This is a genomic window from Massilia yuzhufengensis (assembly GCF_900112225.1).
GTDB classification, from domain to species: domain Bacteria; phylum Pseudomonadota; class Gammaproteobacteria; order Burkholderiales; family Burkholderiaceae_D; genus Telluria; species Telluria yuzhufengensis.
This window is the reverse complement of sequence record NZ_FOLD01000005.1, coordinates 170,470-227,222: the sequence shown is the minus strand read 5'-3', so window position 1 is coordinate 227,222 and position 56,753 is coordinate 170,470. Positions and strand designations below refer to the sequence as shown.

The following is a 56,753-nucleotide window of genomic DNA, read 5'->3' as shown; positions in this document are numbered from 1 at the left end:
TCCATGTCGAGCGTGGCCAGCAGGCCCAGCTCCAGGCCGGCCGGGCGCAGCTCGCCCATCAGCTGCTTGACGGTGCGCAGCGTGGTATCGACGTTGTCGAGGGCGGCGCCGACCCAGTCGTGCAGGCGACCGTGGCGGGTGGCGGTGTGCTGGTACAGCATGACGATGTCGATGCGCAGCGCCAGCAGGTTCTGTCCGAGGGAATCGTGGATTTCGCAGGCGATGCGCTTGCGCTCGGCTTCGCGGTTGGCGCGCTGGTGCGCCAGCAGCTCGTGCAGCTTTTGCTCGGACTCGCGCAAGGCAAGCTCGGCGCGTTCGCAGGCAAGGATTTTTTCGACCAGGGCCTGGTTGACCAGCATTTGGTCCCTGGTGAGTGCCTGCACGGCCACCTCGAGTTCCGCACTGTCGGCCTGGAGCGGCAATGCGTCCTTGCCGTAGTGGGAACGGAAGCGACGCCGGCCCCGCGCCTCGATGGGCTGGGCCGTGGGTGTTGTTTGCATGTCAGAAACCAAGCCGACCCCCGCAATGGTAAGGGAAGAATAAGGCGCTGTTGCCAGATGCTGGATTCTTTATGCTGACGAGTCAAGACCTAATGAAAAAAGGCGAGCGTGATAGGCATTCTCGCAACGCCAAACGCTGTCTGTCTCGCGCGTTAGAGTGCCTGGTGGCGCAAAGGTTCGCAAGCGGGCCAGGCTGCGCCTGGATCAGATGACGTCGTCGTTCTCGAGGCCTATCGCCCGTATAATCGCATCGCATATGACATGTAAGTCATTGTTTTAAAAGATTTATTTTTTCATGGTGGTACAGTCGAGCGTGATCCGGGCAGGCCCGGAGGCTGACATTGTCAGCAATGACCATTCTGGCGCAACCGCAACGTTGATCGCGGCACGACGGTGCGTCACTATTCGGTTATCGATCGGTTTCTGCTTACATCAAAATCACGTCGTATTGTTCCTGGTGGTAACCTTTTTCCACCTGCAGCGAAATGCGCTTGCCGATGAAGTCGCCCAGCATGGCCAGGTGCTGCGACTCTTCTTCCAGGAACAGGTCGATCACTTCCTGTCCGGCGACGATGCGGAATTCGCGCGGGTTGAACTGCTTGGCTTCGCGCAGCAGCTCGCGCAGGATCTCGTAGCAGATGGTGCGCGAGGTTTTGACTTGCCCCTTGCCGCTGCAGGCGGGGCAGGGTTCGCACAGGATGTGGGCCAGCGATTCGCGGGTGCGCTTGCGCGTCATCTCGACCAGTCCCAGCGCCGAGAAGCTGCTCACCGACACCTTGGTGCGGTCGCGCGCCAGGGTTTTTTTCAGTTCGGCCAGCACGGCGTTGCGGTGCTCGCCGTTTTCCATGTCGATGAAGTCGAGGATGATGATGCCGCCCAGGTTGCGCAGGCGCAGCTGGCGCGCGATGGCGTGCGCGGCTTCCAGGTTGGTCTTGAAGATGGTGTCGGCGAAATTGCGCCCGCCCACGTAGCCGCCGGTGTTGACGTCGATGGTCGTCATCGCCTCGGTCTGGTCGACGATCAGGTAGCCGCCGCTTTTCAGGTCGACGCGGCGCCCCAGCGCGCGCAGGATTTCTTCTTCCACGCCGTACAGGTCGAACAGCGGGCGCTCGCCGGTGTAGTGCTGCAGGCGCGCCAGCACGCTCGGCGTGTACACTTTGGCGAACTCGACCAGCATATTGAAATTCTCGCGCGAGTCCACCTGGATGGTGGCGGTCTCGTCGTGCACGAAGTCGCGCAGCACGCGCTGGGCCAGGTTCAGGTCCTGGTAGAGCAGGGTGGTGGGCGGGCGGGTACGCGCACCCTGCACGATCGAGCCCCAGGTCTTGCGCAGGTAGTCGACGTCGGCGGCGATGTCCACGTCGGACGCGTCCTCGGCCTGCGTGCGCACGATGTAGCCGCCTTTTTCGTCCTTCGGGAGCAGGTTCTGCAGGCGGGTGCGCAGCAGGTCGCGATCGGCTTCCTTCTCGATTTTCTGCGAGATGCCGATGTGCTGGTCCTGCGGCAGGTACACCAGCATGCGGCCGGCGATCGAGATCTGCGTGGACAGGCGCGCGCCCTTGGTGCCGATCGGGTCCTTGATGACCTGCACGGTCATCACCTGGCCGTCGAACAGCAGCTTTTCGATGGGGGTAGGCGGGGCGCTGGCGGCGGCGCCGTCGTGGCTGCGCGCTTCCCAGATGTCGGCCACGTGCAGGAAGGCGGCGCGTTCCAGGCCGATGTCGATGAAGGCCGACTGCATGCCGGGCAGCACGCGCACGACCTTGCCGAGGTAGACATTCCCCGCCAACCCGCGCGTCAGGGTGCGCTCGATATGGAGCTCCTGCACCGCGCCCTGCAGGACCAGCGCGACGCGCGTTTCCTGGGGTGTGATGTTGATGAGGATGTCTTCGTTCATGGCTGCCGTGCGATATTGTTCAGAGTGCCATGATACACGGTGGGGTGGTCGCGCGGAATGCGAAACCGTAGGGTGGCCGGGTCTCCCGACCGCGCGTTCGCATCACGCTGGCATGGAAGGATCGCGATTGAGTTGGCGGAGCCTGAACGCGCGGTCGGCGAAGCCGACCACCCTACACGTTGTAGCCAGCCTTGCGCAGCAAGCGTGCCGTCTCGAACAAGGGCAGCCCCATGATCCCCGAGTGGCTACCCTCGATATGCTCGACGAACAGCGCAGCCAGTCCCTGGATGCCATAGCCGCCGGCCTTGTCGTAGGGCTCGGTCGTGGCGCAGTAGGCCTTTACCTGCGCCGGCGTCAGCTTGGCGAAGCGCACGGTCGACACCTGCGTGACCTGCTCGACCACGCGTTCGGCATGGATCGCCACCGAGGTCAGCACCTCGTGCGAGCGGCCCGACAGCCGCTCAAGCATCGCGACCGCTTCCGCATTGTCGGTCGGCTTGCCGAGGATCTCGCCGTCGAGCGTGACCGTGGTGTCGGCGGTGAGGATGGGGCGCAGGGGCTGGCGCCGCATCTGCAGGATGTTCCAGGCGAAGGCGCCTTTTTCCTTCGCCACCCGCGCCACGTAGGTGTGCGGGTCTTCGCCCGGCAGCACGGCTTCGCTGACGTCTTCGCCGCCGCGCGCCGGGTCGCTGCGCAGCATCAGCAGTTCGAATTCCACGCCAACCTGGCGCAGCAGTTCGCGCCTGCGCGGGCTCTTGGAGGCGAGGTAGATCTTCTTGTCGGTGTGTTTCATCGGAGTCAGACGCGGTGGTACGGGTGGTTCTGGGTAATCGACCAGGCACGGTACAACTGTTCCGCCAGCATGACGCGCACGATTCCGTGCGGCAGTGTCATGCTTGAAATGCGGATCATGCCTTCGGCCCGGGCCTTGAGTTCCGGGTCGAGCCCGTCGGCGCCGCCGATCAGGAAGGCCGTGTCGCGCCCGTCCTGCTGCCACTGCTCGAGCATCTGCGACAGGCCGACGCTGGTCAGGTCCTTGCCGCGCTCGTCCAGCGCAATGATGCGCACGCCTTTCGGCAGCACCGCTTCGATGCGCTCGCGCTCGAGCGCCATCGCGGTGGCGGCGGTCTTGCTGCCGGAGCGCTCGACCGGCTTGATTTCCTTGAGCACGATGCGCAGCTCGGGCGGCATGCGCTTCGTGTACTCGCCGAACCCGGATTCGATCCAGGCCGGCATCTTGTGCCCGACTGCGGCAATGATCAGCTGCATGAAGGCTTACTCGTCGGCCTTCTTCACGCGGCGGATCACTTTTTTCGCTGGCGCGGCGTCGGCTGGCGCCGCAGCTGCCTTGGTCACGCGCTTCGGTGGCTTGGCCTTGGTCGCTTCGACGGCGGCGATCTCGGTCTTGCTTGGCGCGACCTTGATGGTCTTGCCGACCGGGGCCTTCGCGGCGGCCGGTTTTTTGGCGGCCGGCTTCTTGGCAGCGATCGTGGTGCTTGCCTTCTTGGCCGCCGCTGGCTTGCGCTCGCGGATCGGCTTGGCTTCTGGTTGTTCCTGGGTGGCGGCCAGGTGCTTGGACTTGGTCTTCGGCTCGGCAGCTTCGGCTTCGGCGGTCGACTTGCGCTTGGCGGCGCCCAGTTTCACCGGCTTCTCGCCCCAGATTTCTTCCAGGCGGTAGTACTGGCGGATGGCCGGCTGCATGATGTGGACGATCATGTCGCCCAGGTCGACCAGCACCCATTCACCGGTGTCCTCGCCTTCCATGCCGATGACGTCGCCGCCTGCGGCCTTGACCTTGTCGCGCACCGACGCAGCCAGCGCCTTGGTCTGGCGGTTGGAGGTGCCGGAGACGACGGCGATGCGGTCGAACAGGCTGGTGAGGTGCACCGTGTCGAACACGACGATTTCCTGTCCCTTGACGTCTTCGAGGGCGTCAACGACGAGGGTTTGCAGTTTCTTGATATCCATTAGCTTTTATATAAGTTATGTTGTTGAATATAGTCTAGCACTTGCGCGGGAAGGCGCGCGCTTGTGTCGGCGTCCGCTTTCCCTTGTGCACGCAAGGCATTTCTAACTTGGGTGGCGGAAATATCCACCGCCAGGGTATGGGCCAGGCAAACCTTGCCGAACGGGGCGGCGCGCACTTCCGCAGGCGGCGCCAGCCGCTGCGAGAGTTCTTGCGCCACCGCCGGCGGCAATTGGTCCTGGTCCAATGCATACCCGGGGCGCGCAGCCACGCCCAGGTTGCACAGCGCGAACAGCTCATGCCAGTCGCGCCAGGTGTCGAGTTTTTGCAGCTGGTCGGCGCCCATCAGGAACACGATCGATGCCGCCGGGCCGAGTTCCGTGCGCAGGCCGCGCAGGGTCTCCACCGTATAGGTTGCACTACCGCGTTCGATTTCCTGCAGGTCGATGGTCACCTCGAACGGCTGCCTGGCAAAGGCCAGTTCGAGCATCGCTACCCGCTGGGCGTCGCTCGCCTGCAGGCTGGTTTTCTGCCACGGCCGGGCCGGCAGGATGCGCAGCTGGTCCGGCTTGATCAGGTCAGCGAACAGCGCGGCCAGTGCGATGTGGCCGTTGTGCACCGGGTCGAAGCTGCCACCCAGCAGGGCAATGCACTGGCTCACGGCGCCAGCCAGTCCCGGTGGACGAGGAAATCGCTGTACAGCGCCGCCTCCCGGCTGCCCGCTTCCGGGTGCCAGTCGTAGCGCCATTTCACGATCGGCGGCATCGACATCAGGATCGCTTCGGTGCGCCCGCCCGACTGCAGGCCGAACAGGGTGCCGCGGTCCCACACCAGGTTGAACTCGACGTAGCGTCCGCGCCGGTAAGCCTGGAAGTCGCGTTCGCGTTCCCCGTACGCCTGGTCCTTGCGCGCCTGCACGATCGGCAGGTAGGCGTCGAGGAAGCCATTGCCGACGTCCCGCACCATCGCGAACGACTGCTCGAAACCGGTTTCGTTGAAGTCGTCGAAGAAGATGCCGCCCACGCCGCGTGGCTCCTTGCGGTGCTTCAGGTAGAAATACTCGTCGCACCACTTCTTGAAGCGCGGGTGCAGGTCTTCGCCATACGGCGCCAGGGCGTCGTGGCAGACCCGGTGGAAGTGGCGCGCGTCCGCCTCGACACCGTAGTACGGCGTCAGGTCCATGCCGCCGCCGAACCACCACACCGGCTCTTTCCCTTCCGCTGTCGCTTCGAAAAAGCGCACGTTCATGTGCACCGTCGGCGCGTAGGGGTTACGCGGGTGCAGTACCAGCGACACGCCCATTGCTTCCCACGCGCGGCCCGCCAGTTCCGGCCGCGCGGCCATGGCCGACGGCGGCAGGCTGGTGCCGGTGACGTGCGAGAAATTCACGCCGCCCCGTTCGAACACATTGCCTTCTTCGATCAGCCGCGAAATCCCGCCACCGCCTTCCGGGCGCTCCCAGGTGTCGCGCAGGAAGGGTTTGCCATCGATGGTTTCGAGGGCGAGCACGATGCGGGACTGGAGGTCGAGCAGCCAGGTCTTGATGGCGATGGGGTCGGGCGTGGACATGCGTGTGGGGTGGCGGCGGGAAATGGGGCAGATTGTACACCTGCCGTGGTGTTGTTCTTGTTATTGCGCCGACCGTGGGGTTAGCGATGTGCGACTGACTTGGGTTCCGGCCTGCGCCGGAACGACGTTGTTTGAGTTTACCACTAGTCCCAAGACCGTCATCCCGGCGAAGGCCGGGATCCAATTTTGCATGCGTACCTAAACCCTCACTTCACCCCACGCCACCCAATATCCCTCCGATACTGCGCCCCATTGAAGTGAATCTTCTCCACCGTCTCATACGCCTGCTTCTGCGCCATCTTCACGCTGTCGCCCAGGCCGACAACGCACAGCACGCGCCCGCCGTTGGTCTGCAGGGTGCCGCCCACTTGCGTGGTGCCGGCGTGGAAGGTGACGCATTCCGGGGTTTCGGCCGGGATGCCGTCGATGATGTCGCCCTTGCGCGGGTTGTCGGGATAGCCGGCGGCCGCCATCACGACGCCCACCGCGGTGCGGCGGTCCCATTCGAGTTCGACGGCGTCGAGCGTGCCGTTGCAGGCGTGTTCGACCACCTGCAGGAAGTCGCTCTTCAGGCGCGCCATGATCGGCTGGGTTTCCGGGTCGCCCATGCGGCAGTTGAATTCCAGCGTGCGCGGGTTGCCGTCGGCGTCGATCATCAGGCCGGCGTACAGGAAGCCGGTGAAGACGATGCCGTCCTTCGCCATGCCCTGGATGGTCGGGTTGATGATCTCGCGCATCACGCGCGCGTGCATCGACGGGGTCACGATCGGGGCCGGGGAATAGGCGCCCATGCCGCCGGTGTTCGGGCCTTCGTCGGCGTCCTTCAGGCGCTTGTGGTCCTGGCTGGTGGCCAGCGGCAGGATGTTCTTGCCGTCGCACATGACGATGAAGCTCGCTTCTTCGCCGGCCAGGAATTCTTCGATCACGATGCGCGCGCCGGCGTCGCCGAAGGCGTTATCGGACAGCATGTGGTCGACCGCGGCGTGCGCTTCTTCCAGGGACATCGCCACCACCACGCCCTTGCCGGCAGCCAGGCCGTCGGCCTTGATGACGATCGGCGCGCCGTTGGCGTCGATGTAGGCGTGCGCTTGCGCTGCATCGGAGAAGCTCTGGTACTTCGCGGTCGGGATGCCGTGGCGCTGCATGAAGGCCTTGGCGAAGTCCTTCGAGCTTTCCAGCTGCGCCGCCTCCTTGGTCGGTCCGAACACCTTCAGGCCGCGGGCGCGGAACAGGTTGACGATGCCGGCCGCCAGCGGCGCCTCCGGGCCCACCAGGGTCAGGGCGATGTTTTCCGCCACCACGAAGTCGGCCAGCGCGGCAGGATCCGTGATTTCGACATTCACCAGGCGCGCATCGCGCGCGGTGCCGCCATTGCCCGGTGCGACGAAGACGGTCTGGACGCGTTCGGATTGGGCGAGTTTCCAGGACAGGGCGTGTTCACGGCCGCCGGAGCCGACTACGAGGATTTTCATACGGTGCTCTCAGCTATGTTTCGGGCTTATTCTTCGATGATGGCGTTGGTGTAGACGTCCTGGACGTCGTCCAGGTTTTCCAGTGCATCGAGGATCTTCTGCATCTTGATGGCGTCGTCGCCGGTGAGCACGATCTCGTTGTCCGGCTTCATCAGCACGTCGGACACTTCGGCCTTGAAGCCCGCCTTCTCCAGCGCTTCCTTCACGCCGGCGTAGGAGAACGGGTCGCACAGCACTTCGAAGCCGCCTTCCTCGTCCTGCACCACGTCGTCGGCGCCAGCCTCGAGCGCCGCTTCCACCAGCTTGTCTTCGTCCACGCCGGGCGCGAACTGGAACTGGCCGACGTGCTTGAACATGAAGGCCACCGAACCCTCGGTGCCCATGTTGCCGCCATGCTTGCTGAAGGCGTGGCGCACTTCGGCCACGGTGCGGACACGGTTGTCGGTGAGGCACTCGACGATGATCGCCGCGCCGGCCAGGCCGTAGCCTTCGTATCGGATTTCTTCGTAGTTGACGCCTTCGAGTTCGCCGGCGCCGCGCTGGATCGCACGGGTGACGTTATCTTTCGGCATGTTGGCGTCGGCCGCCTTCTCGACCGCCAGGCGCAGGCGCGGGTTGGAAGCGATGTCGCTGCCACCCATGCGTGCGGCCACGGTGATTTCTTTAATGAGGCGCGTCCAGATCTTGCCGCGCTTGGCGTCGGTGGCGGCCTTCTTGTGCTTGATGTTGGCCCATTTGCTGTGTCCAGCCATGTTCGAGAATTCCTTAGGCAATGTGCAAGAGTGGCCGACATTTTAACATAGGCCCCTCCTGCAAAATCGCCGCCCCAAGTCAAAGCAATGTCACGGAAACAACAGCAGGGTGCCCCAGGCCACCATCGCGATCCCCGCCACGCCGGCTGCCAGCGGACCTTCCTCCAGCCGCAGTTCGGCCAGCGCCAGCAGCGCCACCGCACCCACCACCACCGGGTTGCCCGGCCCGCCGGCCAGCAGCAGCGCGACCAGCAGCCAGCAGCAGCCCAGGCAGGCGCGGCCGTGTTCGGCGCCCTGCCACAGCGCGCCGGCCATGCCGCCGCGCCAGTCGGCCAGCACCCCGGGCAGCGGCGCGCGGCAGTGCTGCAGGCAGGCGTGCTTGGCCGGCGTCCACTGCCAGGCGCCGGCCGCCACCAGCGCCAGCCCGGCGCCCGAGCTGCGCGCGGCCAGCGTCGCGTCGAGCAGGCCGGCGTCGTGCAGCGCCCAGTGCAGCAAGGTGACCAGGGCGGCGAAGCCGGTCCAGGCCAGCAGGCAGCCGAGCGCGAACAGGGCGGTGGCCAGGCGCGGCCACTGCACGCCGGCCGAACGCCGCGCGATGCGGATGTAGACGAAGACCGCGCCCACGGCGGCCGGCAGCATCAGCGCCACCGACAGGCCAGTCCACATCGCGAACAGCAGGATCACCTGGCCGGCCCGCAGCGGCGCAGGCGGCGGGGGCAACACGCTGGCCTGCGCGGACTGCGCCGGCGCCGCACCCTGGAAGACGAACCATGCCAGGCAGGCGCACGCGAGCAGCGCCAGCCATGCCAGTCCCAGCGCCACCGGCCGGCCGGGACGTTCATCGATACCGGACAGGCTCATGCCGCCCTCCCGGCCGCTGCCCGCACGGGCTTTGCGCCCGCTCGGGTCCGCATGCGCGCATTGTTTGACGAGTTCGACATTGGATCTCTCCTGTGTATGGTTGAGCAGCGCGGTTTGGCGTGCGTTGTTCGACCGCGCGCCGGCGGGGGCGTTCGGCAGCCCTCCCGAGCCCGCCTGCAGCAAGCGCGCGTGATCAAACGTACAATCGTCGGATGAACGACGACGCCACCGCCAATCCTGCTGCTCCTTTACCACGCGCGGCCCTGCTTGCCGGCCTGTCGATCGCCATCGCCGGCGCCGTCTTGTTTTCAACGAAGGCCGTCGTCGCCAAACTGCTGTATCGCTACCACATCGACGCAGTAAGCTTGATCGCGTTCAGGATGCTGTTCTCGTTTCCGGTGTTTGCGGCCGTCGCCGTCTGGAAGATGCGGACCCAGCCGCCGCTGTCGACGCGCGACCGCTGGCGCATCGTCGGGCTGGGCCTGGTTGGCTACTACCTGTCGAGCTATCTCGACTTCCTCGGGCTACAGCACATCACGGTGGGGCTGGAGCGGCTGATCCTGTTCCTCACGCCGACCTTTGTCCTGCTCGCCAACGTGCTGGTGTTCAAGCGCCGCATTGGCGCCATGGAATGGGCGGCGCTGGCGCTGGCCTATTGCGGCATCATCCTGGTGTTCGTGCACGACCTGGCGGGCGGCTCCGGCAGCACGATCCTGGGGTCGCTGCTGGTGCTCGGTTCGGCCGTTGCCTACGCGCTGTACTTGCTCGGCACCGGCGAGATGGTGCGCCGCATCGGCTCGCTGCGCCTGGTGGCGTATGCGATGTGCGTCTCGAGCGCGGCCTGCATCGGCCAGTTCTTCCTGCTGCGCCCCGCCGGCATGCTGGTGCAGCCGGCGGAGGTTTACTGGCTGTCGCTGGTGAATGCGGTATTCTGTACAGTCTTCCCAGTGTTCATGACCATGGCCGCGGTCCAGCGCATCGGCGCCGCGACCGCCTCGCAGGCCGGGATGATCGGTCCGGTTTCCACGCTCTTCCTCGGCGCGCTGATCCTTGGCGAACCGGTGACCGGCGTGCAGCTGGCCGGCACCGGCCTGGTGCTTGTTGGGATCTACCTGCTCTCGTTAAAAAAATGACGCCAACGACAAAAACCACACCACGGATTGCGCTCATCGCGCACGACAAGAAGAAGGACGACATGATCCGCCTGGCCGGCGAATACCTTGATTTCCTCAAGGGTTGCACGCTGTCGGCCACTGGCACCACCGGCGGGCGCCTGGCTAACGAACTGGGCCTGAGCGTCGAACGCAAGCACTCGGGGCCGGTCGGCGGCGACCTGCAGATCGGCGCGCTGCTGGTCGAAGGCCAGATCGACTGCGTGATCTTCCTGCGCGACCCCATGACCCCGCAACCGCACGAACCCGACATCAATGCGCTGGTGCGGGCCTGCGACGTGCACAACATCGCCTGCGCGACCAATGTCTCGACCGCGCGCCTGGTGCTGTCGCGCCTGAGCGCCGCAAGCGACAAGGCCTGAAAGGAACCACCATGCTGGCAAAAGCCATCCGCCTGTCGACTACCGGCGGGCCCGAAGTACTCGAATACACCGACGTCGAGGTGGGAGAACCGGGGGCGGGCGAGGCGCGCGTGCGCCACCACGCCATCGGCCTGAACTACATCGACACCTATTTTCGCAGCGGCCTGTATCCCTTGAGCCTGCCGTCCGGCCTGGGCCAGGAAGGCGCGGGCGTGGTCGAAGCCGTGGGCGAGGACGTGACCCACGTGGCGCCGGGCGACCGTGTCGCCTATGCCGGCGGCCCGGCCGGCGCCTACAGCGAGGTGCGCGTGATGCCGGCCAATATGCTGGTGCGCCTGCCGGACGCGATCTCGTTCGAGACCGGCGCGGCCATGATGCTGCAGGGCCTGACGGTGCAGTACCTGTTCACAAGCACCTACAAGCTGCAGCCGGGGCAGACGATCCTGTTCCACGCGGCCGCCGGCGGCGTCGGGCTGATCGCCTGCCAGTGGGCCAGGGCGCTGGGCGTGAACCTGATCGGCACCGTCGGCTCGGAAGAGAAGGCGGCGCTGGCGCGCGCGCATGGCGCGGCCCACGTCATCAACTACAACACCGAAGACGTGGTGCAGCGCGTGCTGGAGATCACGGGCGGTGCCAAGGTGCCGGTGGTGTACGACTCGGTCGGCAAGGATACCTTTGCCCGTTCGCTCGACTGCCTGCAGCCGCGCGGGCTGATGGTCAGCTTCGGCAATGCGTCCGGCGCGGTGCCGCCGTTCGCGCTCACCGAACTGGCTTCGCGCGGCTCGCTCTACATCACCCGGCCGACGCTGTTCGCGTATGCATCGACGCGTCCGGCCCTCGAGGCGATGGCGGCCGAGCTGTTCGGCATGGTGGAGAGCGGCAAGGTGAAGGTCGAGGTCAAGCAGCGCTTCGCGCTGGCTGACGCGGCCGAGGCGCACCGCGCGCTGGAAGGGCGCCGCACCACCGGTTCGACGGTGCTGCTGCCATGAGCGGGTCGAAAAAAGAAGACGACGGCGTACCGAAGTTCGGGCGCCTGCTGGTCGTGCTGGTGCTGGCGGTGCTGCTGGTGGTGGCGATCACGATCGGGTCGGAAGCCTACTTCACCTGACCTGACGACAACGGGGCCGTGAGGCCCCGTTACATTTCTCGGCGGGTAAACCAGCCCTTCAGCTATTCGGCTGCTGCTGCAATTCCACCCTGCGCGCCACGCCGGACGGCCCCGGGAAGCCTTCGAAGGCGCTCTGCACCAGCGCCGGCATCACGGCCGGGGTCGACATCCGGCGGCTGGTGTTGTGCACGGTGACGTCGAACAGGCGCTTGCCGTCGCCGGCCGACTTGATCCCCACCTGCAGTTCGCGGCGATAGCGGTGCTCGATGCTGACCTGGTAGGCCGGGCTCCAGAACGGATCATGGAAGGGGCTGTACCACCCACCCCAGTAGCGGCGATGCATGCCGCGGTAGGCCAGGCGCGGCGAGTAGAACACGGGCGACATGAACGGCGACATGGTGGGCTCGATCACCCGCACCGGAATATCGGTGGTGGTGAAACGCATCGACACGCTCAGGGCCGGCTTCCCGCCGGCCGCATCGCGGAAGCCCAGGCGCGCCAGCTGGCCGCGCACCATGTCCTGGTAGGCGCGCCATTCCAGCGTATCGTCCTGCTGCGGAGGCGTCTCGAACACGTAGCTCTTGTCCTCGATCTGCGCGGGCCACTGGTGGAAGGTGGTGACATCGCTGCGGATCGTGGTGGCGCACCCCGTCAGCAGCATTGCGAACGCCGCTCCGGCGGCGATCATCAGGCGTTTCATTGCATTCTCCCTCGTGAGTACGGACTTTTCCGAGCCTTAGATTACTGCTTGTTCAGCATTCTCACAGATAAATTTACACGCAGTTAAACCATACACATTCTGATACAAACGGCCAACGTGGCGGTCGCTGCAAAATCTTGTTGGTAAAATAAGCACCTCACCTACTGTCCTCGCGGATTCCTTCTATGCGCACCGATACGCCCCAGACGATTTACCGGAGTGACTACACCCCGCCGAGCTACCTGGTAGACACCGTGGAACTCGGCTTCGACCTCGATCCCGCCCGCACCGTCGTCGCCAGCCGGCTGACCATGCGCCGCAATCCCGACAGCGCCCAGCGCGAGATCGAACTCCATGGGGAAGACATCGACCTGGTGGCGCTGCGCCTGAACGGGCGGCTGCTGGAGCCGCGCGATTACGCAGTCAATGGCAACCTGCTGACCATCCCGAACGCTCCGGAAGAAGCGACCCTCGAGATCGAAACCGTCTGCGTGCCGGAGCAAAACACCACGCTGAGCGGCCTGTACACCTCGAACGGCAATTTCTTCACCCAGTGCGAGGCCGAGGGCTTCCGCCGCATCACCTATTTCCCCGACCGCCCGGACGTGATGGCCAAGTACACCGTGATGCTGCGCGCCGACAAGGCACGCTACCCGGTGCTGCTGTCCAACGGTAACCTGCTGGAAGAGGGTGACATCGGCGACGGCCGCCACTACGCCAAGTGGGAAGACCCGTTCAAGAAGCCGTCCTACCTGTTCGCGCTGGTGGCCGCCCAGCTGGTGTGCCAGGAAGAAACCTTCCGCCTGGCGGACGGCCGCGACGCCCTGCTGCAGGTGTGGGTGGAAGAGGGCAACCTCGACAAGACCGACTACGCCATGCAGTCGCTCAAGCACAGCATCCGCTGGGACGAAGAGCGCTACGGGCTGGAACTGGACCTCGACCGCTTCATGATCGTCGCCACCAGCGACTTCAACATGGGCGCGATGGAAAACAAGGGCCTGAACATCTTCAACACCAAGTTCGTGCTGGCCAACCCGCGGGTGGCGACCGACATCGACTTCCAGGGCATCGAAGCGGTGGTGGCGCACGAATACTTCCACAACTGGACCGGCAACCGCGTGACCTGCCGCGACTGGTTCCAGTTGTCGCTCAAGGAAGGCCTGACGGTGTTCCGCGACCAGGAATTCACCGCCGACATGATCGGCACCGATACCGGCCGCGCCGTCACCCGCATCGACCAGGTGCGCACCCTGCGCCAGGCCCAGTTCCCCGAGGACGCCGGTCCGATGGCGCACCCGGTGCGCCCTGACTCGTTCGTCGAGATCAATAATTTTTATACGGTCACGGTGTACGAGAAAGGCGCGGAAGTGGTGCGCATGTACCAGACCCTGCTGGGCCGCGACGGCTTCCGCAAGGGCATGGACCTGTACTTCGAGCGCCATGACGAGCAGGCTGTCACCTGCGACGACTTCCGCCAGGCGATGGCCGATGCCGGCGGGCGCGACTTCAGCCAGTTCGAGCGCTGGTACAGCCAGGCCGGCACGCCCACCCTGCGCTTCGAGACCCGCTATGACAAAGCGGCGCAAACCTATGCGCTGACGCTGTTCCAGGGCTGCGCGCCGACACCGGGCCAGGACAGCAAGCTGCCCTTCCACATCCCGGTCGCGGTCGGCCTGCTCGACCGCGAGGGGCGCGACATGCCGCTCACCGTGGACGGCAAGGACATGGGCACCACCGCCGTGCTCGAGCTGCTGGAAGCCGAGCAGACCTTCGTCTTCAGCGGCGTGACCGAGACCCCGGTGCCCTCGGTGCTGCGCGATTTTTCCGCGCCGGTGATCCTGCAGGGCGGCTACACCGACGCCGACCTGCTGCACCTGTTCAACCACGACAGCGACCCGGTCAACCGCTGGGAGGCCGGCCAGCGCCTGGCCATGGGTCGCCTGCTCAAGCTCACCGGCGAAGTCGCCGCCGACGGCAAGCTGAACCTGGACGACACCTTCATCGAAGCGATGCGCAAGATGCTGGTGGACGAGTCGCTCGACCCGGCCTTCCGCGAGCAGGCGCTGATGCTGCCATCGGAAACCATGATCGCGGAGCAGCTGGGCGAAGTCGACCCGATGGCGGTACACCTGGCGCGCCAGTTCATGCGCGCCAATATCGGGGCCAGCCTGCGCAGCGAACTGCTGGCGCAGTACGACGCCAACCAGACGCCGGGCCCGTACAGCCCGGACGCGGCGTCCGCCGGCAAGCGCGGCCTGAAGAACCTGGCGCTGGCCTACCTGAACGCCGCGCCGGACGCCGACACCATCGCCCTGGCCGCGCGCCAGTGCGCCGATGCCGGCAACATGACCGACCGCGCCGCGGCCCTGGGCGCCCTGATCCACGCGCGCGCCCCGCAGGCAGAAAGCGAACTGGCGCGCTTCTACGACGAATTCCAGGGCGAGGCGCTGGTGGTGGACAAGTGGTTCGCGATGCAGGCCTCGGCCCCGACCACCGACATCGCCAGGGTGCGCGAACTGATGCGCCACCCGGCCTTCAACCTGCGCAACCCGAACCGCGCGCGCAGCCTGGTGGCCAACTACTGCATGAACAATGCGGTGCAGTTCCACGCGCCCAACGGCAGCGGCTACCTGTTCTGGGCCGAGCACGTGATCCTGCTCGACGGCCTCAACCCGCAGGTCGCCGCCCGCCTGGCCCGCGCGATGGACCGCTGGCGCCGCTACACCCCGGCCCTGCAGGTGCACATGAAAACGGCGCTGCAGCAGGTGGCGGGACAACAGCGCTTGTCGAACGACGTGCGCGAAGTGGTCACCAAAGCGCTTGCAAATTAAAACGTAGGGTGGTCGGCTATGCCGACCGCGCGTTCGACCCGGCCATGATCAGCCGCGGTACCGTTGATCACGCATTGTTTGAACGCGCGGTCGGCAAGCCGACCACCCTACATAAAAACAATCTCACCCAAACCAAAGGAAGTTCATGAAACGCGTCAGCCTTACGCAGTACCTGGTCGAGGAACAGCGCCTCCACCAGACCATCAACGCCGAGCTGCGCCTCCTGATCGAGGTGGTCGCCCGCGCCTGCAAGCGCATCAGCTACTCGGTCAGCAAGGGCGCGCTTGGCGAAGTGCTGGGCAGTGCCGAGACCGAGAACATCCAGGGCGAAGTGCAGAAGAAGCTCGACGTGATCTCCAACGAGATCCTGCTGGAAGCGAACGAGTGGGGCGGCCACCTGGCCGCGATGGCGTCGGAAGAAATGGAAACCATCCGCCAGATCCCGAGCCGCTACCCGAAGGGCGAATTCCTGCTGCTGTTCGATCCGCTCGACGGCTCGTCCAACATCGACGTCAACGTCTCGATCGGCACCATCTTCTCGGTGCTCAAGGCGCCGGAAGGCATGAACGACCCAACCGAGCAGGATTTCCTGCAGCCGGGCACCCAGCAAGTCGCCGCCGGCTACGCCGTGTACGGCCCGCAGACCATGCTGGTGCTCACCACCGGCAATGGCGTGCACTGCTTCACGCTGGACCGCGAGATGGGTTCCTGGGTGCTTACCCAAAGCGACATGCAGATCCCGGAAACGACGAAGGAATTCGCGATCAACATGTCCAACAAGCGCCACTGGCACCCGCCGGTGCAGCGCTACGTCGACGAGATGCTCGCGGGTTCCACCGGCCCGCGCGGCAAGGACTTCAACATGCGCTGGATCGCCTCGATGGTGGCCGATGTGCACCGCATCCTGACCCGCGGCGGCATCTTCATGTACCCGGCCGATATGCGTGATCCTTCCTCGCCCGGCAAGCTGCGCCTGATGTACGAAGCCAACCCGATGGCGATGATCGTCGAGCAGGCCGGCGGCGCCGCCACCGATGGCCGTGGCCGCATCCTGGACATCCCACCGACCAAGCTGCACCAGCGCGTGCCGGTGTTCCTGGGGTCGAAATCCGAGGTGGAGCTGGTGACGGGCTACCACGTGCAGTGACCGTTCGCCACGACTAAAACGCAAATAGATACCGCGTTGCACGATACCCACTAGCAAAGTTGCCGCGTTGTTTGCTAGAATATGGTGCTTCGCCGGTGAGGCCCAGGACTTTGGGCAGCGTTTTCATCGCCGGTGAGTGGTCGTCACCAGGTTTCGCCGCTTTAGCTCAGTTGGTAGAGCAGTTCATTCGTAATGAAAAGGTCGCCAGTTCGATTCCGGCAAGCGGCACCAGAAAGTAGAGAGGGCAGTCCCATAGGGGCTGCCCTTTTTGCGTTGGGCCTCACTCTGCCATTTCTTGCAAACCCCGCACCAGGCTCGACACGCTCGGATTATCGATGAACACGCACTGCTTTCCCGTGCGCTTGCAATGGTCCTTCACGCGCCAATAGGCGTGATGGCTGATGCAGCCGGTCTGGCAGATCACCAAGTCCGCCGCCGCCAGGCTGGCGTCGAGCTGGCCGGCGCTGTCTTCCAGGCCGCCGTCGTGGTGCGCGAACTGGGCGCCGATCCGTTCGATGACATTGCGGTACACCGGGACGCTGCCGCTGCGCCCGCCCACGCACAGCACGCTGCGGTTGACCAGGCGCACCGGCACTTCCACCACCGCGGGCGCCGCCACGGCCGCCACCGGTGCAGCCGCCTCAGGCGCCGCCACAGTGCGCGCCGCCTTCAGCGCGGCCACCTGCGCGCGCAGCGCCGCTTCCCGTTCCTCCACCTGCGCCAGCCGGTTGGCCAGGCGCTTGCGCGTGTCGAGCTCCGGCACCTCGGCCTGCAGCGCCGCCAGCTCGCTGCGCAGCAGGTGGATGTCGGTGTCCTTGGCCACTGCCAGCGCGCGCGCCGCCATCAGCTGCTGTTCGAAGCGGTCGGCCTGGCGTGTTTTCTCCTGCAACAGCAGCTGGCAGCGTCCCTGCTGGCGGGCCAGGTCACGCGCCAGGCGGGCGTTGTCGGCGACCACCGCGCGGTACTTGTCCATATCGGCCCGCACGCAGGCGCCAGCCTGGTGCTGCACCATGTGGATGTCGCGGCACATGGCCTGTTCGAGCTCCGTGGTGCAGCGTGGATGACTCAGCCCGGCCCAGAACGCCCCCGGCACGTTGCCTGCCGCGACCGCCTGCGCCCATAGTGCGCCCACATCCTGCGTCGTCTTGGCCGCGCGGAAGCGGGCCACGTCGCCGGTGTAGCGCCGCTCGAGTTCTTTCTGGATCGCTTCGGACAGCGGGTTGCGCAGTGCGCACTCGCTGACGGCGCCAACGTGGATATCGTAGTCGTCATGCAGCAGTTTGCCGCCCGCGACCCGTTCGACCAGCTTGCGCAAGGCGGGCAGGGGCAGGGCGACGCCGACCAGCGGGCAACGGCTGTTCGGGGCCAGCTCCCACACGCGGCGCCGGCGTGAGCCCTGCAAGGTGGTGTCGGGTTCGGTAGCGAAGGCGTGCTTGTCGCACATGCGTTTCTCCTTTCAGCGCATTTGGCATCGGCGAAGCCCAGGAAGGGCTTCATCAAATGATAATGATTATCATTTGCATTGTAACGTAGCCGATAGCTGTTGCAAGCGTTTCATTTGCCCTGTTTTGGGCGGATGGCTCAGCTCTGTTAGGCAACGCACGGTCTCGCCCCCATGGACGTTGTATTTTTTGTATCGAGCCGCAGGAACCGATACTGCGGCAATTCGGACCGCCACAGGCAACCGCTCCCGCAGCGACGGGTAGGGCGTCTGTGCTATCGGTAGAACTTTTGCGTTAGCTACAGGTCACAGTGACAAGAACGTGGCCGATGGCAATGAGCAGGGTTCCACCTTGATGTAGCGCAGGCCACTCTCGTCCCTTCGTTCTGTTTCACGCGGAATCAAGGAAGAATGTGGTGATAGTCAGGTATCGGTCTACTTCGCGTTGGTCTACATTTTTACGAGGGATATACCATGGATAATCAGAAATCTACCGAGGGAAAAGGCAGCGACGCAAGCCGCGATGGTGCAGGTTCGAGCATCGGTAAAAGCCAGAATCCTGGCCAGAGCCAAAGCAGCAGCGGTGCATCGGGCAGCAGCCAGAGCAGCTCGTCGGGCAGCAGCCTCGGCAGCGCCAACGCCTCGCCAAGCAGCGCCAAGCCGGCTACCGGCAGCAGCACCGGCTCGGTCGGCGGCACCAGCAATGCGGGCAGCCTGCAAAGCGGTTCGCAGGGTTCGGGCAACCTGGGCAGCAGCTCGAGCTCCAGCTCCAGCTACCCTTCGAGCGACAACAAGCAGAGCGGTTCGCCAGCATCGAGCGCAACCGGCTCCAGCGGCAGCCTGAGTGGCAGCAGCCTGAGCGGCAGCAGCAGCCTGAGCAGCAGCAGCAGCGGCAACAGCGCACTGGGCTCGTCCGGCAGCGTGCAGTCGTCCGATGCATCGTCCAGCACCGACCAGTCGTCGGCTGGCGGCATCAAGGGCGCCATGGCCAATGTCACGCCTGACAAGCTGCACCAGAAAATCGACCAGGTCGCACAGGGTGCGCAGCCGCTGGTCGACCGCCTGGTCGGTACCGCACACGCAGGCGTCGACCGCATTTCCGGTCTGCTGAGCGGCGCGGGCGAAAGCCTGGGCCAGCGCAAGGGCCAGCTCAACGAAACCTACCAGAACTACTCGGTCAAGAGCACCGAGTACGTCAAGACCAATCCAGGCACCGCCCTGCTGGTCGCAGCCGGCGTCGGCTTCCTGCTGGCCAAGCTGCTGGGTGGCAGCAGCACCGAGCGCAAAGAGTATCGCTACTACCGCGACTGATCGGCGTAGCCGTCAGTAAAAAACCCGGCAGGCGAAAGCCTGGCCGGGTTTTTTGTTTGCGTCGGGATCGATTCGCGTCAACCGTGGGGTGGGCGGCTTCGCCGCCCGCGCGTTCAACTCCCCATGAGCCGCGGCGACGAAGAATCCGATTGCGGTTGAACGCGTGGGCGGGAAATCCGCCCACCCTACCTTTACTTCACCGGGTCGGACACAACGACCTTCACCGGCGCGGCTACCGGCTTGCGCCGCAGCTTCCCCATTCCCCGCTTCATCAGGTGCTCGAAGTCGTCCACATACGTGAACACCGCCGGCACCACCAGCAGGCTGAGCAGCGTCGAGGTGATCAGGCCGCCGATCACGGCAATCGCCATCGGCGAGCGGAAGCTCGGGTCGCCCGACAGGCCCAGCGCCAGCGGCATCATGCCGGCGCCCATGGCGATGGTGGTCATCACGATGGGGCGCGAGCGCTTGTGGCAGGCGTCGACCAGCGCATCGAAGCGGTTCATGCCGGCCTGGCGCGCCAGGATGGCGTAATCCACCAGCAGGATCGAGTTCTTGGTAACGATCCCCATCAGCATGATCAGGCCGATCATGGTCGGCATCGACAGCGCGCTCTGGGTCACCAGCAGGGCGACAAAGGCGCCGCCGATCGACAGCGGCAGCGCCGCCAGGATCGTCACCGGCTGCATGAAGTCGTTAAACAGCAGCACCAGCACGCCGTAGATGCACAGCACGCCGATCAGCATCGCCACGCCGAAGCTGGCGAATAGCGCCTGCATCTCCTGGGCGTCACCCAGTTCCGCGATCTGCACCGACGGCGGCAGCTTCTGGAACACGGGCAGGGCGCGCGCTTCGGTGTTGACTTCGCCCAGCGAGCGGCCCTGCAGCTCGACGTCGAGCGTGACGTTGCGGGTGCGGTTGAGGCGGTCGATCTGGGCCGGGCCGCTTTCCATCGTGATGGTCGCGACGTTCGCCAGCAGCACCGGACCACGCGCGCCCGGCACCGTCAGGCGTCCCAGCGCATCGAGGTCGGCGCGCACGGCGTCGGGCAGCTTGACGCGGATCGGCACCTGGCGCTCGGCCAGGTTCATCTTGGCCAGCGAGATGTCGTAGTCGCCGGCGGTGGCCACGCGCACCGTCTCGCCGATGGCGGCCGCGGTTACGCCCAGGTCGGCGGCGCGCGCAAAGTCCGGCCGCACGATGATCTCCGGGCGCACCAGCGAGGCGCTGGAACTGACGTTGCCGATGCCCTTGAGCGTGCGCAGCTCGCGTTCGGCCTGGCGCGCGGTAGCGGTGAGCATCAACGGGTCTTCGCTGCGCAGCACCAGCTGCATCTTGGTGCCGGTATCGTTGGCGCCCACGTTGAAGCGTGCGCCCGGGATCTGCGCCACTTTTTCGCGCAAGGCCTTTTCGATGCTGGCCAGGCCGAAGTCGCGGTCGTCGCGCTCGGCCGTGGTCACGGTGAGCACGGCGCGGCGCGCTTCGGCCGCGGCGCCCGGCGCGAAGGCGTCGCCGCTGGAGCCGCCGCCGATCGAACTGAACACGCCCTTGACGCCGGCGACGCCCATCACGGCCAGCCTGGCCTGCTCGGCCACGGCATGGGTTTCGGCCAGCGTGGAACCCGGCGGCAGCTCGAGCGTCACCAGGGTCTGCGAGCGGTCGTTCGGCGGCACGAAGCCGGTCGGCAGCAGCGGCACCAGCGCGATCGAGCCGGCGAAGAACAGGGCCGAGGCGATCGCCGTCACCAGGCGGTGGCGCAGGCACCACTGCATGACGCGCATGTAGCGGGCCATCAGCGGTCCGTCCTTTTCTTCGCCCAGGTGCTTGGGCGGCTTGAGGATGTAGGCCGCCATCATCGGCGTGAGCAGGCGCGCGACCACCAGCGAGGCCAGGATCGCGATCACCGCCGTCCAGCCGAACTGCTTGAAGAACTTACCCGGGATGCCGCCCATGAAGGCGGTCGGCAGGAACACCGCCACCAGCGAGAAGGTAGTGGCGATCACCGCCATGCCGATTTCATCGGCCGCCTCGAGCGCGGCCTGCATCGGGCTTTTCCCCATGCGCAGGTGGCGCGAGATGTTTTCGATCTCGACGATCGCATCGTCCACCAGCACCCCGATGACCAGGGCCAGCGACAGCAGGGTCACCATGTTGAGCGTATAGCCGAACAGGTATTGGCCGAGGAAGGCCGGGATCACCGACAGCGGCAGCGCGGCCGCGGCGACCAGGGTGGCGCGCCAGTCGCGCAGGAACCACCACACCACCAGCACCGCCAGCACCGCGCCTTCGTACAGCATCTCCATCGAGGCGTCGAAGTTTTCCTGGACCGGCGCCGAGTTGTCGATGGTTTCGCGCAGCACCACGTTCGGATGTTCCTTCTGCAGCTGGGCCACCGCTTCGCGTGCGCCGGTGGCCACGTCCACTTCGCCCGCGCCGCGGGTGCGGAAGATTTCGAAGCCCACTACCGCGCGGCCATCCTGCTCGGCAATCGAGCGTGGCTCGGCCACGGTGTCGGTGACGGTGGCGATCTGTTCGAGCTTCACATGGCGCCCGTTCGACAGCGGGATGTCCATCTGCGCCAGTTCCTGGGCCGACTGCACGGTGGCGATGGTGCGCACCGACTGCTCGGCGCCACTCACGTCGCCGCGTCCGCCCGGCGCTTCGCGCTGCACGTTGCGCAGCTGGCGCGACACGTCCAGCGCCGAGACCTGCAGCGCCGCCATGCGGGCGTCGTCGAGTTCCACCCGCACTTCGCGCGTGACGCCGCCGACGCGTTTCACCGAACCGAGGCCCGGGACGCTCAGCAGGCGCTTGGCGACGTCGTTGTCCACGAACCAGCTCAGGGCCTGGGCATCCATGGCGCTGCCGGCGCCCGCTGCGGGCGTGGCGGTGAAGGTGGCGACCACGCGGCCGGCGGTGGCGGCCTTGGTCACGCTCGGCTCGCGCATCTCTGGCGGCAGGTCGGAGCGCACCCGCGCCACCGCGTCGCGCACGTCGTTCACGGCTTCGGCCAGGTCCTTCTCCAGCACGAATTCGACGGTGACGGTGGCCACGCCGTCGAGCACCTTGGTATAGATGTTCTTCACACCCTGCAAGGTGGCGACCGAATCTTCGATCTTGCGCGCGACTTCGGTTTCCAGCTGGGCCGGCGCGGCGCCTTCCAGCGTGGCGGCGACGGTGACGATCGGCAGTTCGATGTCCGGGAAATCCTGGATCTTGTTGGCCTTGAAGGCCAGCAGCCCCGCCAGCGTGAGCAGGACGAACAGCATGATCGCCGGGATCGGGTTACGGATCGATAAAGCGGAAAAATTCATGATGGGGCTCCGCTCAGCGTGCAGCGGTGGTGCGCGCCGCGGCCGGCTTGGCCGCCGCCGGGGCCGGCACGTTGCGTACCAGGTCCCCGTCATTCAGGAAGCCGGCGCCGCTGATCACGATCGGCGTGTCGGCCGCCAGGCCGCCGACGATCTCGACGCGGTCGCCGATGCGGCGGCCGGTGCTGACTTTGAGCTGGCTGACGCGGTTGTCGCGGTTCAGGCGCAGCACATAATTGAAGCCGTCGCGCACCACGACCGCCTGCTGCGGCACGGTGAGGGCCTTGGAGGTGCCGAGCTCGAAGCGGCCGCTGGCGAACATGCCGGCCTTGAGCGGCGCGTTGGCCGACAGCGCCGGCGGCAGGTCGACATACACCAGCGCCAGGCGGGTTTGCGGGTCGACGGTCGGTGCGACCGAACGTACCTTGCCGGTGATCTCGCTGCCGCTGGCGGCGCGCACCGCGGCGCGCATGCCCGGACGGATGCGTCCCAGGTCGTTCGAGGTGATCTCGGCGCGCCACTCCAGCCGGCCCTGGCGGATCATGCGGAACAGTTCCGTGCCGGCGCCCACCACCGCGCCGACGGTCGCGTTGCGCGCCGAAATGACGCCGCTGTCGGGCGCGGTGACGGTGGCGTTGCGCAGGCGCAGCTCCTGCTGGGCCAGGGTCGCCTTGGCCGCGCTGACGCGCGCCGCCGCGGTGCGTTCGCCGGTCAGGTATTGGGTGATCTGCTGCTCGCTCAGCGCGCCCGAGGTGCGCAGGCTGCGCGCACGGTCGCCGTTCGACTTCGCTTCGGCGGCGTTGGCCTGCGCTTCCTGCAGCGCGGCCCTGGCCTGGTCGACGTCGGCGCGCACGGTCTCGCCCGCGAACACGGCAAGCACTTCGCCCTTCTTGACCACGTCGCCCACGTTTACCCGCACTTCGGACAGGCGCAGGCCGTTGGACTCGCTGCCGATGATGGCTTCCTGCCAGGCCGCGACGCTGCCGTTGGCGGTGAGGCCGACGGGGAGGGTGGTCGCTGTCGGCAGGCCGGTGGTGACGGTCAGGGCGGGCGTCGGCGCGGCCTTCTCGTCCTTGGCGGTGGCGCGGTTCGGCACGGCCAGCGCCAGGGCGAAGCACAGGGTCGCGCCGGCGGCGGCGATCAGTGGAACAGGGACGGAACGGGGAAGGCGGCGGAGGGTAGGCATAGTCTTCGATAAGCTGCAGGTTAAGCTGCCAAGTGTAGCAAAGTTGCAATGCTCCGCGCGCGCAATCGTCGTGTTCGCCGGGCGATTAGAGGAAGCTTACAAACATTTACCAAAGCGCGCAGCAAGCACGGTGGCGCAGGTATATAACAAGGGCATGCACACTTCTGGATTCCGGCGCCGCCGCGGCGCCATGCTGCTGCCTTCGCTGCTCCTGCTGCTGGCCATGCCGGGCGCATCGGCGGCGACTGCGGCCGCGACCTCGCAGCAGGCGCTGCACCTGTTGAACCGGCTGGGCTACGGCCCCGCGCCGGGCGACGTGGCGCGGGTGCGTGCAATGGGCCTGGCCGCCTATGTCGACAGCCAGCTGGCGCCTCCGGCGCTCGAACCCAGGCTCGCGGCGCGCTTGCGCGAATACCACGAGGCCGGCACACCCGCGGACGAGGAACGCCTGTTGCGTGCGATCGCCAGCCCACGCCAGCTGGAAGAAGTGCTGTCGGCGTTCTGGCAGACGTGGTTCGGTATGCGGGGCGTGAAGGAGCCCGATGTGCGGCCGCATGTGTTCGGACGCTACGCCACGCTGCGCACCATTCTGGTGCAAGGCGGGGACACCCGCAGCGAACGTGCCGCACTAGGGGCGCTGCTCAAGCAGTTCGTATCCGCGCCGTCCCGCGCGCTCGAGCACGCGTTGTGGGCTGCCTGGACTGCCACCGGGGGCGACCAGCGCGCGGTGCTGCGGGCGCTGTTCCGCAGCCCGGAATTCCTCGCGCCTTCCCAGCATGGCAGCATGCGCAAGGACGATTGGCGCTTTGTCGTTTCGGCGCTGCGGGCGTCAAGCGTGGCGGTGCAAAATGCGGCGCCGCTGGTGGAAGCCCTGCGTCGCCCGATGGGGACGGCGGGGCGCGCGGCGTTCGCGCAGCAGCTGGCGCAGGGACGGCTGGCGCTGGCGATCGCGCCGCCGCGGCTGCACCGGTATGCGTCCTCGGCGCCGCCGGTGCGGGCCATGGCTGGAAGCGCTGCGCCGCAGGCTGGGGTAGCCCAGCCGGGACCGGTATTGATCGAGGCGCCCACGCCTTCGGCTGCGGCGATGGCGGCGGCGGCGCGTAGCCAGCCGCTCGACCCCGGAGGCCTGCTCGAACTGCTATACAGTAGTGCGTTCGCGCGATATTGAGGTGCGGAACCAAATGTTGTGCATCGCAACATTGCAGCCAAAAGTATCTGGGTTTGGAAACCTTACCTTCACGAAATTAGAGCAGTAGTTCTACGGTATTGCACCGCACAAAAAATCGGGGTATATTGGAACTGTCTCCTCCAGTTTTCTCCGAAAATTGGATTATCGCCCGCCAGCCGCAAGGTTCGCGGGCGCTTTTTTTTTGTGTGTTCGCGGGATGGGAAGGCGTAGGCAGGAGGGCCCGCCCACGCCACGACTTCAATCGTCGGCGCCCTGGAAGGAACCGGCGCGCCAGGTCAGCACCAGGGTATCGCGATGCCCGTGCTCGTCCAGGGGCTGGATCGGGGTGGATTCGTGGATCACGGCGGCGTCGTCGAGCAGCAGCAGCGTCCAGGGCTCGAGCATTGTGAAGCGCTGGCCGGCCGGGCCGTCGGCTTCGAACACGCGCGTCTCGCCACCCTTGATGCCGGTGCGCTTGATCAGGATCACAGCGACGAAATCGACGCCGTCGCGGTGCGCGCCTTCCGGCGTGGGGCGGCCGATGCCGTCGGCGGTGTCGATGCGGAACTGGTGGGCTTCCACGTTCCAGGTGTGCGGGCCGCGCACGCCCGAGCAGACTTCGCCCAGCGCGCGCAGCAGGCGCTCCCACGCCGGCGTGGCGATGGTGGCCGGTTCGATCGGCTCGAACAGGCGGTGCATGCCGCCGTGCAGGGCGTTGTACTCGACCGGCTGCCAATGGGCGCGGTGCGGCGTCTGCGCCAGGCCATGGCCGTCGTCGACGAAGCAGGAATGGCGGCGCCGGCGATAGCGGCCGCCGTCCTTGAGGTAGTTGTCGAGTTCGAGCCGGTCCCAGCTCGGGACGAGCGCCTGCAGTTCGTCGAGCGTGCAGCCCGCGAGGTGGGCGACATCGAGAGGGCGCAGCAGGGCATAGCCCTCGCTGCGCACGACGTCCGTCAGGTGCGACGGATCGGTGGTGGGAAGTTCACGTGGTGTCATCCGGTTAGCGTAGCATTTTTCCACGCAACAAGTCTGATCGCCGCCAATTCCCTACCAGTTCTTCACGAAGCTCAGGCGGAAGGAACGCGGTTCGATCGGGTGGAAATGGATGTCGTCCACCGCCTCGGCTTCATTCTGCAGGCGCGACGCATAATAGTAGTCGATCGCCGAATCGCGCCGGTTGGTCAGGTTGAAGCCTTCCAGCTCGATGCGCATGTCCTTGCCAATGCGGTAACCCACGCGCCCGTTGAGCGTGACGCTGGCGCGCGAGCGCACGCTGTCGTCCTCGATCAGCGGACGCGGGCCGAAGTAGCGCAGGCGCAGCGCGCCCGTCCATGGGCCGGCCTTGTCCACCGTCAGGCCGACCTGGGCCACGCCCTCCACCGCACCCGGAATGCGATCGCCGGCCGGGTTGCCGCCGCGCGAACGCGCCCGCGCATAAGCCGCATCAAAATTCACCGTCAGCCACTTGTTGGCCTGGTAGTTGTTGGACAGCTCGACGCCATAGCGGCGGCTCGGATCGCCCGCCTCGGTGTTGCCGGCGTCGCCGATATAGGTCAGCTCGGAATCGAAATCGAGCCGGTACACCGACAGCGTGGTTTCGGTTTTCGGGATCGCCACCGTGCGCAGGCCCACTTCCATGCCGCGCGAGCGCACCAGGCCTGGCGTGCGGTCGACCGGGTCGAGGGTTTTCGGGTCGAGCGTGGCCACGGTGCCGCGCGCGTCGTTGCTGTGGAAGCCGTGGCCATAGTTCAGGTACAGCTCGGTCGTCTGCCACGGGCCATAGGCGATGCTCAGCGCTGGCGTGAGCAGCGAATCGCTGGCGCGTCCGGAATTCTCGGCGCGGTCGCCATCGACGCGGAAGCGGTAGGCGTTGGCGCGCACACCGACCACGGTGCGCAGGGCTTCGCTCCAGCGCGTGGCGCTTTCCAGGAATAGGGCGCCGCTGGTTTCCACGATATGGTCTTCGCGCGTGGTCGCCAGGCGCTGGCGCGCACGGGTGTCGTACAGGCCGTTGAAGATATTGTCGTTCTGGAGCTGCACACCCACCGTCATGTCCGAACTCACCGCGCCATTGCGCAGCACGTGCCAGGTATGGCTGCCGTCCAGGCCCGAGGTCACGCGGCGGTCGGGCTGGCTGAACTGGTCGCCGTTGACCGGGTCGTTCAGGAAGTAGGTGAAGTTCGAATACAGGTCGAGGCGGTTGCGGATGACGTAGGCACTCAGGTGGGTGGCTTCATCCGAGGTCGTGCGGCGCCAGGTGCCGGACAGGCTGCTGCGCTGGGCTTCGCCGCCGTCGCTCAGGTCGAGCGCGTCGAAGCGTCCCAGCTGGCCGCTGGCGACCGCGCGCAGCGGCACCTGGTCGGTCGCGTTCCAGTGGCCGCGGTAGTGCATGGCGGTGACGTTCCAGCCGTTGTTGGCGTAGCCGCGGCTGTAGCGCAGCACCGCATTGACCTTGCGGTAGCCGTCCGGCCGGGTCCACGGGCCGTCGTTCTTCATCAGTTCCAGCGCATACAGCAGGTGTCCACCCGCAGCTGCCGGCGAACCGGCGAATACCGTGCGCGCATAATTGTCCTGGCCCAGCGTGACGGAGGCCAGCGGCGCTACCAGCCGGTTGGCGTAGGCCAGCGAGGCCTTGCCGGCCGACGAGAAGTCGCCTTCCGCGGACGAGTAGGGACCCTTGCGGTAGTCGAGGCGGGCCACCAGTTCCGGGATAAGGAAGTTCAGGTCGGTCCAGCCCTGGCCATGCGCGTGGCTGCGCTGGTTGACCGGCATGCCGTCGACCCAGGTGGCGAGGTCGGTGCCGTGGTCGAGGTTGAAGCCGCGCAGGTAGAACTGGTTGGCCTTGCCTTCGCCGCTGTGCTGGCTGGCGATCAGGCCGGGCGTGGCTTCCAGCAGTTCGCCCGGCCGGTACACGGTAAGCTGCGCCAGCTCTTTCGCGCCGACGCTGCCGGAGCTGGCCGAGTCGGTCAGCCCGATCTGGTTGGCGCGCGATCCCTCGACCAGCACGCGCTGCAGCACGAAGTCGTCGGCCAGGGCTGGCGCGTGGATGAACAATGCGGCGAGCGCAAACGGAATCGGGCGAAGGGTCATGGAGTGGTCGCAGTGACCGGCTGTTCGAGCGCGGCTTGTGTAAATGTCAATGAGCGGAGTGTACCTGCATCGTTGAGGTTCACCGTGTTCACCTGGTCGGGCAGGAAGTCGATCAGCACGCCCTGGCCGATGGTGGCGGTTTTCGACAGCGGCGTGTTCTCCAGTTCCTGGTAGATCACGATGCTTTGCGAGGCCACGGTCATGCCGACCCAGCGCAACGGCAGGCGCGCATTGTCCCGGTCCTTGAGCCAGAAGTGCTGCTCGATATATTTGCGCAGCACGTCCTGGTCGTCCGGGTCGGTCAGGTCGAACTGGCGTCCGTAGGTGTTCATCAGGAGCGCCTCGATATCGTGCGCCATGTAGGTATGGACGATCTCCGTGCTCTTGGTGCGCGGGTTGTACGCGAGCTCGGTGATCCCGCTGTGGAAGCGGTGCGCGCCCGCCGCTGCGCTCAGGCACAGCAGCGCGGCGGCGAACAAGACCCTTGTGCGGCGCAGGATCATTGCGTCGCCTTTTTCTCGGGCGCGGCAGGTTTCTTGAGCGGCGTGGCGAAGTCGCGCATCAGGTTATTGGCCGGTTCTCGCTCGGACTTGAACAGTTCCAGGCGCGAAGGCGTCACCTTGCGCGGCCAGGCGTTGTTGCCCTGGTCGATGTCGGCCGTTTCCCAATACGGGTCCTGCACCAGGCTGGCGATCGGCTCGTCGGTGATGAACAGCTTGGTCACCTTGGCCGGCGAGTAGCGCCATACCTCGGCCGGAATGCGCTCGATGAATTTTTTCCCGCTCTTGAGTTCGATCTCGACGATCAGCGGCGTGACCAACCCGCCCTTGTTCGAGAAGTCCACCAGGGTCAGGTGCTTGCCTTCCTTGAGCAGGGCCTTTTCCCAGTCCTCCAGGCCTTCGGCGGTCTCGTTGAACTTGTTGCGGTCCTTGTTGGTCACCGTGAACTCATCGTGCGCGTTATAGAAGTCCTTCAGCTCCGGATGCGCGTCGACGCGGCGCGGCATGCCGGCGTTGCGCTGGTCGGTGAGCGAGACCGGCTCGGCCTGTTTGCGGGCGCGCGCCCAGGCCTTCTCCACTTCCGGGTCCTTGCTGCTGATGGTGTACTCGGTGATCCCGTCCACGCTCACGTCCACCGCATCGGTGGTGTAGAACCAGCCGCGCCAGAACCAGTCGAGGTCCGTGCCCGAGGCGTCTTCCATGGTGCGGAACAGGTCGGCCGGGGTGGGGCGCTTGAACTTCCAGCGCTCGGCGTATTCCTTGAACGCGAAGTCGAACAGCTCGCGTCCCAGAATGGTCTCGCGCAGCACGTTCAGTGCGGTGGCTGGCTTGCCATAGGCGTTGTTGCCGCGCTGGAGGGTCGATTCGGCATTGGTCATGATCGGCACCTGGTTGGTGCTGCGCATGTAGTCGACGATGTCGCGCGCTTCGCCGCGGCGGCCCGGGTAGTTTTCTTCCCAGGCCTGCTCGGCCAGGAACTGCAGGAAGCTGTTCAGGCCCTCGTCCATCCAGGTCCACTGGCGCTCGTCGGAGTTGACGATCATCGGGAAGTAGTTGTGGCCCACCTCATGGATGATCACGCTGATCAAGCCATACTTGGTGCCCTTCGAATAGGTGATCTCGCCGGTCTTCTTGTCCTTGACGGGACGCGGGCCATTGAACGAGATCATCGGGTATTCCATGCCGCCCACCGGGCCGTTGACGGAGATGGCGGTCGGGTAGGGATAGTCGAAGGAGTACTTGTTGTACTGCTCGATGGTGTGCACCACGGCCGCGGTGGAATAGCGTTCCCACAGCGGGTTGCCTTCCTTCGGGTAGTAGGACATCGCCAGCACGTCCTTGTTTCCGCTCTTGATGCCCTGGGCGTCCCAGATGAACTTGCGGCTCGAGGCAAAGGCGAAGTCGCGCACATCCCGGGCCTTGAAGTGCCAGGTCCGGGTGGCCGTGGAACGCGCTTTCTCGGCCTTTTCCGCCTCAAGCTGCGTGACGATGATGACCGGCTTCTTGGCGCCGCGCGCCTGGCGCAGGCGTTCGCGCTGGGCGCTGGAGAGCACCGCGTCCGCATTCTGCAATTCGCCGGTCGAGGCGACGATGTGGTCGGCCGGGACGGTCAACTGCACGTCGTAGTCGCCGAATTCCAGCGTGAACTCGCCGTCGCCCATGTACTGCTTGTTCTGCCAGCCCTTGACGTCGTAGTAGGCGGCCATGCGCGGGAACCACTGCGCCACTTCGAAGATGTCGTTGCCGTCGTCGAACTTCTCGTAGCCGGTGCGGCGGCCCGTGACCTTCATCTCGGGGATGTTGAAATTCCAGGCCAGGCTGAAGGACACGCGCGCGCCGGGCTTCAGGGGCTGGGGCAGGTCGATCCGCATCATGGTCTTGTTGATCGTGTGGCGCAGCGCGCGGCCGTCGCTGCCGGTGACGCTGGTGATATTGATGCCGCCTTCGAAGCGCTGCATTTCCAGGGTCGAGCGCAGGGTGTCGAACTTGACGCCGTCGCTGCCGCGCGCCTGCCAGGCGTCGCGCGAAGGCAGGGTGGAGATGCGGCGGTTGTCGGAATCGCCGCGGAACATGTTCTGGTCCAGCTGCACCCACAGGTAGGACAGCGTGTCCGGCGAATTGTTGTGGTAGGTGACGCTGCCGGAGCCGGTGACCGAGCGCTTGTTTTCGTCGAGGGTCGCGCGCAGGCGGTAGTCGGCGCGCTGCTGCCAGTAGCGGTGGCCCGGCGCGCCGGAGGCGGTGCGGGTCTCGTTGGGCGTGGGCAGCAGCTCGTCGAGCTGGCGGAACTTGTCGTCGAATGCGGGGGCTGCCTGCGCCGCCGAGACGCCGAGGATGACGGCGGCCACGGCCACCTGCAGTTGTCTGATTTTCATGCTGATCGTTCTTCGATATAAAAACGGCAGGGCACGAGGCCCTGCCGCAGGGTGGGCGAAGTGTCGCCCACGCGTTCAAGCAAACTTACTCGGACTTCGGTGCATCCTTCTGCCCTGGCGTCTTGAGCTTGGTATTAAAGTCGCGCATCAGGTTGCCGGTGGCCGGATCGCGTTCGGTCTTGAACAGCTCCAGGCGCGACGGGGTCGCCTTGCGCGGCCAGGCGTTGTTGGTCTGGTCGATGTCGGCGGTTTCCCAGTACGGGTCCTGCACCAGGCTGACGATCGGCTCGTCCGTGATGAACAGCTTGGTCACCTTGGTCGGCGAGTAGCGCCACACTTCGGCCGGGATGCGCTCGATGTATTTCTTGCCGCTCTTGGTTTCGATTTCCACCACCAGCGGGGTCACCAGGCCGCCCTTGTTCGAGAAGTCCACCAGGTACAGGTGCTTGCCTTCCTTGAGGATGGCTTTTTCCCAGTCTTCCAGGCCTTCGACGGTCTCGGCGAACTTGTTGCGGTCCTTGTTCGTCACCGTGAAATCGTCGTTCGCGTTGTAGAAGTCCTTCAGCTCGGGATGCGCATCGACGCGGCGCGGCATGCCCTTGTTGCGCTGGTCGGTGATCGAGATCGGCTCGGCCTGCTTGCGCGCACGCGCCAGGGCTTTCTCGACTTCCGGATCCTTGCTGCTGATCGTGTACTCGGTGATGCCGTCCACGCTCACGTCCACCGCGTCGGTCGTGTAGAACCAGCCGCGCCAGAACCAGTCGAGGTCCGTGCCCGACGCGTCTTCCATGGTGCGGAAGAAGTCGGCCGGGGTCGGGCGCTTGAACTTCCAGCGCTCGGCATATTCCTTGAAGGCGAAGTCGAACAGTTCGCGGCCCAGCACCGTTTCACGCAGGATGTTCAGCGCGGCAGCCGGCTTGGCATAGGCGTTGTTCCCGAACTGCAGGAGCGACTCCGAGTTGGTCATGATCGGCACCTGGTTCTGGCTGCGCATGTAGCCCACGATGGTGCGCGGGTCGCCGCGCATCTCGTCCCAGTTCTCTTCCCAGGCTTCCTGGGCCAGCGACTGCACGAAGGAGTTCAGCCCTTCGTCCATCCAGGTCCACTGGCGCTCGTCGGAGTTGACGATCATCGGGAAGTAGTTGTGGCCCACTTCGTGGATGATCACGCCGATCAGGCCGTACTTGGTGCGCTTCGAATAAGTCAGTTCGCCGGTCTTCTTGTCCTTGACGGGACGCGGGCCGTTAAACGTGATCATCGGGTATTCCATGCCGCCCACCGGGCCGTTCACCGAGATCGAGGTCGGGTAGGGATAGTCGAAGGAATACTTGTTGTACTGCTCGATGGTGTGGACGATCGCCTGGGTCGAGTAGCGCTCCCACAGCGGGTTGCCTTCCTTCGGATAGTAGGACATCGCCATCACGTCGGTATTGCCCGACTTGATGCCCTGCGCATCCCAGATGAACTTGCGGCTCGACGCGAACGCGAAGTCGCGCACGTTCTTGGCCTTGAAGTGCCAGGTTTTATTGGTGGTGGCGCGGACCTTCTCGGCCGCCTCCGCCTCGGCCTGGGTCACGATGATGACCGGCTTCCTGGCGCCCTTGGCCTGGCGCAGGCGGTCGCGCTGGGCGGCGCTCAGCACTTCGCCCGGGTTTTGCAGCTCGCCGGTGGAGGCCACGATATGGTCCGACGGCACCGTGATCTGTACGTCGTAGTCGCCGAATTCCAGCGTGAATTCGCCGGCGCCCAGGAACTGCTTGTGCTGCCAGCCGTAGACGTCGTAGTAGGCCGCCATGCGCGGGAACCACTGGGCGATCTCGAACAGGTCGTTCTTGTCGTCGAAGGACTCGTAGCCGGAACGGCCGCCCAGCACCTTCTGCTCGTTGATGTTGTAGTTCCAGTCCAGGCTGAACGAGACGCGCGCGCCCGGCTTCAGGGGCTGCGCCAGGTCGATCCGCATCATGGTGCGGTTGATCACGTACTTGAGCGGACGCCCGCCGCTGTCGCGCACATTGCGCACATTGAAACCGCCGTCGAAGGTGCTGGCGGTGAGCATGGTGCGGATCGCGTCGAACTTCACGCCTGTTTCCGGCGTGCGGGCCTGGGCCCACGCTTCGCGCGACGGCAGGGCCGCCGAGGTGCGGGAATCCGAGTTCGGCTTGTAGATATTCTGGTCGAGCTGCAGCCAGAGGTATTTCAGCGTGTCGGGGGAGTTGTTATGGTACGTGATGGTGCCGCTGCCGCTGATCGCGCGCTTGGCTTCGTCGAGCGTGGCGCGCATCGTGTAGTCGGCGCGTTGCTGCCAGTAAGCCTGGCCCGGGGCTCCCGACGCGGTGCGCACGGCACCCGGCGTCGGCAGCAGCTCATCGAGCTGGCGGAATTTGTCGTCGAAAGGCGCGGCAGCGAAAACGGTGGCACTGAGGCACAGCGCAGCCAGCCCGATGGGCAAACGTATCATGATTCCCCTGAGTTTTTTGATTGGAATAGGAGAAAGTATTCTATCTTTACCCTTAAAGCAATTGCTTGCTGGATTTGTAAAAAAGCTGATACATGATGTTCTTGCAGCACTTTCCGATGAGTATCTAATAGTAACCTGATGTGTTTGCTTCCGACACAGTTCGGTAGCGCCTCGTGTAAGATGGCCAACATGGTAAAAAAGGTTCTGATTGTTGATGACTTCCCACTCGATGCGGAACTGACGAAACGCGTTCTGGAAAGCTGCAAGGATGCGCCGGAGGTCGTGATCGTCTCCGATGGTGAGGAAGCCTTGCACGAACTCGGCAAGACGCACGACTTCGATGCCATCCTGCTCGACCTTGCACTACCCAAGGTAGACGGGTTCGAGGTGTTGAAGGAGATCTCTGCGAAACCCTACCTGTCCCACGTTCCTGTCGTGGTGTTGTCCAGCACCCGCAACGAGGCAGATCGTATCCGTACGCTGATGATGGGCGCAAAGGACTTCGTCGAGAAGGCGCTCGACTACTCTGCATTCAAGGAAGACCTGACCCGCAAGCTCGCCAGGCACGGCCTGTGCTGCACCCGCTTGCACGACCGGGCCTGAACCCGGCGGGCTGAAGTCCAGGGACTGGATGCGGCCACCCGCTGCCCCAGGCCGGTTTCTCGCTCCCGTACCGCTGTTCAGGCGCCAGCCTGGAATCCGCGTACCGGGAATGCACCATCGCGCTGAATCCAGTTGCGCGGCGAGTAGCTTGACGATGCATCGGTCGCATGCAAGGTAAACGCGTGGCGCGACACGCTTGATCTGTTCGGCGCGCTGTAGTGGGGCAGCAGGCCGTGGAAGCACACCAGCGTGCCCGCCTTCGCCTCCAGGGGCACGGCGGTGCTGTCGTCCGGCCAGGGCGTGGCGTCCAGCTTTTCCATGCTGATGCTGTCGCCATTGCGCAGGAAACGCTCGCGCAGCGGGCCGCGGTGGCCGCCCGGCTCGGCCCACAGGCAGCCGTTGTCCACGGTGGCGTCTTCCAGCGCGAACCAGAAGGTGGTCACGGTAATGGGATCGCTGTCGAAGAAGGTGGCGTCCTGGTGCCAGCGCACTTCCCCGCCAATGCCTGGCTGCTTGAAGATGTACATCGATTGCCACACCTGCGGCTGTTCCAGGCCGAGGTCGCGCGCCACGGCGGCCAGTTTGGGGTCGCGGGTAAAGGTCTCGAACACCGGGTCGAGGTCGTGCATCGCATGGCCGATCTTGTTGATTGATAGTGCTTTCGCCTGCCGCAGCTGGCCATCCGGGCCGAACGCCTCTTCCTCGAAGAAGCAGCGCACCGTGTTGTCCGAACCGAGGAACCAGTCGTCGCTGGCGCGGGCCTGGTCCCTGGTGGTGAAGATGGCGCGCGACTCGCTGGGGTCGAAGGCATCGACGATCTCTTCGGCGCGCCGGCGCAGTGCGGCAATCTGGTCGAGGCTCTTGAAACCGGGGATGACGAGGAAACCGTCACGCTGGTAGTGTTCGCGCTGTTCTGTTGTCAGCATGGTGGACGCCCAGGAAAAAACACCATTGTAGCGCCGGCCAGTTTCCAGCCTTGCGCATCACCGTCTGGTAGGGTGGCCGGCGAAGCCGGCCACCCTACGGTGACCTGGAGTCGGCTTCAGGCCAGCAGTTGCAGGTCCAGCGCCCGTTCCGCCAGCCAGATCGCCGCCACCAGCGCGATCGCCACCGAGCCGCCCACCATGATCGCGCGCCGGTAGAACAGCCCGTTGCGCAGCCAGTAAGCCACCGGCAGGAAGACGGCGACGATGGCCAGCTGGCCCAGTTCCACGCCCACGTTGAAACCCACCAGCGACAGCAGCATCGCATCCGGCGGCAGGCCGAGGCCGGCCAGCACGCTGGCGAAGCCGAAGCCGTGCAGCAGGCCGAAGCCGAAGGCGAAGATGGCGCGGCCGCGGTCCACTACCGGCCACACATTGTTCAGCGCCGCCACGATTACCGACGCCGCGATGGCCGATTCCACCAGCCGCGAAGGCAGGGTCACGATCCCGAGCGCCGCCAGGGTGAGCGTGAGCGAGTGGGCCAGCGTGAACGCGGTGACGATGCGGATCACGTCGATGGCGCCGGCGCGCAGGCTGTCGCGGCCGTGCCAGGACTTGTCGCGGTACACCAGCACCGCCGGCAGCAGGAGCGAAAGCAGGAACAGGATGTGGTCGAAGCCGATCCAGATATGCCAGGCGCCGTGCTTGACGTAGTCGGCGAACTGGCGCCAGGACGAAGCCTGCGCCAGCGTCAATTGCTGGCGCGGCTGATCCGGGCCCAGGATCGCGGTCATGGTGCGCTCGCCGTGGCGCAGCGCCAGCAGGCCGCGGTGCTGGGGGTCGATGTCGTCCAGCAGGCGGTAGTCGACATCGAGCGCCGTTACCGTCTCTTCGCAGGTCGCCTCGATCGCCAGCACGGTGTAGGCGCCGTCGGTGTGGTGGTCGATCAGCTGTGCGCCGGGGCGGAGTAGGCAGATGCGCCCGTCGCTGGAGAGCGCCAGGCGCGATAGCGCATAGGCGGAGATCGCAGCATGGCGGGACTGCACCTCGTCCCAGGTGATGTTGCCGTCGCCATCGACGTCGACGCCCACCGCCATCTCCAGGTCGCGCAGGGCGATGTCCCAGCTGCCGCTCACGCGCTTGTCCTGCACCTCCAGCGTCAGGTAGCTGTCGCTGGCCTTGTGCGCGTAGGCGGGGTGGAGGACGAGCAGCGCCAGTGCGGCCAGCGTCCATCGCAGCAGGCGCCTCATGCCGCGCCTCCCAGGCGCTTCAAGGCGCCGTCGAGCGTGCGGTCTTCCAGGGCGCTGCGGCGCAGCCAGTCGCGCGCGGTGCGTGCGGCTTCACGGTCGCCGCTGGCGGCGGCGGCCTGCAGCAGGATGCGCAGGTCGGCAGGCTCCTTCTGCACCGCCCAGTTCAGTTTGGCCAGCTGCACCGCCTGGCCGGCGTCGCCGCCCAGCGCCAGCGCATAGCGGGCTTCCTCGCGCCGGTGCACGGTGTCGCCGCGCCGGCGGGCGGCGTCGAAGCGGGCCCGCAGCGCTTCCTTGTGCTGGGCCGCCTGCGGCGCGCCGGTGGCGGCCAGCGCGATGGCGTAGCGCAGCAGCAGGGCGTCGGCCTGGGTACGCCCGGCCAGCAGGCGCTGTACTTCGCCGGCGCGTCCGCGCTCGAGCAAAAAGTCGGCCCAGGCTGCGAGCAGGTAGGTGTCGCGCGGGTCGGCCGCCAGCGCGGCGCGATAGTGGCTTTCGGCGGCGGCGTGCTCGCCCAGCCGTTCGGCCATTTCCGCCAGCAGCGTGGCGCTCCAGGCGCGCAGCGGCGCCGGGCTGTCGGCGTGGGCGGCGAGCGACTGGCGCAGCGTGTCGTAGCTGGCGCGCGCCTTCCCGCTGACGCTGCCGACCGAAGCCATGCAGGTCTGCAGCACCAGGCTGTCGGCACGGCCGAACAGGCGCGCGCAACTGGTGCGTGCGCCGGCGTAGTCGCCCGTCACCAGCTGGATCGTCGCGCGCGTGAGCCAGGCCTGGGCATTGCCGCTGTCGCGCCGCACCACCTCGTCGAGGTCGGCCAGGGCCGCGCCGAAGGCGTGGGTGCTCTGGGCCAGCGTGGCGCGCAGCACCAGCACCTCGGCCGGCATCTTGTCGCGCGGGGCTTGCCACCAGGGCTTGAGCGCGGCCTGGGCATAACCGAGGTAGCGCGGGTCGCCTTCGCGGCGGGCATGTTCGATGTAGCGCCGTGCCAGGCCGGTGGCGCGCGCCAGGTCGGCGGGGTTGGCGTCCAGCTCGGCGCGCAGGCGAGCCAGTTCGCGCTGCGCGGGGTCGCCTTTGCCCGGCAGGCGCTCGAGCACCTGCTGGCCATTGGCAGGGATGTAGGGGGCTGCCGTGGCGGCGCCGGCGAACAAGGCCACCGCCAGCACCAGGGGATACACCATCGCGATCATTGGTTCTCCAATAGAATCGGCGGCGCAGGCGGTGGACAAGCCACCGTCGTGCGCCGCCTTGGCTGCGTCGACGCTTACGTCGATGGCAGCGGTTCCGGCTCGGTGGTTTCCGGCGCGGTCGCGGTGACCGAGTCGATCTCCACCGGTTCGTCGTTATCGAGCAGCTGCGAAGCGCGGGCCCGCACCAGCGCGAAGAAGGCGTCGATGGCCGACACCGGCGGCGTCGGGGTCACCACCACCGGCGGCGGGGTGGTCTCGTGCCGGTCATCGCTGCTGCCGCAGGCGGTGAGCAGCGCGGCCGCGGCCAGCAGCAGGGCGGCGCCGCGTGCGCGCCGGAGAAGAGGTGTGGATGTCATGGCGTCCTCCTTACTGGTTGCCCGGCAGCGGGGTGTTCAGGTAGGGGAAAGCCGGCTTGAAGGTGGCGGCCGTCTTGCGCACGCCATCGGTCAGCGCCAGGCCACCGGCGGGTGCATCGGCCGGCTTGCAGCCCACGCCCAGCGCGTCGTTGGCGCCGGTCAGCGCGCACAGGGCGCCCATCGAGACGCGCAGCGCGATATCGACCACGTCGTCGGCCGGACGGCGGCCGTTCGGGAAGCCGGCATTGTCGCCCGCCGCCACGCCCATCGGGTTCTGCGCGGCCAGCGCGGTCGGGGCGATGCTGGTGTTCAGGCGCAGCATTTCCGAGGCGACCACGTTCTTCGGCTGGTTCACGCCCGGGATCCCTTTCAGGAAGGCGGTCACCAGGTCGTTGCGCGGGAAATTGGTCGGGGCTTTCGCGGACGGGAACAGGGTCTCGATGATGGCCGGCAGCGACGGGTTGGTGACATAGGTGATGAATTGCGCGTCATCCTTCGGTTTCGAGGTATTGAAGCGGTCCTTGTCGTCCATGCCGATGATGACTTCGTTCACCAGCGGCATGCCCAGGCGCGACACCTGGGTCCAGGCGCCGCCTTCCTTCACCGCGTTGTTGATGCCGCTGGCCGGGGCCGGGTTGAGCAGGCGGCCCTGGCGCATGCTGGCGGTGGCGTAGGCGCCAATCACCGGTTCGCCCGCTGCCACCAGGCAGCTGACCGGCACTTCCAGCGCCACGGCGCTGACGTTCTTGCTCTCGAGGTCGTTCTTGTTGCCATTGACCTCGGCGCCAAGCGGGTTCAGGTTGACCAGGTCGAAGATCTTGCCGACCGCGATGTAGAACGGCTCCTTGCGCTGGCCCACGAACACGCGGCCGGTGCCGCAGCCGGGGATGTTGACCTCGTAGATGTGCTGGTTGGCGTAGGTCTCGTAGCCGGTGGCGCTGCCGAAGGTCTTGTCGCCGATATTGTCGACCGGCTTGTCGAATTCGGTGGCCCCGCCGGTAGCGGCGGCCAGACGGGTGCGGGTGCCGGCGCGGCGGTCGCCCTTGACCATGTCGATGGTGTAGGTCTCGCGCACGTTCAGCGAGGCCGGATTCACGCCGCTGATGGTGTTCGAATTGATCAGGGGGATCAGCACCGGCTTGCCGCCCACCATGAGGGCGGTGCGCTTGGAGGTGTTCTTGAAGCGGAACTGGAAGGAGATGTCTTCCTTGGCGTCGCCGTTGTTGTCCACGTGGATTTCATACAGCGCGTTCTGGTCGAACTGGTAGAAGTTCGGCCCGCCTTGCGGATCCTGGAACGGGATGAAGTTCGCGATCATGGTCACGAAGCCTTCGCGCCCTGGCGCGTAGCTGCGGAACATGTAGAAATCGGTACCGTCGACCTTGGGGGCGTTGGTCAGAAACGGCGCTTCGCGGTGGCTCGATGCGGAGGCCGGCATGGCGAGCATGGCGAGTGCTGCGCTCGATGCAAGGGCCGCGGCCCAGACTTGTTTCTTCTTCCCGGATTGCATGTGTATCTCCTTTGTGTATTGTTATCCCCTCGCGGGGCTGGCGTCATTCGGACTGCTTCTACCCAAGGTATACGCAGGCCGCGTCTTATCGGATTCAATATATTTTCTTGCGACGTTGCCCCGCCGTAAATGTGGTAAGTTTGCCCATACACATTTAACAAATCCGGCAGTTTTAGCTGCGACACGAAAGACTTTTATGGCTCAGTCGGCAATTTTGCCAAATTCATTACAGCTGAATTCCTGGATTCGCGGCGCTGCGTTGAATGACGCGCTCGCTTTCCGGAACTTGTACGACGCCAGTTCACCCCGGCTGTTCGGGCTGGCGCTGCGCATCCTGCGGCGGCGCGAGCTGGCCGAAGAGGCGCTGCAGGAGAGCTTCGTCTCCATCTGGCACCACGCGCGCGACTACCAGGAAGGCCTGGCCGCGCCCATGACCTGGATGTCCACGATCGTGCGCAACAAGTCCTTCGACGTGCTGCGGCGCCACCGCCAGGAGGTGGACAATGGCGCCGACGAGTTCGACGATGCGGTGATGGCCACCCTGCGCGACCCGGCCGCCAACCCGGCCGAAGCGCTGGAGTTGAGCAGCGAAGCAAAAGCCTTGGCCGCCTGCATGGCCGCGCTTGAAGAAGCGCACCGCCACGCCGTCGGGCTGGCCTATTTCCACGACCTGTCGCACAGCGACGTGGCGCGCCAGCTGGCCCTGCCGCTGGGCACGGTCAAGACCTGGATCCGGCGCAGCCTGGCGCGCCTGCATTCCTGCCTCACCGGAAGGAGGGCGCCATGAACTTGCGCGGCAAGGAGGCATTGCGCGAGCGGCTGGCGGCCGAATACGTGCTCGGTACCTTACGGGGCCAGGCGCGCCGCCGCTTCGAAGGCTGGATGCATGGCGACGCGGCCTTGCGCCGCACGGTGGCGCAATGGACGGACAAGCTCGGCGCGATGGCCGAATTCGTGCCGGCGGTGGCGCCGCGGCGCCAGGTCTGGCGCGCCATCCAGGGCCGGCTCGGCCTGCGCGCGGCCGCGCCGGCCTGGCAGGTATGGCGCCAGGGCGCGCTCGGCTTCTGGCGCACGCTGGGCGTGGCCTCGAGCATGGTGGCGGCGCTGCTGCTGGTCACCGTGATGCAGGAGCGCGCGGCGCCGCAAGTGACCGACATCGCGACCCTGGTGGACGACCAGGCGCAAACCGCGCTGCTGGTGACGGCCGACCGCGAACGCCAGCTGCTTACGGTGCGCCTGGTGGCCACCCGGGCGATCACCCCGGAACAGGCGCTGCAGCTGTGGGCGGTGCCCAAGCAGGGCAAGCCGCGTTCGCTCGGCGTGCTGGGCGGCGGGCAGCAGCTGGCGCTGCCGCTCACGGCGCAGGCGATCGGCGCCGACGTGGCCGTGCTGGCGGTGAGCCTGGAACCGAAGGGCGGCTCGCCCGATCCCAATGGACCGACTGGTCCGATCCTCTACAAGGGCGGCTGGATCAGGGTGATGTGAGGCTGGCCGCCGCTAGGGCGGCAGGCATGGTGAAGGTAAACGAGGTCATGCCCGCGCTGGAGCCGATCTCGATCGCGCCGCCATGCCCGCGCGCGATCTGGTCGACGATGTACAGGCCCAGCCCCAGCCCTTCGCTGCCGGGGCGCGAGGCCGCGCGCCAGTAGGGTTTTTACAGTTCTCATAGAACTTACCAAAGTTTGCTCATTTCTGCCCAAAATGAGCAAGTTTCCTGCTCCCAGGTCGAGCCACAACAAGAATGCCTTGAATACGACCCGAACGGCTCGCCGACGGAGAACGCCTGCGGTTTTTTCCTGTCTTAGGGTAGGGAGGTCCAGGACATGATCATCGAGCCAGGTGGGGGAAGTGTAACGGGGCCGCGACTTATCACCACCGGCGTGTGCCTGGTCGTGCAGGAAACGCCATGCTCCCTAGCCCACAAAATCCGGCTCGCACCCAACAATGTGCAAGCCACCTATTTCGCCAAGGCGGCAGGCACGGCTCGCTTTGCCTACAACTGGGCGCTGGCGCGGTGGCAGGAGCTGTACCAGGCAAGCTTAGCCGATCCGGCACGACCGAAGCCGAACGAGGCGGCTTTACGCCGCGAGCTGAACACCATCAAGCGCGAGCAGTTTCCTTGGATGCTGGACGTGACGAAGAACGCGCCACAGATGGCGATCATCCAACTCGGACAAGCTTTTGATCATTTCTTTGCGCATCGCGCCGGGTATCCAGTGTTCAGGCACAAAGGCATCAACGACCGTTTCAGTGTAACAAACGACCAATTCCGCGTAGAGAAAAAGCGGATCCGTATGCCAAAGCTGGGTTGGGTGCGCATGCGCGAAGCACTGCGCTTCACCGGCCACATCGTCTCGGCAACCGTGTCCCGCGTGGCTGGGCACTGGTATGCCAGCATCACCGTCGACATGCCCGACGGACCACCTCTGCCGCCTGCCGAAAACCAAGGTGCGGTGGGCGTGGACCTGGGTGTAACGACACTTGCCACGTTGTCCAACGGAGAAACGATTCCAGGACCAAAGTCACTGCGTACCCTGCTCAAGAAGCTGCAAACTCGCAGCCGTGCCTTGTCACGCAAAGTAAAAGGGTCGCGCAATCGCGCCAAGGCGAAGTTGAAACTGGCGAGGCTGCATGCCCGTATCGCCAACCTGCGCAAGGAAGGCCTGCATCAGCTGACAACAAGCATCACACGGCGCTTCCACACGATCGGCATCGAGGACTTGAACGTAAAAGGGATGCTGGGCAACCGGAAGCTGGCGCGGGCCATCGCCGACATGGGTTTCCATGAACTGCGGCGCCAGCTGGACTACAAGACGGCTTTGCGCGGCGGGCGTGTCGTGGTGGCGGACCGCTGGTACCCGAGCAGCAAGTTATGCTCGTGCTGCGGCTACAAGCTCGACACGATGGTGCTGGGCATGCGCCAGTGGAGCTGCCCCGGCTGCAGCACCTTGCATGACCGCGACGTCAACGCGGCAATCAATTTGAAGAAGGTGGCGGTCAGTTCGACCGTAGCGGCCTGTGGAGGGGAAGGCGCTGGCCCTGCGCGTGAGCGCAGGGTGAAACCGGCCCCGATGAAGCAGGAATCCAACAGCAGGCAGCTTTAAGCAGCAATGGCTAGCTTTGCGCAAGTTTGGAGGAACGGTGCCGAAATACTGGCCGTCGGGGTGGAACACGGGAATTGAAAAATAGCTCTGGAAGCCGTAGAGGCGCGGCGTATGATGCGCGCGGTAGCGATCGTTTTCACGCACATGGTCGATGAACACGGCGGCGCCGGTGTCGCGTGCTTCTTCGCACAGCGTAGTGGCGACATCGAGGCCGCCGCCCGGCTGGAGGCCGAATTCAAGCTTGTCCAGCACCGCGCAGGCGGTCCAGGAATCCTGGGTGACGTGGGCGATGCACACGAAGCGCAGCCCGGTCATGGCGGCGACGGTTTCCAGGATCTTCGGCACCGCGCCGATGGCCTGGATCTCGGCGACGCAGGAAGGTGCATTGACAAGCATGGAACAGCCTGCGAAATAATTACAAACGGACCATGGTAGCACCTGTGGCGCAGGTAACAGTCAGTTGTTGCAAATCCAGTTACCGTCCGCGTAAACACGCTCGTCGCCCAGGAATACCGCATCCGTGACCGCGAACACGTCGATGTGGAAGCGCGCGTCCTTGCGCTTGAAACCGGGTTTCGTGTACACGCCGTGCTTGGCGCCGAGCGACAGGTGGATGCCGCACATGCGCTCGTAGGTGCCGATATCGTCGACCCGGCGCTCGCGCGTGAAGGCGCGGTTCAGGCCGAAGCCGAGCTCGCGCACCCAGACTTCGCCCTCGACCTCGGTGATATTGTCCAGCACCTGCTGGAAGGCCGGCGTGGCGTTTTCGGTGCCCACCACGCGGCCACGTTCGATGACCAGCGTCACCGGCGCCTCCGGGCGGTTGGAGCGGTAGGCGGTGTCGCCGAAGACGTGCACCTGCACCCGGCCGTTCACCGCTTCCAGGTCGAGCGCCTCGGTAAACACCTCGCCAATCGGGAACTGGCCGCCGACGTTGTGCATGCCGCTGTAGTCGCCGATGTTCAACTTGGCCGGCTCCAGCGGCGAGGCGAACACCAGGGTCTCGCCGCCGCCCAGCACGCGCGCATGGGGCGCGGCGTCGATGCGCGCCTTCAGGGCCCGGCCCATGCCCCGGTACCAGGCCGGGTCGTAGGCCAGCGCCTCGATGTAATGTTCCGACTGCGGCCCCGGCATGCGCGACAGATGCACGTGCTCGATCACCTTCAATCCCAGCTTGAACAGCTCGACCCGGATGCGGAAGCCATCGAGGCGGAAGTTGGTCGACTGCACCAGCACCACCAGGTCCCCAGGGGCCATGGCGCGGAAGGCCGCCAGCACCGATTCGGGCGTGGCGGCATCGAAGTCGATGAAGGTGGCGCCGGGCAGGTTGCGGCGGTAGCCCTCGCCGAGCGCGCGCGCCAGCGGGGTGCCCGTGTCATACACGACCAGCGCATTGTTCCCCGGCCCATGTTCGAGCGCGATCGCCAGGATGTCGCGCAGGTGCGCCGTGGCCGCATCGATGGCGCGGGCGGGGAGGGCGTCCTGCGGTGGGACGGTGCTTGGATCGGGGATATGCATGGGATCGAATAAGGGGAAATGCCGGTCGCCATTATACGGTTGCCGGCCAAAAGTTCCGCGCGCGAGGGCCGGATCGGCTCGTTTATTGATCCCTCTGGTGTCAGCGCGCGCTACCCCGTGTACGGCGCGCCGCGCGACAGTCGGCGGCGCTATGATTTGAGCAACAACAACGGCCTCGACAGCCTAGATTTACATCACACAACAGCAGCATTAGAGGAAGACATGGCATACCGATGGGAAACGCCTGCCAGTGTCTGGCAGGAAGACGAACGCAGCAGGCAGTTTGAACTGCTGGCAAGCGAAGGCCTGGGCCACATCGATTGGCAGGCGCATGCGCAAGGCCGCCTGCCCGACGTCGCCCGCCTGCTCGGCGCCTCGCTGCCGGCCGGCTGCGACTGCGCCCCCATCTATCCCGAAGGCTTCGCCTTCTGCCCCAACTGCGGCCGTGCGCTGCAGCGCCTGCCGGGCACGCCGTCGCGCCAGCCCGGCTGGTGGGGCCCGGGGGCGGACGCCATGCTGCCGCGCCACGTGCCGCACGGCTTGCCCGTCACCTCGCTGCCGCTGGGCGACAGCCTCGAAGAGCGTCCCGCCGCGCCGCAGGTCGGCCGCTGCGATGTCACCATGCCGGTGCCGCCCAATGCATGCTGCGTGTTCGCCGCTTCCCACTACGGTTTCCCCGAGCAGCGCCTGCTGGCGCTGGCCCACACCCGCGGCGTACTGCAGTACTGGGATCCGGTGGCCAGCCTGTGGCACGTGATGGCGCCGGACGACGGCGCCGCCAGCCTGGTGTTCACCGCGTCCGCATATGCATGGCTGCCGGTGCTCGAGCCGCGCCGCGGCGAAGTCGCGATCGTGCCCACCAGCGCCGGCCTGCAGCGCCTGTGGATCAATCCCGTCAGCGAAACCTACCGCACCGAAACCGTGCTGGACGCGCCGCTGGTGGCCGCCCCCGGCGCGATGCGGCGCCACATCGCCTGCCTGGTGCGCCCGGAAGGAACGGTACGCCTGTGGAGCGCGCGCCTGGACGCCGATGAAGTCGAGGAATTCGCATGCCCCGACCTGCCGGCCTCCGGCTGGTCGCGCCCGATCGGCTATGACGGCCGCCTGTTCTGGCTGCACGAAGGGGGCCAGCTTGCGTGGCGTCCGGGCCAGGCGCCCCAGTTCACGCCCTGGCCGCCGGGCTGGCAGCCGCGCCTTGACTTCGGCGGCCCCACCCAGAGCCGCGACGGGCGCCTGTGGCACATTGGCCATGACGGCCAGGGTTACTCCTTCCTCGAACTGGGCAGCGAGCATCCGCAAGCGGCGCCGATCGACGGCGCGCGCCTGGGCTTCGCCAACTTCCTGTTCCGGCGCGGCCACCCGGTGGTCGACGAGCCCTGGTCGAATGAACACGTGGAAGACCTGAACCAGGACGACACCCTGGTGCTGCCGCTGCTGCGCGCCTTCAACAACAACCGCAGCCAGCCGAGCGGGCTGGTGCTGCGCTTCCACAAGTACACCGGCCGCGCCGAAGAAGCGCTCGGCTCCCGGGTGATTCCGCGCACCACGGTGGAATGGATCGGCCGCCGCAACGTGATCCTCGACGAAGTGGTGCGCCTGTCGCGGCCCCTCGAATGCCTGCCTTTCGTGTACGCGGGCTGCCTGTGGCTGCACCACCCGGACTGGAACGAGATGCGCGGCTGGCGCCTGGAAGAGCCGGCATGAGCGCGTCATTTTTCCGGCAGCTCGGCGCCGCACTGGCGCTCATGAGCCTTGCCTGCGCGGCCCTGGCCACGCCGCACGTGATCCTGGTGCAGAACTCGGGCTGGATGGAGCCGTTCTACAGCGACCCGGCGTCCCGGTTCAAGCCGCTGGTCGGCGCGCTGGCCGGCGCCGTCGTGCAGCCGGGCGATGCGCTGGTGCTGGCCGCCTTCAACCAGTCGCGCCCCGGCGCGCCGTCGCCCAAGGCGCTGTTGTCGATGAAAGCCGACGGCAAGACCGTGCGCAGCCGCGTCGATGCGGCGCTGGCCGGCCTGGACACGGCGCGCAAACCGGGCAGCGCGGCCCTGGCCGACACCGATCTTGGCGAAGCGGTACAGGCCGCGATTGGCACGGCGCTGGGCGGCAAGCCCGGCATCGTGTGGCTGGTGACGAATAACCGCAACAGCCCCAACAACGACCAGGCCACTGCCGCGCGCAACCGCGAGTTCTATGAGCTGATCCACCGCGGCGCGGCGATCGACAAGGTGGTGGCCTTCCCGCTGCGCATGCCGGTGCAGGGCAAGCATTACGCGGCCAATGGCCTGATGGTGTACGCCTTCGCCGTCGGCGCGCCCGGCAGCCGCGCGCTCGACGGCTTGCTGGCCTCTGGGCGCATCGCCAGCGTCATCACCGAACGGCCGGCGCGCCTGAAACCCCTTGACCGCGACACCGTGCGCCTGGTGCCGGCCCAGGTCGAGAACGCGCCCGGCGTGGCCTTCTCGCAGGCCCCCGGCGGCGGCCTGCGCGCCGACGTCGACCCCGATGCGCGCACGCCGCAGGCCAGCATCCGGTGGAACCTCGAAAACACGATGTACCCGTACACCATCGCCTCGGCCACGCTCAGCGCGCGCTCGATGCTGGCCGGTGAAGACCGCAAGATCGTCCTGGCCAGCAGCCGCGTGAACGACCTGGCGCCGGGCAAGCCGCTGCCGCTGGGTTCCACGATGCAGCTGCCGGTGGCCCAGCTGCCCGACAAATGGTCGATGGCGGCAATCAAGTCGGCCGGCTCGGCTTACGTGCTGCCGGGCCGGATCGAACTGCACCTTGCCGACCAGCGGCTGGCGCTGTCGCAGGGCTTCCGCCAGCGCATGGCCGCGCTGTTCCCGGGCGACCCGCTGCCGGATATTTTCACGCCCCCCGCCACGGTGCAGGCCTCGAACGCCGTGCTGCCGCTGGAAGTGCGCGTGCATTACGGGATGGGGCCGCTGGCGGCGCTGGGCGGCCTGGCGGCGGCCTTGCTGGCTGCGGGCGGCGCCGCAGCCTGGGCCTATGGCCGCCCGCGCGTGGCCCAGCTCACCGTCGAGGACGAGCTGCGCACCATGCGAGCCCGGCCCGGTACCACCCAACCGATCTACGACAAGGCCGGCGCCCAGGTGGCGATGCTGAAAACCACCCTGTTCGGCCACCAGCTGACCGACCTGCGCGAAGGCGCGCAGGTCCGGCTAGGCCGCTGATAAAAAACAAGAAAGGACACACCCCCATGCAAGGCACCCAGGCCCCATCCGCACCATCGCCGTCCGACCCCGGTTTCAAGCTGCCCGAAGAATCCGCCTCGCCCCAGGATTCGCTGCCGCAGACCACGCCGGACACCGCCGGCCGTCCGGTCGAGGTCATTCCGGGCAGCACCACGGCGCCGGTCGCGGCCACCGATACCTCGAGCCGCGACCTGGCGATCGGCGCGGTGGTGTTCGTGGTGCTGCTGGTGGTGTATTTCTTTGTGCGTAACGCCTATGTGCACCACCTGGTGGTGCGGCGCGTTGCGCCGTCGTCGGCGGGCAGCGCCGGCTGGCTGCTGTTCGTCGGCCTGGCCTTCCTGTCGGCCGCCGCGGTGCTCGCCATCATCAACGCCAGCAAGTTCCTTACCTTCGCCGTCACCGGACCGCTGGTCGCGGTGGGCGTGGTGGCGCTGGTCGCGGCCCTGTTCGTCGGCCGCCGTTAATCCTTCAAGAGAACACTATGGCAGATTTCCCCAATCCCGCAGCCCTGAACGCCAAGGCAGAGTTGAAAGTCGACCTGCGCCCGACGCTGTTCATCGGCGCCGGCGGCACCGGCATGGAAGTGATGATGCGCATCCGCCGCCGCATCCTGTCGGCCGTGTGGAACCGGCACAGCCCGACCCGGGTCGAATCGATCGCCGACTTCCCGGTGGCGCGCTTCCTGCACTTCGACCTCGACAACAACGCCGTCATCGACGAGGGCAAGTCGCAGCGCACCGACCCCTGGTACGAACTGGTCAAGCTCACCGACGAAGAACGCCTGGTCGAACCGCTCGACCTGCCCCAGTACCACGAGTCCGACGACAGCCTGGCGCGCTTCCCCCTGATCGAAAGCTGGATGCCGCTGCGCCCTAAAAAGCTGCGTTCGCTCGGCATCGATCCGTCGAAAGGGGCGGGCCAGATCCGCGCGCTGGCGCGGCTCTACCTGTTCGACAAATACCCGAAGCTGCGCGGCCGCATCAAGGGCGCCCTGAATGGCCTGGGCAGCAACGCCGGCATCGAGCGCAAGGAAAACTACCAACGCCTCGGCCTGCAGGTGGACACCTCGAAGTTCCGCATCGTCGTCATCGCCTCCTGCGCCGGCGGCACCGGCGCAGGCAGCGTGCTGGACCTGGGCTGGCTGTCGAAAGCCATCGCACGGCAGGAAGTCTCGGACAGCCAGGTCGACCTGGTGCTCCTGATGCCTTCGGGCTTCGCCAAGGCCAACAAGGAACGCACCGAGGCCAATGCCTATGCCACGCTGATGGAGCTGGAAACGGCCATGCGCGACATGAACGCGCAGGTCAACTGGATGGACCCGGACAGCATCACCGGCAAGGGCGCGCCCTTCGACGACGTGTACTTCGTCGATACGGCCAACCTGGCCAACAAGGCCACCCAGGACGTCAAGGACGTCTACCAGATGGTGGCCGACACCCTGTTCGAAGACTTCGCCTCTGCCGATTTCGCCAACCGCAAGCGTTCGGTGGCGGTCAACCAGCAGCAGCACAAGCTCGGACCCTACAACCCGCGCGTGCCGGAGCAGCGCTTCGGCGACATGCGCCTGTCCTACTCCAAGGTGTATTCCGCCTTCGGCCAGTCGGTGCTCGACACCCAGCAAAGCCTGCGCGAAGACATCCGCGCCTATGAGCTGGCCGGGCTGATGGTCAAGGCCTTCTTCGGCCTGGTGGGCAAGGACGGCGCCAGCGCCCGCCGCGCCGGCGACCAGGAGCGCGACAGCTTCATGCGCGAGCAGATGGAGATGGGCGAACGGCCCTTCGACGCCTTCCCGGATTTCCGCAAGGGGACGGTGGACGTCACGCCCTTCCCCGAATACGCGCTGACCAACACCCTGCTGATGGACAAGGACCAGCGCTCGCTGCTGGAACGTGTCGAGAGCAAGGTGCAGCTCGAGGTCGACCGCATCATGGCGTCCTACGACATCAAGCAGTGGCGCGAGAAAGTGGCCGAGCTGCTGCCGCAGCTCGAGCGCGACGCCATCCGCGAGGCCGGCGCCACCGCCGAGACCAGCGAAGACCGCATCAAGCGCCACACGGGCGAACTCAGCGGGCGACTGAAAGTGCGGGTGCGCGACCGCCTGTACGCCTTGCTCGACGACCGCAAGCAGGGCGGGCTGGAATTCGTCCTGTCGCTGCTGGAGCAGGTGAAAGCGCGCCTGTCGCAGCGCGACCTGGCCAACGCCGAGCGCAACAGCCGCCGCTACCGCGACATCCGCGACGCGCTGCGCACCCGCCAGGTGGAAGAATCGCTGAACAACCTGTCGCAGGCGGCCGGGCGCATGTTCGGTAAGGAGCCGCAGGCGCGCGAAGTGATGAACCACCTCAAGCGCGACATCGCCGACTACCTGCGCTTCCACCTGCTGGCCGTCGCCGCAGGCCAGTCGATCGAAGTGATGCGCACTATGTCGGCCTGGCTGGGCGACCCGCAAGCCACCGACGAACAGGGCCAGGCCCAGTGGAGCGGCATCGCCGGCGAATTCCAGGAAGGGCGGCGCATGGTCAGCGCCATGCTGCAGGCGGCCGACCAGCGCATCAGCCAGCTGCGCGCCGATGCGCGCCAGGAGCACGCCACCTATATCAAGCTGGCCAGCGACGTGCTGCCGGCGCCGGTACGATTGAACAACGACGTCAGCGCCTGGAGCGAGGAAGTGCTGCTGGAGTTCGGCGGCTCGGCGCGCCTGTTCCCGCAGCTGGGCGACGAACGCCTGCGCGCCGACCTGCTGCTCAAGCTGTTCCGCCGCGCCCAGCTGCAGCTCTCGGCGCAGGAGCTGGAACAGCCGGAACCGGTCGACCCGCTGCTGGAGCGCCTGTCCAGCATGAGCCCGCAGGAGCGCCAGCGCGTGTTCGCCGAATGGATCCGCAGCGCCATGCCGTGGGTAAACGCGCGCTTCTCGGCCGAGTTCACGCCCAATGCCGACCAGTTCAAGTGCTTCATCGGCGTGGGCGACGTGGGCGCCTGGCGCAAGATGGAGCTTGAGTTGCGCGCCGCCGTGCCCACCGGCTTCTTCCATGGCGACCTGCTCTCGGTGGTCAATACCGGCATCTCGGGCAAGGCGGTGTGCTACATCGAGCTGTCCGGCTACCCGATGACAGTGCTGCGCGGCCTGTCGACCTGGCGCGCCTCGTACCAGATCGAGAACCCGAAGATCCCGACCCACCTGCATTTCGATGCCACCCGTTTCCGCCATCCGCTGTCGCCGTCGATGGATGAACTCAACCGCCTGGCCGACGACTACGAATGGTTCCTGCAGGCGATCGCGCTGGGCGTCATCCGCCGCAAGGCCGACCTGGGCGACCGCGAGGCCAGCTTCCAGCCGCGCGGCCAGTACCTGTTCGAGGTGGAACCTGGCTCGGGCGAGTGGCTCCAGATCGGCAACGAATACGCGATCCGCTCCAACGGCTTGCCGCCTTACTACCGCGACCAGGTGATCGCCGCCGTGCGCCACCGCCTGGCCAAGGTCGGGCCGCACCAGCTCACGCTGCTGGCGGCGCTGATGCGCCACTACCAGCTGCGCGTCTACGAGCCGCGCCTGGAGGTCGATGAAACCGGCGCCCAGCTGCCCTCGCCCTCGCTGCCCAACATCACCGCGCGGCGCCTGTACGACCAGTGGATACGGCGCGCCGCCGCGCTCGACCCGGCGCTGTCGCCGACGCAGATCGAGGCGGCGTTGTCCAGCATCGCGAACTGGACCGAGACGGTGCAGGATTCGGCCGGCGACGCCTATAGCTGGGAAGTCGAGCGGCCGGTGGACAAGCGCGTGATCCTGCCGCAGTACCTGCTCGATGACGAGCATGCCGCCGCGGCCTTGCAGGGACGGGCCGCGCCGCCGGTGCAACTGGCAAAGGCGGCGCCGGTGGCGGCGACCCCGCGCTACAAGCTGTTCGTGCAGGGCACCCAGCGCGGGCCGTTCACGCTCGACGAGATTGCGCAGCAGGCCGCGCGCGGCGAGATCGACGGGACCACGCGGGCCTGGAACATGGCGTGGAACCCGAAACAGGATAAATGGAGTACGGCCGGCGCGCTGCCGGAACTGGCGGCGCTGCTGGGCGAAGCGATTCCCGACCCGGACGACGCTGGCGCCGGCGACGGCGTCCCTGATCCCGAATGAAGGACGGCATGGTGCAAGACGACGCGGTCTACCGCTGCATCGGCGCCCAGTGCGGGCGCCTGATGCCGAGGCGGGTGAATTTCTGCCCCTGGTGCGGCACGGCCCAGCATGCCGTGCAGCCCGGCGGCCTGCCGCCGCCCGTGCTGGCCAAGCCGCCTGTGGAACCGGCGCGTCCGGCGCCGGTGGCGGCTGCCGTGCCGACTCCTGCGCCGACCTCGGCGCCGCTGCCGCCGTCTTCAGGCAAGCCGGTCGCGGCTGCGGCGGCTGGCGCGCAGGCGCAGCCCGGGCGCGGCATCCCGCCGCCGCCCGGTGTCGGCCGTGGCGAGCCGATTGCGGCGCGCCCGCCCGAACGGGCGCCGATCAAGCTGCGCTGGTGGATCATGTCGCTCGCCGCCCTGTGGCTGATCTGGCTGCTCGTGCGGCCCGAGGGCAGCCGCATCGAACGGCGCATGGAGCGGGCCGTGGCACTGGCGGTGGAATGCAAGGCAAGGGACGCGCAGGACGAACTGATCGCCCTGCGCGGCACCAGCGCCACGCTTGATCAGCTGCGCCAGGTGCAGCAGTCGCTGAACAAGGCGGCCGCCGACTGCACCCGCGCCGAGCAGCGCGTCCGGGCCTGGCAAGACACGACCGGCGCCGTCCAGAAGCTGCGTCGCGCCCGCAGCTACGACAAGGCGCTGGCCCGGCTGGCGGTGTTCACCAAGCGCTGGGGCGAAGACATCGAAACCAGCGCACTGAGGCGGCAGATCGTCGACGAACGCGAACACCCGCTGGCCGACCCGACCCGCGGCGAATAGGTGCCCAACGGTGAGCCAGGGTTTTTGCGGCGGGTGTATGCTTGACGGCAAGACAATTGCGAGGAGCTGGACATGAAGACGACCATGTTGGGCACGCTGCTGGTGCTGGCCGCCCTGGCAGGCTGCAGCCGCGATGAAGAAGCGATCGGCCCGGCCCAGCGCGCCGGCAAGGCGCTGGACAACGCCGGCGCCAAGGTGACGCGCCAGGTGGAAAACGAACTGGCCAAGGCCGACCGCGCCGCCGCCGAAGCGCGCGAGAAAATCAAGGACGCCACCAAGGACGCCAGCCACGGCCTGAAGCGCGCGACCGAGGAAGTGGGCAAGAAGGTGGAAAGCGCCGGCGAGAAGATCCAGGATGCGGCGGATTGATTATTTTAGTTAGCCCGAAGACCGTCGCTCCGGCGAAGGCCGGAGCCTAATTTTTTCGCACACCGCTAGCGGCTGCGTTTGAAGCAAATGCTGCTCAGCGAACTTGGGCGCCGGCCTTCGCCGGAGGTCGCGCCAGTGGCGCGTACGACGACGCTACTGTTAACACTGCATTCGCACTCAAGCACTCAAGCACTCGCCCGCTGCTCCAGCACATTCCCACGCACCACCGACAGGTGCACCTGCCCCGCGCGCCATGCGCGCTCCAGGTTCTTCTCGATCTCGTCGATGCACACCTGGGCCGGGTCGCCGAAGCCCTGCACACCGTAGGCGCGGTTGCGGCCGTGGGCCTTGGCCAGGTACAGCGCCATGTCCACCACATTGACCGTGCGTTCCCACGGCAGCACCTGCCCGCCGCATGAGAGCGGGAAGGGCGCGTAGCCGATCGACACGTTTACCGCCAGCGTATGGCCGCCGTGCTCGATGCTCACCGCCGAGATGCCGTTGAGGATGCGCTGCGCCACTTCGTCCAGGCCGCCGCGCGGCAGCGCCGGCAGGAAGGCCAGGAATTCCTCGCCGCCCCAGCGCACGATCATGTCGGTCTCGCGCAGGATCTCGCCCAGGCTGGCCGAAATGGCGGTCAGCACGGCGTCGCCTGCGGCGTGGCCGTAGGTGTCGTTGATGTTCTTGAAATGGTCGACGTCGAGCAGGAATAGCGCGCCGCACTGGTCGCCCTTGGCGGCCAGCTCGGGCTGGGGCGCATTGCGCATGTAGTCGAGGAAGTGGCGGCGGTTGTACAGGCCCGTGAGCGGATCGCGCACGCTCTGCTGCTTGAGTTCCTTGTTCTTCTCGTACAGCGCGGCGTTGGCGTGGCGTACCTTGCGGTACAGCAGGCCGACCACGATCGAGGCCAGGCCAAACACCGCGGCCAGCAGCCACCACACGCGCTGCTGCAGGCGGTTGACTTCGGCTTCGGTGCTCAGCAGCTCGATCCGGCGCTGCTTTTTCTCGGTCTCGTATTTTTCCTGCAGGTCGAGCACGGCGCGCTGGCGCCGCTTCTCGAACAGTTCGTTCGAGATCTCGCGCTCGCGGTGATAGGCGGTGAGGGCGCCGGCCAGGTCTCCCGCGCGTTCCAGCGCCTGGCCGTATTCGACCAGCACCAGCTGCAGCTCGGGCTTGTCGCCCAGGTTGTCGTAGGCCTTCATGCCCGCTTCGATATGGCGCTTGCCCTCGAGCAGGCGGCCGGTGGCGAGGTAGGCCTGGCCCAGGTTCAGGCGCGCCGTCGCTTCGCGGCCGGCGTGGTTCTGCGCGCGCGACGCGGCCACCGCCAGTTCGCCGTAGCGCGCGGCGTTCGGGTAGTCGCGCAGCTTGAGGTAGCAGTCGGACAGGTTGATCAGCGTGCGCGCGATCATGGAGGTGGCGCCGATGCGGCGTTCGATCGCCAGGCTGTCGAGCAGGGCATTCAGTGCGCGCTCGTTCTGGCCGGAGTCGATCGCCAGGCCATATTCGGCATGCTTGAGCGTCGCCGTGCGGCCCGGGGACGCGCCTTGTTTCGCCGTTTCGAGCGCTTCCTCGAGGATGCCGAAGCCCTTGGCATGCTCGCGCATCTGGCCATACAGCCGGATCAGCGCATTGAGGGCCATGACGATCTGGGTCGGGTCGCGGTGCTGGCGTGCGAATGCGGCGGCTGCCTGCAGGCGCTCGAGCGCGGCCGGGAAGTTGCCTTCTTCCGCAAACGATTCGCCCGACGAGATCATGGTCCGCACCCGCAGCTCGGTGTCGCTCGTCTGCTGCGCGAGTTTTTCCGCTTCCCATATGAGGCGGTGGGACGTTGCCAGGTCCTGCTGGTGGAAGGCCATATAGCCTTTGCGCAGGGTGCCCTTGGCCAGCGCCACCTTGCTGTCGTGCTGGCGGCCGATGTTCACCAGCTCGTCCGCGAGCGCGGCGGCTTCCCGGTTCTGGCCCAGGCCGTCATGCGCCTGCGACAACTGGTTCAGGAATTCGATCCGCTCGGGCAGGGCGGCGGCGCGCGCCTCGCGTTCCATCGCCTGCAGCATGGGCAGTGCGCGTTCGGGCACGTACTTGTTGATCTCGCGGATCTCGGCCAGCCGCTGCGCCAGTGGCGTACCCTGGGCGACGGCCACGGCCGATGCAAGGCAGAGCGCCGCGGCGAGCGCGATGCGTCGTGGTTGCAACAGGGCGCGAGGCAGGAAAAGTGGCATGAATAGTTCTCGGAACGCGGGCGAAAGTCATATCCGTTTGATCGTATCGATTATATTCCTGTTGCAATGGAGAAATTCGATTTCTCTACAATTGTCACCAAAAAGACACATTCCGATTACAAACAGTCGTCATGTCGGCTTCGCGTTCACGCCCCATTTTCGACCTCCTGTCGCAAATTACTGGTCAGGAAAGCAAGGCTTTCCTATATTCGAAGCCAACAACAACACGAGGGGAACGGCATGCTGGAGCTGCGCGGAGTGACGAAACAGTTTGGCAAGGATGTCAAAGCGGTAGATGGCGTCTCACTCGCCTTCGGCCAGGGCGTGGTGGGCCTGATCGGCCATAACGGCGCCGGCAAGTCGACCCTGATGCAGATGATCGCCACGCTCACGCGTCCCAGCGCCGGCCAGATCCTGTTCGACGGCGTCGACATCGCGCGCAAGCCCGATGCGATCCGGCGCCGCCTGGGTTACCTGCCGCAGGATTTCGGCGTCTATCCTAACCTGAGCGCACTCGAATTCATGCAGTACTTCGCGGCCCTGAAGGGCGTACGCGACGGCGCCCGCATCCGCCGCCTGCTCGAACTGGTCAACCTGCACGACCAGGCGCACCGGCCGGCCGCCTCGTTCTCGGGCGGCATGAAGCGCCGCCTCGGCATCGCCCAGGCGCTTCTCAACGACCCGGACATCCTGGTGGTGGACGAGCCGACCGCGGGGCTCGACCCGGAAGAGCGGCTGCGCTTTCGCAACCTGCTCTCGGAGCTGGGCTACGGCAAGCTGGTGCTGCTGTCGACCCACATCGTGTCGGACGTGGAGAGCATCGCGACCGAGCTGGCGATCATGCGCTCGGGCCGCCTGGTGGCGCACGAGACACCCGAAGCGATCCTGCAGCGCGCTAGAGGCCAGGTGTGGTCGGCCAGCGTGCCGGAAGCCGATTACGCCGCCCTGCGCGAGCGCGTGCATGTGCTGCAGGCCCAGCGCCAGGGCGGCCGCATGGCGCTGCGCATCGCCCATCCCGAATTGCCTTGCCTGGGCGCGCGCGAAGCCGAGCCAAGCCTGGAAGAAGCCCTGATGGCGCAGCGCTACGCCCAGCAGGCGGAGGCGGCATGAACGGCCACGGGCACACCCTCCTCATCCTGGCCGCGAACGAAGTGCGGCTGCGCATGCGCCGCCTGTCGACCCTGGTCGCGGTGCTGGCCATCGTGATCATCAGCTGGGCCATGATCGAGGACCCATCCACCGGCCGCACGCTCCTGATCGTCGAAGGCAGGCGGGTGCTCTACACCAGTTCCGCGCTGGCGCTGGGCAGCGCCACCCTGGGCGGCATGCTGTTCGCGCTGGCCGGCTTCTTCCTGGCGCGTGGACGCACCGGCGAAGACCTGAGGAGCGGCATCGGCGGCGTGGTCGGCGCCACCCCGGCCGGCAACCTGCTGCTGGTGGCCAGCCGCTGGCTCGGCGCCGTCGGCGGCCTGTTGCTGCTGCTGGGCGCCTTCATGCTGACCATCCTGGCCCTGCACCTGCTGCGCGGCGACGGCGCCATCAACCCCTTCATCTACCTGCAGACCTACGCCGTGCTGCTGCTGCCGATGGTGCTGTTCACGGCCAGCTGCGCGGTGCTGTGCGACAGCTGGGCGCCGCTGATGGGCAAGGCCGGCGACATCCTGTACTTCTTCGCCTGGACCGGCATGCTGTCGGTGGGCGGCATGGTCAGCGAAGGCGTGGCGGCGCCCGGCCTGGCCGTGCTCGACTTCACCGGCATGGCGCAGGCGATGGCGGCGACCAAGCTGCACCTGGCCACCGACAGCGTCGGCATCGGCATGATGCCCTTCGACGCCGCGCTGGCGCCGCACACGCTCGCGCCATGGCTGTGGAGCGCCGACGTGGTGGCCGGGCGCCTGCTGACCTGCGTGCTGGCGCTGGTCCCGCTGCTGCCGGCCGTGCTGCTGTTCCACCGCTTCTCGCCCGACCGCGTCAAGGCCGGCAGGGCGCGCCAGCGCCGCTCGCCGCTGGCGCTGCTCAATGGCTGGCTGCGGCCGCTGGCCCGCCTGGTGCAGCCGCTCATGGCCATGGCCGCGCGCCTGCCGGGAACGAGCGGCCAGGTGCTGGCCGACGCCGGCCTGGTCCTCATGACCGCGCCCACCGCCATCCTCGCCATCGGCGCCTGCGTGGTGGGCGGCGTGGTGCTGCCGGCCGCCGTGCTGCCCGGGTTGCTGGCCGGCGCGGTGGCCTACTGGGGCATCCTGTGCAGCGACAGCACCACCCGCGACATCGCCGCCGGCTGCGATGGCCTGAGCGCCGCGGTGCCCGGCGGCGCGCCCCGGCGCTTCGTGCGCCAGTGGGCCGCTTCGGTGCTGCTCGGCGCGCTGTTCACCGGCGCGGTCGTGCTGCGCTGGAGTGTGGACCAACCG

48 protein-coding genes and 1 tRNA gene (2 of these 49 only partly in view) are annotated in these 56,753 nt (G+C 66.5%); 22 read left to right on the top strand and 27 right to left on the bottom strand.

The features are described from left to right. From BM031_RS06995 to BM031_RS06950, 10 genes are all read right to left on the bottom strand, one after another. On the bottom strand, positions 1 to 500 hold the 5' portion of the coding sequence (locus BM031_RS06995) for a sensor histidine kinase (RefSeq protein ID WP_091872932.1). 400 nt of this gene lie to the left of the window's left edge; only the first 500 of its 900 coding nucleotides appear in the window; the start codon lies at positions 498 to 500; its stop codon lies beyond the left edge, outside the window. 427 nt (positions 501 to 927) lie between these two features. Next, entirely contained in the window at positions 928 to 2,397 is a 1,470-nt protein-coding gene (gene rng, locus BM031_RS06990; RefSeq protein WP_091872929.1) for a ribonuclease G, read from the bottom strand. 172 nt (positions 2,398 to 2,569) lie between these two features. Further along, positions 2,570 to 3,190 carry a Maf family protein gene (locus BM031_RS06985; protein WP_091872926.1) on the bottom strand — a complete coding sequence of 207 codons (621 nt, stop codon included), beginning with the start codon at positions 3,188 to 3,190 and terminating at the stop codon, positions 2,570 to 2,572. A 5-nt stretch (positions 3,191 to 3,195) separates the two neighbouring features. After that, a complete protein-coding gene (rlmH, locus tag BM031_RS06980) occupies positions 3,196 to 3,666 on the bottom strand; it encodes a 23S rRNA (pseudouridine(1915)-N(3))-methyltransferase RlmH (RefSeq protein ID WP_091872924.1) in 471 nt (156 codons plus the stop codon). 6 nt (positions 3,667 to 3,672) lie between these two features. Continuing rightward, positions 3,673 to 4,365: a ribosome silencing factor gene (gene rsfS / locus BM031_RS06975; protein ID WP_091872921.1), complete on the bottom strand. Its 693-nt coding sequence runs from the start codon at positions 4,363 to 4,365 to the stop codon at positions 3,673 to 3,675. Further along, the gene (locus BM031_RS06970) at positions 4,365 to 5,024 is read right to left on the bottom strand and encodes a nicotinate-nucleotide adenylyltransferase (RefSeq protein WP_229408679.1); all 660 of its coding nucleotides are present in this window, start codon (positions 5,022 to 5,024) and stop codon (positions 4,365 to 4,367) included. Before BM031_RS06970 ends, rsfS begins: the two co-directional genes overlap by 1 nt. After that, complete coding sequence (gene hemF / locus BM031_RS06965; protein ID WP_091872916.1) at positions 5,021 to 5,932, bottom strand: oxygen-dependent coproporphyrinogen oxidase; 912 nt, start codon at positions 5,930 to 5,932, stop codon at positions 5,021 to 5,023. The genes BM031_RS06970 and hemF overlap by 4 nt, the downstream gene beginning before the upstream one ends. Positions 5,933 to 6,138: 206 nt before the next feature. Further along, positions 6,139 to 7,404 (bottom strand): phosphoribosylamine--glycine ligase, encoded by a 1,266-nt coding sequence (gene purD / locus BM031_RS06960; protein WP_091872913.1) that lies wholly within the window; start codon positions 7,402 to 7,404, stop codon positions 6,139 to 6,141. A gap of 26 nt (positions 7,405 to 7,430) precedes the next feature. Then, entirely contained in the window at positions 7,431 to 8,156 is a 726-nt protein-coding gene (locus tag BM031_RS06955; RefSeq protein WP_091872911.1) for a YebC/PmpR family DNA-binding transcriptional regulator, read from the bottom strand. Between the two features lie 90 nt (positions 8,157 to 8,246). Further along, complete coding sequence (locus tag BM031_RS06950) at positions 8,247 to 9,017, bottom strand: DUF2182 domain-containing protein (RefSeq protein WP_091872908.1); 771 nt, start codon at positions 9,015 to 9,017, stop codon at positions 8,247 to 8,249. 212 nt (positions 9,018 to 9,229) lie between these two features. Between BM031_RS06950 and BM031_RS06945 the strand changes: the two genes are divergently transcribed. From BM031_RS06945 to BM031_RS26195, 4 genes are read left to right on the top strand one after another with little or no spacing between them, the layout of a single operon-like run. Then, positions 9,230 to 10,150, top strand: a complete 921-nt coding sequence (locus BM031_RS06945; RefSeq protein WP_091872905.1) for a DMT family transporter — start codon at positions 9,230 to 9,232, stop codon at positions 10,148 to 10,150. After that, a complete protein-coding gene (locus BM031_RS06940) occupies positions 10,147 to 10,551 on the top strand; it encodes a methylglyoxal synthase (protein WP_091872903.1) in 405 nt (134 codons plus the stop codon). Before BM031_RS06945 ends, BM031_RS06940 begins: the two co-directional genes overlap by 4 nt. 14 nt (positions 10,552 to 10,565) lie before the next feature. After that, positions 10,566 to 11,540 (top strand): quinone oxidoreductase family protein, encoded by a 975-nt coding sequence (locus tag BM031_RS06935; protein ID WP_091873010.1) that lies wholly within the window; start codon positions 10,566 to 10,568, stop codon positions 11,538 to 11,540. Then, the gene (locus tag BM031_RS26195) at positions 11,537 to 11,659 is read left to right on the top strand and encodes a hypothetical protein (RefSeq protein WP_267873307.1); all 123 of its coding nucleotides are present in this window, start codon (positions 11,537 to 11,539) and stop codon (positions 11,657 to 11,659) included. Before BM031_RS06935 ends, BM031_RS26195 begins: the two co-directional genes overlap by 4 nt. A 58-nt stretch (positions 11,660 to 11,717) precedes the next feature. On the opposite strand, the gene BM031_RS06930 is transcribed toward BM031_RS26195, so the two are convergent. After that, positions 11,718 to 12,359 carry a DUF4136 domain-containing protein gene (locus BM031_RS06930; protein WP_091872900.1) on the bottom strand — a complete coding sequence of 214 codons (642 nt, stop codon included), beginning with the start codon at positions 12,357 to 12,359 and terminating at the stop codon, positions 11,718 to 11,720. A 185-nt stretch (positions 12,360 to 12,544) separates the two neighbouring features. Here BM031_RS06930 and pepN point away from each other — a divergent pair, with 185 nt between their 5' ends. The 3 genes from pepN (at position 12,545) to BM031_RS06915 (ending at position 16,568) form a co-directional block, all read left to right on the top strand. Then, the gene (gene pepN / locus BM031_RS06925) at positions 12,545 to 15,190 is read left to right on the top strand and encodes an aminopeptidase N (protein ID WP_091872898.1); all 2,646 of its coding nucleotides are present in this window, start codon (positions 12,545 to 12,547) and stop codon (positions 15,188 to 15,190) included. Between the two features lie 145 nt (positions 15,191 to 15,335). Beyond that, complete coding sequence (locus tag BM031_RS06920) at positions 15,336 to 16,337, top strand: class 1 fructose-bisphosphatase (protein ID WP_091872896.1); 1,002 nt, start codon at positions 15,336 to 15,338, stop codon at positions 16,335 to 16,337. A 155-nt stretch (positions 16,338 to 16,492) separates the two neighbouring features. After that, positions 16,493 to 16,568, top strand: a tRNA-Thr gene (locus BM031_RS06915). A 49-nt stretch (positions 16,569 to 16,617) separates the two neighbouring features. Here BM031_RS06915 and BM031_RS06910 read toward each other — a convergent pair. Further along, complete coding sequence (locus BM031_RS06910) at positions 16,618 to 17,781, bottom strand: DUF2325 domain-containing protein (RefSeq protein ID WP_091872893.1); 1,164 nt, start codon at positions 17,779 to 17,781, stop codon at positions 16,618 to 16,620. A gap of 471 nt (positions 17,782 to 18,252) precedes the next feature. Here BM031_RS06910 and BM031_RS06905 point away from each other — a divergent pair, with 471 nt between their 5' ends. After that, on the top strand, positions 18,253 to 19,089 hold the full coding sequence (locus BM031_RS06905) for an ElaB/YgaM/YqjD family protein (RefSeq protein ID WP_091872889.1): 837 nt from the start codon (positions 18,253 to 18,255) through the stop codon (positions 19,087 to 19,089). A 191-nt stretch (positions 19,090 to 19,280) separates the two neighbouring features. Here BM031_RS06905 and BM031_RS06900 read toward each other — a convergent pair whose 3' ends face one another. Together BM031_RS06900 and BM031_RS06895 are read right to left on the bottom strand one after the other, a co-directional pair. Next, positions 19,281 to 22,403, bottom strand: coding sequence for an efflux RND transporter permease subunit (locus BM031_RS06900; RefSeq protein WP_091872887.1), 3,123 nt, complete (start codon positions 22,401 to 22,403; stop codon positions 19,281 to 19,283). 13 nt (positions 22,404 to 22,416) lie between these two features. Beyond that, positions 22,417 to 23,586: an efflux RND transporter periplasmic adaptor subunit gene (locus BM031_RS06895; RefSeq protein WP_091872884.1), complete on the bottom strand. Its 1,170-nt coding sequence runs from the start codon at positions 23,584 to 23,586 to the stop codon at positions 22,417 to 22,419. A gap of 154 nt (positions 23,587 to 23,740) precedes the next feature. Between BM031_RS06895 and BM031_RS06890 the strand changes: the two genes are divergently transcribed. Then, a complete protein-coding gene (locus BM031_RS06890) occupies positions 23,741 to 24,754 on the top strand; it encodes a DUF1800 family protein (RefSeq protein WP_143084519.1) in 1,014 nt (337 codons plus the stop codon). A 258-nt stretch (positions 24,755 to 25,012) separates the two neighbouring features. Here BM031_RS06890 and BM031_RS06885 read toward each other — a convergent pair whose 3' ends face one another. The 5 genes from BM031_RS06885 to BM031_RS06865 all read right to left on the bottom strand — a co-directional run bounded on the left by BM031_RS06885 (position 25,013) and on the right by BM031_RS06865 (position 33,174). Beyond that, a complete protein-coding gene (locus BM031_RS06885; RefSeq protein ID WP_091872879.1) occupies positions 25,013 to 25,750 on the bottom strand; it encodes a 2OG-Fe dioxygenase family protein in 738 nt (245 codons plus the stop codon). Between the two features lie 51 nt (positions 25,751 to 25,801). Continuing rightward, positions 25,802 to 27,844 carry a TonB-dependent receptor gene (locus BM031_RS06880; protein WP_091872876.1) on the bottom strand — a complete coding sequence of 681 codons (2,043 nt, stop codon included), beginning with the start codon at positions 27,842 to 27,844 and terminating at the stop codon, positions 25,802 to 25,804. Continuing rightward, positions 27,841 to 28,347, bottom strand: coding sequence for a DUF6702 family protein (locus BM031_RS06875; RefSeq protein WP_091872874.1), 507 nt, complete (start codon positions 28,345 to 28,347; stop codon positions 27,841 to 27,843). The genes BM031_RS06880 and BM031_RS06875 overlap by 4 nt, the downstream gene beginning before the upstream one ends. Continuing rightward, positions 28,344 to 30,716: a M1 family metallopeptidase gene (locus tag BM031_RS06870; RefSeq protein WP_091872871.1), complete on the bottom strand. Its 2,373-nt coding sequence runs from the start codon at positions 30,714 to 30,716 to the stop codon at positions 28,344 to 28,346. The genes BM031_RS06875 and BM031_RS06870 overlap by 4 nt, the downstream gene beginning before the upstream one ends. Before the next feature lie 85 nt (positions 30,717 to 30,801). Continuing rightward, entirely contained in the window at positions 30,802 to 33,174 is a 2,373-nt protein-coding gene (locus BM031_RS06865; RefSeq protein ID WP_091872868.1) for a M1 family metallopeptidase, read from the bottom strand. A 189-nt stretch (positions 33,175 to 33,363) separates the two neighbouring features. On the opposite strand from BM031_RS06865, the gene BM031_RS06860 reads away from it, so the two are divergent. Next, positions 33,364 to 33,777, top strand: coding sequence for a response regulator (locus BM031_RS06860; RefSeq protein ID WP_177207674.1), 414 nt, complete (start codon positions 33,364 to 33,366; stop codon positions 33,775 to 33,777). Between the two features lie 77 nt (positions 33,778 to 33,854). On the opposite strand, the gene BM031_RS06855 is transcribed toward BM031_RS06860, so the two are convergent. The 5 genes from BM031_RS06855 to BM031_RS06835 all read right to left on the bottom strand — a co-directional run bounded on the left by BM031_RS06855 (position 33,855) and on the right by BM031_RS06835 (position 38,994). Continuing rightward, complete coding sequence (locus tag BM031_RS06855) at positions 33,855 to 34,703, bottom strand: phytanoyl-CoA dioxygenase family protein (RefSeq protein ID WP_091872863.1); 849 nt, start codon at positions 34,701 to 34,703, stop codon at positions 33,855 to 33,857. 116 nt (positions 34,704 to 34,819) lie between these two features. Further along, complete coding sequence (locus BM031_RS06850; RefSeq protein WP_091872860.1) at positions 34,820 to 35,950, bottom strand: HupE/UreJ family protein; 1,131 nt, start codon at positions 35,948 to 35,950, stop codon at positions 34,820 to 34,822. Next, positions 35,947 to 37,128 carry a tetratricopeptide repeat protein gene (locus tag BM031_RS06845; protein WP_229408678.1) on the bottom strand — a complete coding sequence of 394 codons (1,182 nt, stop codon included), beginning with the start codon at positions 37,126 to 37,128 and terminating at the stop codon, positions 35,947 to 35,949. Before BM031_RS06845 ends, BM031_RS06850 begins: the two co-directional genes overlap by 4 nt. 74 nt (positions 37,129 to 37,202) lie before the next feature. After that, positions 37,203 to 37,484, bottom strand: coding sequence for a hypothetical protein (locus tag BM031_RS06840; RefSeq protein WP_091872857.1), 282 nt, complete (start codon positions 37,482 to 37,484; stop codon positions 37,203 to 37,205). 10 nt (positions 37,485 to 37,494) lie between these two features. Further along, entirely contained in the window at positions 37,495 to 38,994 is a 1,500-nt protein-coding gene (locus BM031_RS06835) for a DUF4331 domain-containing protein (protein ID WP_091872855.1), read from the bottom strand. A 259-nt stretch (positions 38,995 to 39,253) separates the two neighbouring features. Here BM031_RS06835 and BM031_RS06830 point away from each other — a divergent pair, with 259 nt between their 5' ends. Beyond that, positions 39,254 to 39,781, top strand: a complete 528-nt coding sequence (locus tag BM031_RS06830) for a sigma-70 family RNA polymerase sigma factor (RefSeq protein ID WP_307185948.1) — start codon at positions 39,254 to 39,256, stop codon at positions 39,779 to 39,781. Next, positions 39,778 to 40,479 carry an anti-sigma factor gene (locus BM031_RS06825; RefSeq protein WP_091872850.1) on the top strand — a complete coding sequence of 234 codons (702 nt, stop codon included), beginning with the start codon at positions 39,778 to 39,780 and terminating at the stop codon, positions 40,477 to 40,479. Before BM031_RS06830 ends, BM031_RS06825 begins: the two co-directional genes overlap by 4 nt. Here BM031_RS06825 and BM031_RS25870 read toward each other — a convergent pair. Further along, positions 40,466 to 40,588 carry a hypothetical protein gene (locus BM031_RS25870; RefSeq protein ID WP_370660041.1) on the bottom strand — a complete coding sequence of 41 codons (123 nt, stop codon included), beginning with the start codon at positions 40,586 to 40,588 and terminating at the stop codon, positions 40,466 to 40,468. The two genes, BM031_RS06825 and BM031_RS25870, sit on opposite strands and share 14 nt — an antisense overlap. 229 nt (positions 40,589 to 40,817) lie before the next feature. Here BM031_RS25870 and BM031_RS06815 point away from each other — a divergent pair, with 229 nt between their 5' ends. Both BM031_RS06815 and BM031_RS25465 read left to right on the top strand, forming a co-directional pair. Continuing rightward, a complete protein-coding gene (locus tag BM031_RS06815) occupies positions 40,818 to 42,098 on the top strand; it encodes an RNA-guided endonuclease InsQ/TnpB family protein (RefSeq protein ID WP_229408677.1) in 1,281 nt (426 codons plus the stop codon). 111 nt (positions 42,099 to 42,209) lie between these two features. Further along, a complete protein-coding gene (locus BM031_RS25465) occupies positions 42,210 to 42,533 on the top strand; it encodes a hypothetical protein (RefSeq protein ID WP_177207673.1) in 324 nt (107 codons plus the stop codon). A gap of 21 nt (positions 42,534 to 42,554) precedes the next feature. Here BM031_RS25465 and BM031_RS06805 read toward each other — a convergent pair whose 3' ends face one another. After that, positions 42,555 to 43,616: a hypothetical protein gene (locus tag BM031_RS06805; protein ID WP_091872847.1), complete on the bottom strand. Its 1,062-nt coding sequence runs from the start codon at positions 43,614 to 43,616 to the stop codon at positions 42,555 to 42,557. A 222-nt stretch (positions 43,617 to 43,838) separates the two neighbouring features. On the opposite strand from BM031_RS06805, the gene BM031_RS06800 reads away from it, so the two are divergent. From BM031_RS06800 to BM031_RS06775, 6 genes are all read left to right on the top strand, one after another. Further along, positions 43,839 to 45,320: a hypothetical protein gene (locus BM031_RS06800; RefSeq protein ID WP_091872845.1), complete on the top strand. Its 1,482-nt coding sequence runs from the start codon at positions 43,839 to 43,841 to the stop codon at positions 45,318 to 45,320. Further along, positions 45,317 to 46,810, top strand: a complete 1,494-nt coding sequence (locus BM031_RS06795) for a hypothetical protein (RefSeq protein WP_091872842.1) — start codon at positions 45,317 to 45,319, stop codon at positions 46,808 to 46,810. Before BM031_RS06800 ends, BM031_RS06795 begins: the two co-directional genes overlap by 4 nt. A gap of 26 nt (positions 46,811 to 46,836) precedes the next feature. Then, positions 46,837 to 47,295, top strand: coding sequence for a hypothetical protein (locus tag BM031_RS06790; RefSeq protein ID WP_091872839.1), 459 nt, complete (start codon positions 46,837 to 46,839; stop codon positions 47,293 to 47,295). 17 nt (positions 47,296 to 47,312) lie between these two features. Further along, a complete protein-coding gene (locus tag BM031_RS06785; RefSeq protein WP_091872836.1) occupies positions 47,313 to 50,960 on the top strand; it encodes a tubulin-like doman-containing protein in 3,648 nt (1,215 codons plus the stop codon). Between the two features lie 8 nt (positions 50,961 to 50,968). Beyond that, on the top strand, positions 50,969 to 51,757 hold the full coding sequence (locus tag BM031_RS06780) for a hypothetical protein (protein ID WP_143084518.1): 789 nt from the start codon (positions 50,969 to 50,971) through the stop codon (positions 51,755 to 51,757). 72 nt (positions 51,758 to 51,829) lie between these two features. Next, positions 51,830 to 52,126, top strand: a complete 297-nt coding sequence (locus BM031_RS06775) for a hypothetical protein (protein WP_229408674.1) — start codon at positions 51,830 to 51,832, stop codon at positions 52,124 to 52,126. 185 nt (positions 52,127 to 52,311) lie between these two features. On the opposite strand, the gene BM031_RS06770 is transcribed toward BM031_RS06775, so the two are convergent. Further along, complete coding sequence (locus tag BM031_RS06770; protein ID WP_091872828.1) at positions 52,312 to 54,345, bottom strand: tetratricopeptide repeat-containing diguanylate cyclase; 2,034 nt, start codon at positions 54,343 to 54,345, stop codon at positions 52,312 to 52,314. A 240-nt stretch (positions 54,346 to 54,585) separates the two neighbouring features. Between BM031_RS06770 and BM031_RS06765 the strand changes: the two genes are divergently transcribed. Continuing rightward, on the top strand, positions 54,586 to 55,455 hold the full coding sequence (locus BM031_RS06765) for an ABC transporter ATP-binding protein (protein WP_091872825.1): 870 nt from the start codon (positions 54,586 to 54,588) through the stop codon (positions 55,453 to 55,455). Next, positions 55,452 to 56,753 carry the 5' portion of a hypothetical protein gene (locus tag BM031_RS06760; RefSeq protein WP_091872823.1) on the top strand. Its footprint extends 261 nt past the window's final position, so 1,302 of the gene's 1,563 nt are visible here — the first part of the coding sequence; the start codon lies at positions 55,452 to 55,454; its stop codon lies off the right edge, out of view. The genes BM031_RS06765 and BM031_RS06760 overlap by 4 nt, the downstream gene beginning before the upstream one ends.

Coding starts and splice junctions, on each gene's coding strand:
- rng (WP_091872929.1), bottom strand. CDS start 2,397: ATGAACGAAGACATCCTCATCAACATCACACCCCAGGAAACGCGCGTC.
- BM031_RS06985 (WP_091872926.1), bottom strand. CDS start 3,190: ATGAAACACACCGACAAGAAGATCTACCTCGCCTCCAAGAGCCCGCGC.
- rlmH (WP_091872924.1), bottom strand. CDS start 3,666: ATGCAGCTGATCATTGCCGCAGTCGGGCACAAGATGCCGGCCTGGATC.
- rsfS (WP_091872921.1), bottom strand. CDS start 4,365: ATGGATATCAAGAAACTGCAAACCCTCGTCGTTGACGCCCTCGAAGAC.
- hemF (WP_091872916.1), bottom strand. CDS start 5,932: ATGTCCACGCCCGACCCCATCGCCATCAAGACCTGGCTGCTCGACCTC.
- purD (WP_091872913.1), bottom strand. CDS start 7,404: ATGAAAATCCTCGTAGTCGGCTCCGGCGGCCGTGAACACGCCCTGTCC.
- BM031_RS06955 (WP_091872911.1), bottom strand. CDS start 8,156: ATGGCTGGACACAGCAAATGGGCCAACATCAAGCACAAGAAGGCCGCC.
- BM031_RS06950 (WP_091872908.1), bottom strand. CDS start 9,017: ATGAGCCTGTCCGGTATCGATGAACGTCCCGGCCGGCCGGTGGCGCTG.
- BM031_RS06945 (WP_091872905.1), top strand. CDS start 9,230: ATGAACGACGACGCCACCGCCAATCCTGCTGCTCCTTTACCACGCGCG.
- BM031_RS06940 (WP_091872903.1), top strand. CDS start 10,147: ATGACGCCAACGACAAAAACCACACCACGGATTGCGCTCATCGCGCAC.
- BM031_RS26195 (WP_267873307.1), top strand. CDS start 11,537: ATGAGCGGGTCGAAAAAAGAAGACGACGGCGTACCGAAGTTCGGGCGC.
- BM031_RS06930 (WP_091872900.1), bottom strand. CDS start 12,359: ATGAAACGCCTGATGATCGCCGCCGGAGCGGCGTTCGCAATGCTGCTG.
- pepN (WP_091872898.1), top strand. CDS start 12,545: ATGCGCACCGATACGCCCCAGACGATTTACCGGAGTGACTACACCCCG.
- BM031_RS06920 (WP_091872896.1), top strand. CDS start 15,336: ATGAAACGCGTCAGCCTTACGCAGTACCTGGTCGAGGAACAGCGCCTC.
- BM031_RS06910 (WP_091872893.1), bottom strand. CDS start 17,781: ATGTGCGACAAGCACGCCTTCGCTACCGAACCCGACACCACCTTGCAG.
- BM031_RS06905 (WP_091872889.1), top strand. CDS start 18,253: ATGGATAATCAGAAATCTACCGAGGGAAAAGGCAGCGACGCAAGCCGC.
- BM031_RS06900 (WP_091872887.1), bottom strand. CDS start 22,403: ATGAATTTTTCCGCTTTATCGATCCGTAACCCGATCCCGGCGATCATG.
- BM031_RS06895 (WP_091872884.1), bottom strand. CDS start 23,586: ATGCCTACCCTCCGCCGCCTTCCCCGTTCCGTCCCTGTTCCACTGATC.
- BM031_RS06890 (WP_143084519.1), top strand. CDS start 23,741: ATGCACACTTCTGGATTCCGGCGCCGCCGCGGCGCCATGCTGCTGCCT.
- BM031_RS06885 (WP_091872879.1), bottom strand. CDS start 25,750: ATGACACCACGTGAACTTCCCACCACCGATCCGTCGCACCTGACGGAC.
- BM031_RS06880 (WP_091872876.1), bottom strand. CDS start 27,844: ATGACCCTTCGCCCGATTCCGTTTGCGCTCGCCGCATTGTTCATCCAC.
- BM031_RS06875 (WP_091872874.1), bottom strand. CDS start 28,347: ATGATCCTGCGCCGCACAAGGGTCTTGTTCGCCGCCGCGCTGCTGTGC.
- BM031_RS06870 (WP_091872871.1), bottom strand. CDS start 30,716: ATGAAAATCAGACAACTGCAGGTGGCCGTGGCCGCCGTCATCCTCGGC.
- BM031_RS06865 (WP_091872868.1), bottom strand. CDS start 33,174: ATGATACGTTTGCCCATCGGGCTGGCTGCGCTGTGCCTCAGTGCCACC.
- BM031_RS06860 (WP_177207674.1), top strand. CDS start 33,364: ATGGTAAAAAAGGTTCTGATTGTTGATGACTTCCCACTCGATGCGGAA.
- BM031_RS06855 (WP_091872863.1), bottom strand. CDS start 34,703: ATGCTGACAACAGAACAGCGCGAACACTACCAGCGTGACGGTTTCCTC.
- BM031_RS06850 (WP_091872860.1), bottom strand. CDS start 35,950: ATGAGGCGCCTGCTGCGATGGACGCTGGCCGCACTGGCGCTGCTCGTC.
- BM031_RS06845 (WP_229408678.1), bottom strand. CDS start 37,128: ATGATCGCGATGGTGTATCCCCTGGTGCTGGCGGTGGCCTTGTTCGCC.
- BM031_RS06840 (WP_091872857.1), bottom strand. CDS start 37,484: ATGACATCCACACCTCTTCTCCGGCGCGCACGCGGCGCCGCCCTGCTG.
- BM031_RS06835 (WP_091872855.1), bottom strand. CDS start 38,994: ATGCAATCCGGGAAGAAGAAACAAGTCTGGGCCGCGGCCCTTGCATCG.
- BM031_RS06825 (WP_091872850.1), top strand. CDS start 39,778: ATGAACTTGCGCGGCAAGGAGGCATTGCGCGAGCGGCTGGCGGCCGAA.
- BM031_RS06815 (WP_229408677.1), top strand. CDS start 40,818: ATGATCATCGAGCCAGGTGGGGGAAGTGTAACGGGGCCGCGACTTATC.
- BM031_RS25465 (WP_177207673.1), top strand. CDS start 42,210: ATGATGCGCGCGGTAGCGATCGTTTTCACGCACATGGTCGATGAACAC.
- BM031_RS06805 (WP_091872847.1), bottom strand. CDS start 43,616: ATGCATATCCCCGATCCAAGCACCGTCCCACCGCAGGACGCCCTCCCC.
- BM031_RS06800 (WP_091872845.1), top strand. CDS start 43,839: ATGGCATACCGATGGGAAACGCCTGCCAGTGTCTGGCAGGAAGACGAA.
- BM031_RS06795 (WP_091872842.1), top strand. CDS start 45,317: ATGAGCGCGTCATTTTTCCGGCAGCTCGGCGCCGCACTGGCGCTCATG.
- BM031_RS06790 (WP_091872839.1), top strand. CDS start 46,837: ATGCAAGGCACCCAGGCCCCATCCGCACCATCGCCGTCCGACCCCGGT.
- BM031_RS06785 (WP_091872836.1), top strand. CDS start 47,313: ATGGCAGATTTCCCCAATCCCGCAGCCCTGAACGCCAAGGCAGAGTTG.
- BM031_RS06780 (WP_143084518.1), top strand. CDS start 50,969: ATGGTGCAAGACGACGCGGTCTACCGCTGCATCGGCGCCCAGTGCGGG.
- BM031_RS06775 (WP_229408674.1), top strand. CDS start 51,830: ATGAAGACGACCATGTTGGGCACGCTGCTGGTGCTGGCCGCCCTGGCA.
- BM031_RS06770 (WP_091872828.1), bottom strand. CDS start 54,345: ATGCCACTTTTCCTGCCTCGCGCCCTGTTGCAACCACGACGCATCGCG.
- BM031_RS06765 (WP_091872825.1), top strand. CDS start 54,586: ATGCTGGAGCTGCGCGGAGTGACGAAACAGTTTGGCAAGGATGTCAAA.